Annotated in this window: 45 protein-coding genes (1 of these 45 running past the window's edge); 24 read left to right on the forward strand and 21 right to left on the reverse strand. The window is 34.9% G+C overall.

Features of this window, described 5'->3' with window-relative positions; translation table 11 throughout:
- Window positions 1–328 (forward strand): integrase core domain-containing protein (locus T367_RS22625; RefSeq protein ID WP_157454261.1); only part of this gene is annotated, 328 nt, incomplete at its 5' end.
- 38 nt (window positions 329–366) lie between these two features.
- Here T367_RS22625 and T367_RS0114990 read toward each other — a convergent pair.
- Both T367_RS0114990 and rlmN read right to left on the reverse strand, forming a co-directional pair.
- Window positions 367–1,902: a hypothetical protein gene (locus T367_RS0114990; protein ID WP_027420580.1), complete on the reverse strand. Its 1,536-nt coding sequence runs from the start codon at window positions 1,900–1,902 to the stop codon at window positions 367–369.
- Entirely contained in the window at window positions 1,899–2,972 is a 1,074-nt protein-coding gene (rlmN, locus tag T367_RS0114995) for a 23S rRNA (adenine(2503)-C(2))-methyltransferase RlmN (protein ID WP_027420581.1), read from the reverse strand. Before rlmN ends, T367_RS0114990 begins: the two co-directional genes overlap by 4 nt.
- Window positions 2,973–3,053: 81 nt before the next feature.
- Between rlmN and T367_RS0115000 the strand changes: the two genes are divergently transcribed.
- The 5 genes from T367_RS0115000 (at window position 3,054) to T367_RS0115025 (ending at window position 11,681) form a co-directional block, all read left to right on the forward strand.
- Window positions 3,054–3,731: a TIGR02117 family protein gene (locus T367_RS0115000; RefSeq protein WP_027420582.1), complete on the forward strand. Its 678-nt coding sequence runs from the start codon at window positions 3,054–3,056 to the stop codon at window positions 3,729–3,731.
- Window positions 3,732–3,801: 70 nt separating this feature from the next.
- Window positions 3,802–4,515 carry a carboxypeptidase-like regulatory domain-containing protein gene (locus tag T367_RS0115005; RefSeq protein WP_027420583.1) on the forward strand — a complete coding sequence of 238 codons (714 nt, stop codon included), beginning with the start codon at window positions 3,802–3,804 and terminating at the stop codon, window positions 4,513–4,515.
- Between the two features lie 186 nt (window positions 4,516–4,701).
- Window positions 4,702–5,892, forward strand: coding sequence for an HU domain-containing protein (locus T367_RS0115010; protein ID WP_027420584.1), 1,191 nt, complete (start codon window positions 4,702–4,704; stop codon window positions 5,890–5,892).
- Between the two features lie 119 nt (window positions 5,893–6,011).
- A complete protein-coding gene (locus T367_RS0115015) occupies window positions 6,012–7,232 on the forward strand; it encodes a C1 family peptidase (RefSeq protein WP_027420585.1) in 1,221 nt (406 codons plus the stop codon).
- A 1,509-nt stretch (window positions 7,233–8,741) separates the two neighbouring features.
- The gene (locus tag T367_RS0115025) at window positions 8,742–11,681 is read left to right on the forward strand and encodes a zinc-dependent metalloprotease (RefSeq protein WP_027420587.1); all 2,940 of its coding nucleotides are present in this window, start codon (window positions 8,742–8,744) and stop codon (window positions 11,679–11,681) included.
- Between the two features lie 69 nt (window positions 11,682–11,750).
- Here T367_RS0115025 and recO read toward each other — a convergent pair whose 3' ends face one another.
- From recO to radA, 3 genes are all read right to left on the reverse strand, one after another.
- Window positions 11,751–12,467 (reverse strand): DNA repair protein RecO, encoded by a 717-nt coding sequence (gene recO, locus T367_RS0115030; RefSeq protein WP_027420588.1) that lies wholly within the window; start codon window positions 12,465–12,467, stop codon window positions 11,751–11,753.
- Complete coding sequence (gene porZ, locus T367_RS0115035; RefSeq protein ID WP_027420589.1) at window positions 12,467–14,767, reverse strand: type IX secretion system anionic LPS delivery protein PorZ; 2,301 nt, start codon at window positions 14,765–14,767, stop codon at window positions 12,467–12,469. Before porZ ends, recO begins: the two co-directional genes overlap by 1 nt.
- Window positions 14,768–14,842: 75 nt before the next feature.
- The gene (gene radA / locus T367_RS0115040) at window positions 14,843–16,210 is read right to left on the reverse strand and encodes a DNA repair protein RadA (RefSeq protein WP_027420590.1); all 1,368 of its coding nucleotides are present in this window, start codon (window positions 16,208–16,210) and stop codon (window positions 14,843–14,845) included.
- A gap of 205 nt (window positions 16,211–16,415) precedes the next feature.
- Between radA and T367_RS0115050 the strand changes: the two genes are divergently transcribed.
- From T367_RS0115050 to T367_RS0115060, 3 genes are all read left to right on the forward strand, one after another.
- Window positions 16,416–17,192 carry an exodeoxyribonuclease III gene (locus tag T367_RS0115050; protein WP_027420591.1) on the forward strand — a complete coding sequence of 259 codons (777 nt, stop codon included), beginning with the start codon at window positions 16,416–16,418 and terminating at the stop codon, window positions 17,190–17,192.
- 78 nt (window positions 17,193–17,270) lie between these two features.
- On the forward strand, window positions 17,271–17,942 hold the full coding sequence (locus T367_RS0115055; RefSeq protein WP_027420592.1) for a LysE family translocator: 672 nt from the start codon (window positions 17,271–17,273) through the stop codon (window positions 17,940–17,942).
- A gap of 51 nt (window positions 17,943–17,993) precedes the next feature.
- Window positions 17,994–19,691: a toxin-antitoxin system YwqK family antitoxin gene (locus T367_RS0115060; protein ID WP_027420593.1), complete on the forward strand. Its 1,698-nt coding sequence runs from the start codon at window positions 17,994–17,996 to the stop codon at window positions 19,689–19,691.
- Here T367_RS0115060 and T367_RS0115065 read toward each other — a convergent pair whose 3' ends face one another.
- On the reverse strand, window positions 19,692–20,558 hold the full coding sequence (locus T367_RS0115065) for a bestrophin family protein (protein WP_027420594.1): 867 nt from the start codon (window positions 20,556–20,558) through the stop codon (window positions 19,692–19,694).
- Window positions 20,559–20,740: 182 nt separating this feature from the next.
- Between T367_RS0115065 and T367_RS0115070 the strand changes: the two genes are divergently transcribed.
- The 4 genes from T367_RS0115070 (at window position 20,741) to T367_RS0115085 (ending at window position 24,232) form a co-directional block, all read left to right on the forward strand.
- Window positions 20,741–21,733: a YihY/virulence factor BrkB family protein gene (locus tag T367_RS0115070; RefSeq protein ID WP_027420595.1), complete on the forward strand. Its 993-nt coding sequence runs from the start codon at window positions 20,741–20,743 to the stop codon at window positions 21,731–21,733.
- Window positions 21,734–21,807: 74 nt separating this feature from the next.
- Window positions 21,808–22,443, forward strand: coding sequence for a YceI family protein (locus T367_RS0115075; protein ID WP_027420596.1), 636 nt, complete (start codon window positions 21,808–21,810; stop codon window positions 22,441–22,443).
- A 30-nt stretch (window positions 22,444–22,473) separates the two neighbouring features.
- Entirely contained in the window at window positions 22,474–23,490 is a 1,017-nt protein-coding gene (gene galE, locus T367_RS0115080) for a UDP-glucose 4-epimerase GalE (protein WP_027420597.1), read from the forward strand.
- A 1-nt stretch (window position 23,491) separates the two neighbouring features.
- Window positions 23,492–24,232, forward strand: coding sequence for a porin family protein (locus T367_RS0115085; protein WP_027420598.1), 741 nt, complete (start codon window positions 23,492–23,494; stop codon window positions 24,230–24,232).
- A gap of 17 nt (window positions 24,233–24,249) precedes the next feature.
- Here T367_RS0115085 and T367_RS25515 read toward each other — a convergent pair whose 3' ends face one another.
- Both T367_RS25515 and T367_RS25185 read right to left on the reverse strand, forming a co-directional pair.
- Window positions 24,250–24,378 carry a hypothetical protein gene (locus T367_RS25515; protein WP_262485462.1) on the reverse strand — a complete coding sequence of 43 codons (129 nt, stop codon included), beginning with the start codon at window positions 24,376–24,378 and terminating at the stop codon, window positions 24,250–24,252.
- 98 nt (window positions 24,379–24,476) lie between these two features.
- Complete coding sequence (locus tag T367_RS25185; protein ID WP_051568589.1) at window positions 24,477–25,289, reverse strand: DnaJ domain-containing protein; 813 nt, start codon at window positions 25,287–25,289, stop codon at window positions 24,477–24,479.
- Between the two features lie 106 nt (window positions 25,290–25,395).
- Between T367_RS25185 and T367_RS0115100 the strand changes: the two genes are divergently transcribed.
- Window positions 25,396–26,175: a PPK2 family polyphosphate kinase gene (locus tag T367_RS0115100; RefSeq protein WP_027420599.1), complete on the forward strand. Its 780-nt coding sequence runs from the start codon at window positions 25,396–25,398 to the stop codon at window positions 26,173–26,175.
- A gap of 71 nt (window positions 26,176–26,246) precedes the next feature.
- Here the strand turns inward: T367_RS0115100 and T367_RS0115105 are convergent, their stop codons facing one another.
- Genes T367_RS0115105 through T367_RS0115115 form a run of 3 tightly spaced genes read right to left on the reverse strand, consistent with a single transcriptional unit; the run spans window position 26,247 to window position 37,096 of the window.
- The gene (locus T367_RS0115105; protein WP_027420600.1) at window positions 26,247–28,526 is read right to left on the reverse strand and encodes an OmpA family protein; all 2,280 of its coding nucleotides are present in this window, start codon (window positions 28,524–28,526) and stop codon (window positions 26,247–26,249) included.
- A gap of 1 nt (window position 28,527) precedes the next feature.
- Window positions 28,528–29,439 carry a PorP/SprF family type IX secretion system membrane protein gene (locus T367_RS0115110; protein ID WP_072032213.1) on the reverse strand — a complete coding sequence of 304 codons (912 nt, stop codon included), beginning with the start codon at window positions 29,437–29,439 and terminating at the stop codon, window positions 28,528–28,530.
- Between the two features lie 4 nt (window positions 29,440–29,443).
- Window positions 29,444–37,096: a T9SS type B sorting domain-containing protein gene (locus T367_RS0115115; protein ID WP_027420602.1), complete on the reverse strand. Its 7,653-nt coding sequence runs from the start codon at window positions 37,094–37,096 to the stop codon at window positions 29,444–29,446.
- Window positions 37,097–37,353: 257 nt separating this feature from the next.
- Here T367_RS0115115 and T367_RS24125 point away from each other — a divergent pair, with 257 nt between their 5' ends.
- The 6 genes from T367_RS24125 (at window position 37,354) to T367_RS0115145 (ending at window position 45,215) form a co-directional block, all read left to right on the forward strand.
- Window positions 37,354–38,085 carry a head GIN domain-containing protein gene (locus T367_RS24125; RefSeq protein ID WP_051568590.1) on the forward strand — a complete coding sequence of 244 codons (732 nt, stop codon included), beginning with the start codon at window positions 37,354–37,356 and terminating at the stop codon, window positions 38,083–38,085.
- 74 nt (window positions 38,086–38,159) lie between these two features.
- Window positions 38,160–38,687, forward strand: a complete 528-nt coding sequence (locus tag T367_RS22640; RefSeq protein ID WP_035845115.1) for an RNA polymerase sigma-70 factor — start codon at window positions 38,160–38,162, stop codon at window positions 38,685–38,687.
- 11 nt (window positions 38,688–38,698) lie between these two features.
- A complete protein-coding gene (locus T367_RS24130; protein ID WP_051568591.1) occupies window positions 38,699–39,718 on the forward strand; it encodes a FecR family protein in 1,020 nt (339 codons plus the stop codon).
- Window positions 39,711–41,615: a peptidase associated/transthyretin-like domain-containing protein gene (locus T367_RS0115135; protein WP_027420603.1), complete on the forward strand. Its 1,905-nt coding sequence runs from the start codon at window positions 39,711–39,713 to the stop codon at window positions 41,613–41,615. The genes T367_RS24130 and T367_RS0115135 overlap by 8 nt, the downstream gene beginning before the upstream one ends.
- 101 nt (window positions 41,616–41,716) lie before the next feature.
- Window positions 41,717–44,056: a TonB-dependent receptor gene (locus T367_RS0115140; protein ID WP_027420604.1), complete on the forward strand. Its 2,340-nt coding sequence runs from the start codon at window positions 41,717–41,719 to the stop codon at window positions 44,054–44,056.
- A 4-nt stretch (window positions 44,057–44,060) separates the two neighbouring features.
- Window positions 44,061–45,215, forward strand: a complete 1,155-nt coding sequence (locus T367_RS0115145; RefSeq protein ID WP_157454262.1) for an LA_2272 family surface repeat-containing protein — start codon at window positions 44,061–44,063, stop codon at window positions 45,213–45,215.
- Here the strand turns inward: T367_RS0115145 and T367_RS22650 are convergent.
- The 10 genes from T367_RS22650 to T367_RS22665 all read right to left on the reverse strand — a co-directional run bounded on the left by T367_RS22650 (window position 45,212) and on the right by T367_RS22665 (window position 54,578).
- The gene (locus T367_RS22650) at window positions 45,212–45,751 is read right to left on the reverse strand and encodes a DUF4382 domain-containing protein (protein WP_051568592.1); all 540 of its coding nucleotides are present in this window, start codon (window positions 45,749–45,751) and stop codon (window positions 45,212–45,214) included. The genes T367_RS0115145 and T367_RS22650 overlap by 4 nt on opposite strands.
- Before the next feature lie 101 nt (window positions 45,752–45,852).
- Window positions 45,853–46,446 carry a DUF2911 domain-containing protein gene (locus T367_RS22655; RefSeq protein WP_051568593.1) on the reverse strand — a complete coding sequence of 198 codons (594 nt, stop codon included), beginning with the start codon at window positions 46,444–46,446 and terminating at the stop codon, window positions 45,853–45,855.
- 148 nt (window positions 46,447–46,594) lie between these two features.
- Window positions 46,595–47,497: a DUF6999 family protein gene (locus T367_RS0115160; protein ID WP_027420606.1), complete on the reverse strand. Its 903-nt coding sequence runs from the start codon at window positions 47,495–47,497 to the stop codon at window positions 46,595–46,597.
- Window position 47,498: 1 nt separating this feature from the next.
- On the reverse strand, window positions 47,499–48,269 hold the full coding sequence (locus tag T367_RS22660) for a fatty acid desaturase (protein WP_035845185.1): 771 nt from the start codon (window positions 48,267–48,269) through the stop codon (window positions 47,499–47,501).
- The gene (locus tag T367_RS0115170; RefSeq protein ID WP_027420607.1) at window positions 48,269–50,113 is read right to left on the reverse strand and encodes a StlD/DarB family beta-ketosynthase; all 1,845 of its coding nucleotides are present in this window, start codon (window positions 50,111–50,113) and stop codon (window positions 48,269–48,271) included. Before T367_RS0115170 ends, T367_RS22660 begins: the two co-directional genes overlap by 1 nt.
- Before the next feature lie 266 nt (window positions 50,114–50,379).
- Window positions 50,380–51,576 carry a glutamate-5-semialdehyde dehydrogenase gene (locus T367_RS0115175; protein WP_027420608.1) on the reverse strand — a complete coding sequence of 399 codons (1,197 nt, stop codon included), beginning with the start codon at window positions 51,574–51,576 and terminating at the stop codon, window positions 50,380–50,382.
- A gap of 15 nt (window positions 51,577–51,591) precedes the next feature.
- Window positions 51,592–52,362 carry a glutamate 5-kinase gene (gene proB, locus T367_RS0115180; protein ID WP_027420609.1) on the reverse strand — a complete coding sequence of 257 codons (771 nt, stop codon included), beginning with the start codon at window positions 52,360–52,362 and terminating at the stop codon, window positions 51,592–51,594.
- A gap of 7 nt (window positions 52,363–52,369) precedes the next feature.
- On the reverse strand, window positions 52,370–52,753 hold the full coding sequence (locus T367_RS0115185) for a pyrroline-5-carboxylate reductase dimerization domain-containing protein (protein ID WP_027420610.1): 384 nt from the start codon (window positions 52,751–52,753) through the stop codon (window positions 52,370–52,372).
- 64 nt (window positions 52,754–52,817) lie between these two features.
- Window positions 52,818–53,627 carry a pyrroline-5-carboxylate reductase gene (gene proC / locus T367_RS0115190; protein WP_027420611.1) on the reverse strand — a complete coding sequence of 270 codons (810 nt, stop codon included), beginning with the start codon at window positions 53,625–53,627 and terminating at the stop codon, window positions 52,818–52,820.
- A 243-nt stretch (window positions 53,628–53,870) separates the two neighbouring features.
- Window positions 53,871–54,578 carry a sterol desaturase family protein gene (locus T367_RS22665; protein ID WP_084274447.1) on the reverse strand — a complete coding sequence of 236 codons (708 nt, stop codon included), beginning with the start codon at window positions 54,576–54,578 and terminating at the stop codon, window positions 53,871–53,873.
- A 166-nt stretch (window positions 54,579–54,744) separates the two neighbouring features.
- Between T367_RS22665 and T367_RS0115200 the strand changes: the two genes are divergently transcribed.
- From T367_RS0115200 to T367_RS0115215, 4 genes are all read left to right on the forward strand, one after another.
- Window positions 54,745–55,116, forward strand: coding sequence for a hypothetical protein (locus T367_RS0115200; protein ID WP_027420612.1), 372 nt, complete (start codon window positions 54,745–54,747; stop codon window positions 55,114–55,116).
- A gap of 146 nt (window positions 55,117–55,262) precedes the next feature.
- Window positions 55,263–56,561 (forward strand): sodium:proton antiporter NhaD, encoded by a 1,299-nt coding sequence (gene nhaD / locus T367_RS0115205; protein ID WP_027420613.1) that lies wholly within the window; start codon window positions 55,263–55,265, stop codon window positions 56,559–56,561.
- A gap of 175 nt (window positions 56,562–56,736) precedes the next feature.
- Window positions 56,737–57,294, forward strand: coding sequence for a hypothetical protein (locus T367_RS0115210; protein WP_027420614.1), 558 nt, complete (start codon window positions 56,737–56,739; stop codon window positions 57,292–57,294).
- Window positions 57,295–57,353: 59 nt separating this feature from the next.
- Window positions 57,354–57,671: the 5' portion of a TonB-dependent receptor plug domain-containing protein gene (locus T367_RS0115215; RefSeq protein ID WP_027420615.1), read on the forward strand. The gene runs 2,088 nt beyond the window's last position; the window shows 318 of its 2,406 coding nt (coding positions 1–318); the start codon lies at window positions 57,354–57,356; the stop codon falls past the right edge of the window.

The following is a 57,671-nucleotide window of genomic DNA, read 5'->3' on the forward strand; positions in this document are numbered from 1 at the left end:
CCATAGGCTAACGAAACCTGCGTCCCCTCAGACGAATGGCATGGTAGAAAGAGTAAATAGAACCATTAAGTCTAATACAATTTTAAAACACTCTTATAATTCATACGACCAGATGCATAAAGATCTCTTTAATTTTATGTGTAACTACAATTTATACAGAAGACATGGCTCACTGAGAAAAGAACTTGATGTTAAAACACCAATTCAAGCAATTTATAAATGGTATCAATTAGAACCTGAAATATTTATTGTAGAACCAAAAAAGTTTGAAAATAAACTACTAAATTTACAAGACAAGATTAATCAACTTCCGTTAACAACCTTGTGAAACTTTACATATATTAACTAAATTCAGGGTTGTCAAATCTACTGAGGTGAAGCAATATTCACCTTGATTATTTTTCTGTTTCTTCCAGATTCACCCAATAAATAAATGGATTCTGAATTTATTTGGTTACTGCGTTTTGCACGCAACATAAAGTTATTGTTTCCCTGTAGAAGAAATTCATTCCGATCAACAACTTCATATCTGTTCAAATGAACCTGTGTAATTTGAAATTTGCGGTTGTTATAAATTCCGTTATAATTAAAATAATCATCTAATTCTAATTCGTTGTTTTTTTGCGAATCATTGAAAAAGATATAAATGTCATTTTTGTTATGCAAGTATGAGAATGATGAGAAATATCCAAAGTCGTTAATGGAATGTTGGAATTTAGGAATGCGATCACTCCAGATATGCTTTCCTGTTTTGTCAAAATAGGACACCATGATTGAATTGTAATTATAATGCTCTGTAGTAGTTGTTATATTTGTTCTAGGGTCATAATTACGTTCTGTATATTGATTGTAGTGTTCGCTGAGTAAAAAGTAAGAGCCGTCTGATAAAAGAACCAAATCACGTAAAATCATATCCTCTAATTCCTTTTGTCGATCAAGTTCTTTAGCGGTTAAGAATTTTGATAAAAAAGCTTTTGTAAATTTATAAGTATGATTTTGTTTAATTGTGAAATCCTTATTAATAATTAACGAAAACACACCGTTAACGGTCTTCTTCCGTGTCTCATTTGTAAAACCTGAAATCAATAATTCTCCCTTGCCATCATAATGCATTTTAACACCATTTATCCAACGGTTATTCAAACGCAATTCGAACTCTTTAAGGAATTTGTTTTCTGGTTTATAAGCCCATAAAGCATAGGTATTATTTACCAATTCGTTATCGATAGATTTGTTATCTAAATTCAATCCGTAATTACATAAAAGATAAACGGGCGACTCACTCGAGTAATAAATTTCTTCAATCGTTAAGCTTTGCAAAGCATAAGGAGATTTTAAAGTATTCTTCCATTTCGTTTTTCCTGAATTGTCTAATGCTAAAAGATAAATTTCTTGTTCTGCTAAGTTGCGGAATTTGTTATGTCGAGCAATTAAGAAACCTTTTTTGTCTTCAGCTTCTTTGATATGATAATGCTCGTCAAATCGAACGGAATCAACAATCGAATATTGCAATCTCTCACCGTATTGGTTGAATAATTCAAGGCTTATTAATGGTGTTAAATCCTTATCTCCTGTTAATATCGAAAATAAAAAGATAGTGTCATTGGAATAAAAGACTTCTTTCGGTTCGTTATAATATTCTTCTTCTAAAACTGAATAGATATTAACCTCGTCAACAAAAGCCATATTGCTTTGTGCAAAACGTCTTACATTTAATTCTTGCTTTTTACGATTGCTAAATGCATAATCTAAAGTGAATAAATGTTGATCGTTCTCGCCAATGAAGCCGTTGAAGTTTTCTTTTTTAGTTATTTCATAAACTGGTCCACTTATGGGCGTGTTTAATTGCCCAAATACAAATTGGTAACCGAAAAATAATATGACAATTAAACTAAGTTTCATTTTAATACCCGTTCTTTTAACGCTATAGATCCGTTTTTATTGGCTAGTTGTCCGCAAGCCGCATCAATATCTTTGCCTCTGCTGCGTCGAACATTAACCACTAAATTTAGTGATTCTAAAAATTCCGCAAATGCATCCACTTTGTTTTTGTCAGCTTGTTGAAATTCTCCCTGATCAATCGGGTTATATTCAATGATATTAATTTTTACGGGTACATTTTTACAGAAATCAGCCAATTCCCTTGCATCCGCTAAGGTATCGTTGAAGTCTTTAAATATGATATATTCAAATGTGATACGAGATCCTGTTTTTTGATGGAAATATATGAGCGATTCAGCTAAAGCATCTAAATTGTTCGAATCATTAATCTCCATGATCTCACTACGTTTTTTGTCGTTCGCAGCATGTAATGATAAGGCTAAATTGAATTTAACTTCATCATCCCCCATTTTTTTAATCATTTTAGCAATTCCCGCAGTCGAAACAGTGATTCGTTTAGGAGAAATTCCCAACCCTTCTTCGCTAGTTATTTTTTCAATACCAGCCAACATGTTCTTATAGTTCAATAATGGTTCACCCATTCCCATAAAAACAATATTGCTTAAAGCTTGATCGTAGTGCTCATGTGACAGTCTTGTCAATAGTAATACTTGATCGTAAATTTCTCCTGCAGTTAAATTCCGCATTAGTTTTAAACGACCGGTTGCACAGAATTTACAAGCTAAACTACAACCTACTTGTGACGAGATACAAGCTGTTATTCTAGAGGTTGTAGGAATCAATACACCTTCAGTAATATGATTGTCAAAACTTGTGAAAGCACATTTTATAGTCTCATCATTACTTTTTTGTTGATCGGATATTTTAATATTGTCAATAAAAAATTCAGTATCTAATAAGTCAATAACTTTTTTAGATATGTTTTTCATGTCATCAAAAGAATGGGCACCCTTCTTCCATATCCACTCATACACCTGCTTGGCTCTGAATTTCTTTTCTCCCGCCGCTTCCATTATTGCAATTATTTGCTCCAATGTCAATTCCCTAATATTCTTTTTTGTACTCGCCATATAACTTTTCCTGTTACAAAGGTAATGAAAGTGAACTTAAGTCTTGCAAATTCAATGTTAAATGGATATTTTCATACACTTATGAAAACTGTTGTTAATCGAACGGGGAAGGTGTTTTATTATTTCATTGAACTCGTTTTCGCATTTGTCGCTTTTTACTTTATTGTCTTTTTTGGCGGTGGTTTATTCGGTTTTGGTGAGCTGCAGGAAGATGGGGTGAAGATTTATGTGAAATCGAATGGGGTACATACAGATATCTGTTTGCCTGTTAAAACTCCTTTTTATGATTGGACAGCTTTGATTCCATCAGAAGATTTTGGCAATGTTAAACAGTTGAAATATGTTTCTATTGGATGGGGAGATAAAGGTTTCTTTCTAGATACGCCCGAATGGAGTGATTTAACTTTTTCTACTGCTGTAAATGCAGCTTTTTTGAATAGTGGTACTGCCATGCATGTCGCTTATTTTTCAAATGATTTATTGCATTCTGAATCTTGTAAAACATTATTCATTAGTGAAGAACAATATTCAAAACTGATTAAATACATCGAGGGAAGTTTTACGCTGAAAGATAATAAAGCGGTTTTAATTCCAGGCAGAGGTTATTGGTCGAATGATAATTTTTATGAAGCCAATGGTAATTATCATTTATTTGAGACGTGCAATCGCTGGACCAATAAAGCGCTTAAACTTGTTAATGTAAAAACAGGGTTATTTGCTTTGTCTGCTGATGGGATCATGATGCACCTATCCAAATAATTTTTTTCAACTTTTTTTATGGAATGTTAATGATGCCTGCATCTTAATAGAGAACATAAAAAATAGGATTATGAAAAAGAGCATTTTAATTATAGCAGTTTTATTGTTTACAGCGATAAGCAGTTCTGCGCAGGTAGGTTTAGGAACAATTAAAGGAACAGTTTATGAAGCAGAGAATCCAACGATAGTAATTCCTTATACAAAGGTTTGGGTTGAGACGGAGTCGGGTACAAGAAGGGTTAAAGCTGATATAAATGGAAAGTATTCTATTGAAGCTTTGCGACCGGGTACATATAATGTAATCTCTAAAGGATATGGTTTTGATACGATGCAAATTGCTTCAGTTAAGGTATCAGCTGATGGATTTACAACGGTAAATATAATGTCTACCAATCATAACGTTATGACTACCGTTACTGTTGTTTATAATTCGGTGAAAATTGAACATGATATAGTAAAGATCAAATTTTTAACAGAGGATATCGAAAATTCAGTTTTCTTAAGAAGCCCGGTTGATTTATTGGTGGGTTCATCTTCGGATATTACAATGATTGAAGGTACAAATGATATTATTATTAGAGGTTCACGACCTGGTGATGCAATTTATTATATCGATGGTGTTAAGATGGATGATATGGGCTCTATTCCAGGAATTGCAATTAGTGGTCTTGAAGCATATACTGGTGGTATTCCGGCCAAATATGGCGATACAACAGGTGGTGTAATTTCTCTTGAAACAAAAGGTTATTTTGATTTGTATTATGCGTGGAAAGCACGCCAATAAATTCTAAAAAACTGATTATTAATCTGTCCAGTTAAAATAAATTAATTGGACAGATTTTTTTATATTTTACTGTAACAATTCGCATTTACTACCGTATGAATTCGTCTGTTTTGAGCTTATTGAAAGATTAATTTGTTTTAGTCCAATCGGTAATCAAATAACAATCCTTATCTTTGAGAGTATATTATGGAATTATCTGCATTTATAACCGCTTTACTGAAACAACACAATTGTGTTATTGTTCCTAATTTTGGGGGATTTATAGCCAATTATAAATCTGCGGTTATTGATGAAGTCAGACAGCAAATTCATCCGCCTTCTAAAAGCATCTTATTCAATGCAAAGTTGACCAATAACGATGGTTTATTGGCAAATTATGTTGCCAAGCAAAATACATCGACTTATGACGGAGCATTGTCTTATATTCGAGAGAATGTAGTGAGTTGGCAAGAGCAACTTAATTTGGGTGAACGCATTGAGATCGGAGATATGGGTTTTCTATATCTTGAAGAGCAAAACTTAGTTTTTGAGCAAAGCAGAGATGCAAATTTATTGTTGAATGCTTACGGTTTAACAAGTGTGAATTTCGTTCCATATGTTGCTCAACAGGCCGAAAAGAAACCTGTAATTGTTGCAGAGAAAATAGAAGAGAAGGAAGCGGTTGTGATTCCGTTAAAAGTCGAAACGCCGCAATTTGAGCAGACAGCAAATAGTACTGTTGAACCTGAAGTTCTAATTCATGAGTCTGTTGAAGAAGAAGTTGAAGTTATTGCGATTGATTCGAAAAGAAAATGGCGACCAAAATTCAAGTATATCGCTGCTGCTGTTGCATTACCATTCTTGTTTTATTCGTATTGGATACCAATGCAAACTGATTTTTTAAATACTGGAAATATTCAAGTAGCTGATTTTAATCCTTTGCACAAAAACGATCAGCGGACGTACAATTCAAGATTAAATATTGATGAGTTGGTTGTTTCAACTGTTGAAAATAAATCTTGGAATGAATTGACTACAGGTCTAAATGAATCTGTTGAAATTTATAATTTCCAATTTGATGATCAAATTTTCATTCCTGTTCGTTTAGATAAAAATGAAATTGAAAAGGTTGTTGAAATTGCTGCTGAATCTGTGGTTCCAGCAACAAAAACAATCGAATATCCATACCATGTAATTCGTGGTTGTTTTTCTGTTGAAGAGAATGCTGAAAATTTAGCAGCTCAATTAAAATTAGAAGGAGAGAATGCTTTTATAGTTGATAAAAACAAAGGACTTTATCGCGTAAGTGGAGGTGGTTTTGATAATGCTGAAACTGCAGCAACAAAACTTGAAGCATTAAAAGCTAAAGGCATTTCTGGTTGGATTCTTAGAAAATAACTGCCGTCTATCAATTCTTTTCTTCTTTTATCCTTTTAATCCACATCTTAGCATTAAACCATTTTGTAGCTTCAAATTAGATTTGTAAATTTACCCGCTTACGCATTAAGTTAAAATTTATGAAAAAAATAGCGGGATTTCTTATTTTTACAATGGCATTTGGTTGTGTCTTTGCACAAGAAAAATTAACGAATCAAGAAGATAGTAAATATGAATTTAAAAAAATAGCACATTTAGATGCAACACCAGTTCAGTCGCAAGGTCGAACAGGAACTTGTTGGAGTTTTTCAGCACTTTCATTTTTTGAGTCTGAAGTAACTAGAATGGGTAAGCCAGAAACGACATTGTCTGAAATGTATATCGTTTACAATACTTATTTAGGTAAAGCAGATAAATTTATTCGAACTGACGGGCATACCAATTTTTCAGAAGGTGGTGCATTTCACGATATTCCTTGGGTGATTAAAAGAAAAGGAATTGTTCCAGCATCTGTCTATTCAGGTTTAAATTACGGAACAGAAACACATACGCATGCTGAATTATACGAAGTGTTAAATGGAGCGACAGAAGGTGTTTTAAAATCAACTAAAAATTTACGTGGTAGTGCTGCACTTTCATCTTCATGGCAAAATGCTTTACGTGGAATTTTAAATGCTTATTTAGGACCAATTCCTGAAAAAGTTGAGGAATTTGAGTTTACTGCTGATGGAGCAAAATATAATCCAATCACTTACCGTGATCATTTAGGTTTAAATATGGATGACTATGTTTCTATTACATCATTTAGCAATCACCCTTATAACGAAAAATGTTTTTTAGCAATTGCTGACAACTGGGCATGGGGAGAAAGTTATAATGTAACATTAGAAGATTTATGGGCAGTCGCTGAAAATTCACTAAAAACGGGTTATACTTTTGCATGGGCATCAGATGTATCAGAAGATTATTTTGATTTTAGATCTGGTTTAGCTGTCGTTCCTGAAGACAAATCAACAATTCAAGTTCGTGGTCAAAACAATAAAAATTTCTCTGATGCAGGAGCAGAAAAAATAGCATCTTGTTTTATGGAGCCAGTGAAAGAACAAGTAATTACGCAAGAAATTCGTCAAGCTGGTTATGATAATAAACAAACAACTGATGATCACGGCATGCATGCAGTTGGTCTTTATCAAGATCAAAATAAAACAGATTATTTATTAATTAAAAACTCATGGGGAACAGGTAACCATTGTGATGGTTATTTATATGTTTCTAAAGCGTTTTTTGATTATAAAACAATCAATATTTATGTGCATAAAGATGCTTTACCAAAAGAATTAAGAAAGAAGTTAGGATTGTAAAAAATCCCTATTGATTTTATAAAACAGCCAGCAATTTTTTTTGTTGGCTGTTTTTGGTTAAACCCGTCCTGTTCATTACGCTAAGGTTGTTGTAAAAGGATTCGAGGAGATATGGTTGGCGTGACTTTCTGATCTGACTATCTATTTTTAATGGTTTGAATTTCGGGTTATATGTGGCCCCTACACTTCGTCTGGCGCTCAGTGCGGGGTAGGGTTAAGAAATACGAATTTCTAAATTCTAAATTTATATCACTTAGCTATCAAAACGGATTTAGAGGTGGAAACCTATACGTACTAAACGCGAATGTAACTCAATTCATGGCAGACCCTAAAGGGGTCACATGTTCTACTTATGTTTTTATGCTAAAAGAAATGTCTCAACAAGAAATTGACCTGCTTGCATGCACAAAATTTTATATCACCCCTGCGGGGTTTTAAACTTTCTTATGGCAAACTAATTATCGAAGGAATTCTTCCTCCGCTATTTTATGTCGTCCCTTCGGGACTTGGTTTTTCTTATCACTATACAACTCTGCGTCGTTTTTTAGGAACTATTTGAAAGGAACAAGTCCCAAATTAAAGAAGAATACAGAAATAAACGCTTTGTGAACTTCGTGCCTTTTTTAACCATTGTAGCTTCTGCGAAGTTGGTCTCCGAGAGCTTTGCGGTTAACTTCGTCAAATCGCTATTCGTTTTTTACTGGGACATCAAATGTCTTAACCACAAAGGCCGCTAAGCAGAGTCAAAAGACACAAAGAAAAAGGAAGACAATTTTTAAATGTACATTCCTGAATAGAGTTGACCGTTTTCATGAACGTACAGAAAGACAAAAGACTTTTTGGATGGTTACCTGTGACTTCGTACTGATAGCTACCCCCAACCGGTTATGTTTTGATTATACATGATCCCATTCTCGTCCCTTTCAAATAAATTATGTCACCCCTGCGGGGTTTTAAACTTTCTTATGGCAACCTAATTATCGAAGGAATTCTTCCTCCGCTATTTTATGTCGTCCCTTCAGGACTTAGCTTTGCTTTATCGTTTAATCAGGAATTATTATTGGCTTCCCCATCAAATCGGAAGATATGCAGGAAACTTTTGAAAGAAACAAGTCCAAAATTAATAAGCATTATAGAATTATTCGCTTTGTGAACTTTGTGCCTATTTAACCAACGTAGCCTTGGCGAAGTTGGACTCCGTGTGCTTTGCGGTTAACTTCGTCAAATCGCTATTCGTTTTTTACTGGGACATTAAATGTCTTAACCACAAAGGCCGCTAAGCAAACCCATAGGACGCATATAAAAATAAAGACAATTTTTAAACTCTAAAGACTAGCGACTCAAGACTAGTGACTATTTAACTATTTAAACTGTTCCATTTATCCTGCATAGCGAAAAACACGAAATTTATGCTTAGGACTCAGGTCAACTTAAATGTACCATTATAACCTTTCCTCAACCATTACGTATAGTTTACCGTTAGTTTAGTTACTAACCAAAACTAATTTTATGAAAAAACTGTACGTATGTCTAACGTTACTTGCCGGACTATTGCCTATTGGCAATACAATTAATGCGCAAGTGGCAGTTAGTAGCCCAATGGTATCAACGACAATTAGCAATCCATCAGTATTAACTTATGATGCGCGGGTGTCTCCTGATTTATCACATATCCATGATCCAGAACAATGTTTAACGGATCATATTACAAAAGATTGGATTACGCAAGCTGGAATTGCCGATGCATATGCGGAATCGATTACGCGTCAAAACAATTTAGTTCGTCGTGGCGGCGGTGGTGGCGATAGGTCTTCATATACCGTTCCTGTTATTTTTCACGTGATTTATAATACGGACGAAGAGAATGTGTCTGCTATTGATATTGAAGCATTATTGGATGCGGTAAATGAAGATTTTGCTGCTGATAATGCTGATATAGATGATGCAAGAGATGGATTCGGATTTGTTGGGGCAAATGCTGATATTGAATTCTGTTTAGCAACTACTGATGAAGATGGTGAAGCACTTTTAGAGCCAGGAATTCATCGTGTAGAAACGGAAGAAGTTTGGTATGAATACGGTGATGAAACCAATAAAATGAAAAGTTCTATTGATGGAGGTAGTGGTACTGAACCATGGGATAGAGATCAATATTTAAATGTATGGATTTGTGATATTACAAACGGTGCCTTGGCAGGTGTTGCTGGATATGCTTATCTTCCAACAGTCGAATTCTTACCGCCGTCAAATATAGATGGGATTGTAATTGATTATAATTTAGGTCTTGAGCCTTCTAATCGTGTTTTAACACATGAGATTGGGCATTTTTTAGGTTTACCACATACATGGGGTAATGATGGCGGTTGTGATGATGATGATGGTTTAGATGATACACCAAGTACTGCTGGTCCATCTTTTGATTATGCTGGAACTTGTTCTGGTTCTCAAACTACTTGCCCTGGCATTCAAACACAATATGAAAACTATATGGATTATTCGAACTGTACAGTAATGTTCAGTGACGATCAAGTTGATTTAATGCATTTAGTTCTTGAAGATTCTCGATTAGAATTAACTGAATCAACAAAATGTGTTCCGCTTGTAGAAACGGCACCTGTTGCAGATTTTGAAGGTGATCCAACGATTATCGGAACAGGTGGGGCAGTAGGCTTTGACGATTTAAGTGATAATTTCCCAACAACTTGGACTTGGACTGTTGCACCGATGACTGGTGTCAGTTATATATTAGGAACTGATGCTGCAAGTGAAGACCCAATTATTCAATTTGACGAAGAAGGATTTTATACTATAACATTGAATGTCTCTAATGGAGCTGGATCTGATTCAGAATCTAAAGTTGATTATATTCAGGTTATAGAAGGTGGCGGAGATGTGAGCTGTGATACTTTGAGAAATTATACGGATGAAGAATTGGCTGGGTCAGTATATTATGGCGTAACAGGAGAAGCTGGTTATTATCCTGCACAATTTACGCTAGACGAAGGAGGGTTCAGAGCGGAGTTTATAGCAGAAGGTTATACTTCGTTAGCACCAATTCAAATAGCAGGAATTAATATTCCAATTATTCAGGTTGATGATATTCTTGGAGCAAGTGTGATTACTTTCCATGTTTGGGATGATGCTGGTGGAGAACCAGGAACAATATTGGGTTCAACTGAGGTGCCTTTAGCCGATTTAAATGCAGGTTTTTATAATAATATTGAATTTACGCCGGCAATTTCTGTAGTAGGTGATTTTTGGGTTGGGTTTGAATTTGATTATTCTGCTGGATTTGATACCATCATATTTACTACAACGGCTTTCGATGATCGGCCAAGTGGGGAGAGTTCAACTATTTTAAAATTCGATCCTGAAACGGATTGGTTAAGAACTTCTGAAATATTCGGATCTGCACCTGATTGTTCGTTAATTATGGATGTGCTTGTTGGCGGTGATGGTGGTCCTCCAATTTCATTGGTTAATATTCCAGTTGGAATTGCTTGTGAAGGAGTAGATGTTGAGTTGGATGGTTCAACTTCAATTAATGCAACTGATTATTTGTGGGAAATTACAGATGGTGACGATACTTATTTCTTTGCTGGAGATATTATCAATGAAGCTTTTGATGTTGGAACATGGGATGTTTCTTTAACTGTAGAAGGTGCCTGTATCAGTGATGTTTCAGCTGGTCATTCATTTACAATCAATGATGAGTTAGATTTAGAGGTTGTGGTGAGTAATGAGAATTGTATTAATGAAGATGGACGTATTACCTTTATCGCTTCTGGTGGTGATGGTGGTCCTTACAATTATTCAATTGATGATGGATTGTTCTTTGTAGCAACAAATGTTTTTGAAGATTTAGCTTCTGGAACTTATAATTATGTTGTAACGGACGATAATTTATGTGAGATAAGTGGGGTTGCTACAATAGGTGTTGATAGTGATTTTACACCAGGTATTTCTGACGATGTAACTATTGACCTTGGCATGTCAACTGAATTGACTGTAGCTGGTGGTATTTCTTGGAGTTGGTATGAAGATGGTGACTTAATTGGTAGTGATGCGTCTATTACAGTCTCTCCTGTTGTGACTACGACTTATACTTGTATCGTTACGAATGATGATGGATGTGTAGCAGAAGTGGATGTTGTTGTAACTGTAGACAATGGTGCTGGTATCAATGATTTTGAATTAACGAACTTTGTTCAGATTTATCCAAATCCGACGAATGGTGAATTGAACTTAAGTTTTGATTTGTCTGAAAAGGAAGATCTAAATATAACGTTCGTCAATGTTATCGGAGAAAATGTAATAGCTGTTCAATTATCACAGGTTCAACAAGATATTATACACATAGACTTAAGTAAATTGTCTAATGGCATTTATTTCGTGAATATTAAAGCGAAGAATGGTGTTTCAAGTCAGAAAATTATTCTGAATAGATAGACCGGATAAATAGGATATTAAAAAGGGGAACAATTAATTTTGTTTCCCTTTTTTTATTTTCATTAAAGATTAATCTTCCATCAAGGTTTCAAGGACAGGCAAACTTTTCAATGCCTTAAAATCATCCAAAACAATATGTAGATAATTGACCAAAGCTAATAGGATAGATTTACGAATTTCTCTGTTGATTGCTGGATCATTTTTACCGTCAAAATCTGCATTTACAATTGATAAGAGTGTTGATGTTAAAGGGGCAGATAAATAATTAGGATGCTGTGGTTGAGTTGAAGTGAATGAACAATTTTTCATGTCAAAATACCGCGGATTTTCGACCATATTAGGGAAGAAACCTATAAGCTTTGTATAGTGAAATAAGAATTTAATAGGCAAGTTAGCATAAGTTTCAGTCAAGTCGAGTACTTGTAGTATTTGGCTTATAAAATCGTATAGTTCTTCGTTTTTGTCATGCGATTTTAATGTGTTTAATAAGATTTCGTTGATGAAAAATACAATGCTCGATTTAAAAGGATCAAAAGGAATTGACTTGTAAATAATGGCCGCTTCAATGCCTGAAACCTTCGCCAATTCACTGTCGTTTCTTTGGTAAAATTCAATAGATAATTGATTTAACGGTTGAATTAAGTTGCCTTTTTTATTCTTGCGTTTGGCGCCTTGAAAAATAAAACTTTTTACACCCTCTTCTTTCGTTAAAACTTTAAGAATAATACTCGTTTCTGAATAGTCAGTTTTACTTAAAACTATTCCATCAAGGGTGAATTTTGCCATTAATTAATAAACAGAATTTTTGCGACATTCTTTCCTTTACCAGTAACCGATCCCGTCCACACTAAATAAACACCAGATTGGGCTCTATCTCCATATAAAGTTTTACCATTCCAAATTACAGTTCCACCATTGGACACCGTTTGATATAAAACATTACCAGAAATATCAGTGATTTTAACATCCGATTCATATCCTAAACCTTGAATAGTAATAGGTCCTGAAAATTCTGGCCTCACTGGATTTGGGAATACCGTTACTTCACTAAATTCCGGATCTGCTAAAGTAGCATCTGAACGGAATGATACGAGTCCATTGGTTGTCGCAAAATAAACCTCACCAGATAATTGATCGACCTGAATATCTGAGATGCTATTACTGATAAGCGGACTATTTTCTGCGGTGAAGTTATAAATCTCTTCTTTGCCGTCTTCACTAATACAGAAAACACCTGCAGAAGCGGTGCCAATCCATTTTCTATTTCCTCCATCAATGGCAATTGCTGTGATAGATGAGGTTCCGAATAATCTTTCGTTTTCAGAATCAACGCGAATTAAAATTGGGTTGGCATCCACAGCGCCATATTCATTACTAAATAAATTAGCTGTTGAATATAATATAACAAGCCCCTCTGCAGTACCAATCCATATTTCACCGTCAGCATCCGCTGCAACGCTTAAAATATTAGCGTTGGGCAAATTGCCGAAGCCTTCAGCAGTTGTTAGTGTATGAATTTGGTCGTCAGACTGGTCGGCTAAAGTTCCTCCGTCATCAAAGGCTATTAATCCACCACCTGCAAAGCCAGCCCATTTAACATTGTTTTGATCAATTATTAATCTAATTGGAGGTCTATTTCTTGCGCTAGCACCTAAACTAAATGAATAATTATTGCCGTCTGGTGTAAATACTTTCAATGGTTCTATTCCTGCATTGAGGATCCATAAATTACCATCTTGATCATATTTCATATCACCTATTGATATTTGACCACCGTTAATTTCAATATTCGAGTTTTCCGGATCATAAGCTTCGACTATATCTTTACCATCTTTAACTATTTTCAATCCTCCTAATGAAAAGCTTCCGAAAGCAAACTCGTTCGTGTTATTAGGATTAACAGCAACAGAAATAAAATCCCAATCAACGTCAAAATCCATTTCTTCTTGGTTGCGAAAATTGAGATTTGTCCAATTTTCATCTTCAAAAACATAAATACCACTTCTGTCAAATATATTTGCTCTATTAGGTGTCAATCCTCCACCTGCAATAACAGCTTTTCCGTATTGTATATCTAATTTAAATGCTGCGTCAGTTGCTGGTCCATTCGAATAAATTGTCTGAGCCGACCACGAATTTAAAGCTTTTACTAAACCAGACTCTGAGTCAGCAATCCAGAATTGGCCATCTCTCAAAACGCTTCCAACAGGTGCTACAGATTTAAATGGGTATTGAAAAATTAGCTCTAAATACGTTCCTTCTATATTTAAACTTTGCACGGAAGCATATTTGTTGACGAGCATAACATTGTCGTCTTTGTCAACATAAAAATCCTTAACATCAATATCATATTCAAAGTAATTAGTAATATTATCTTTAATGTAAATGATGGTGTCTAAATTGAATGTGTCTGAGTCTAATAGGAAATATAATCGATCACCAAAAGATTCAATTATAGGTATTTTTTTATCGACCATTGATTCTGGTAAATTGGTTTTTTTACGCCAATTGTTAAAATCATTTAAATAAGGCTGATCTTTGTGTGCGCAATAAATGCCATTTGGTGTGCCTACAAAAATCGTGTCTTGATGAATTGTAGCATCATATATTAAGGGATTATTGTAAGGGTAATAAGTATCCTTTATTTCATTTTTTTCGATGTCATATACGATCAACCCTAATCCTGTTGATACATAAGCCAAGTTTCCGTCAAAACAGAAATTGAAAATCGTTTTGTCCCCACCAACATCGGCAGCTTTTATCCAGGGAATATTCGTAACGGTATTGTTCTTCAAAACATCTAAATTACCATTGGCATATCCTATAAAAACAATGTTATTATGACTTGCGATTTTTGAAATACTCAATTCTGAAAGGCCATTGATGGGAGTGATATCTTGTAATGAATTGTCCTCAGTATCGTACTTAATTATTCCATTTGCACATGCCATGTAAACTGCATCAGACGTTTCGCAAATTCCCTTCGCTGTGAAAGCTGAGAAGTGGACGCGCCATTGATTCATTCCTATTTGGGCAAAACTGTATGCGTTAGACAATAAAAGTGCAAAAAACAAAAATTTTCTCATCGTATTCAAAGTTACATACAAATAACCGTTTTCTAATAAAAATATTGTTTTGAGAATACAATTTAAATGCGGAAATTAACCGAATATAATTCGAATGGCATCTTCAATTTTTCCAACTTGATGCACTTTTATATTATAGTTATCCTGTTTTACGCCTTTGTTATATTTGGAAATAATGATACTTTCAAAACCCATTTTTTCTGCTTCAGAAATCCGTTGATCGATTCTACTCACCGGTCGAATTTCACCGGAAAGACTCAATTCTGCCGAAAAAGCAATGCCATTTGTAATGGGAATATTGGCGTTTGAGGACATGATTGCACAAACAACCGCCAAATCTAAAGCAGGATCATTGACTTTAATTCCACCGGCAATATTTAGAAAGACATCTTTGGCGCCTAAATTAAATCCGCAACGTTTTTCCAAAACAGCAAGTAGCATATTTAATCGTCTTAAATCAAAACCAGTTGTTGAGCGCTGAGGTGTTCCGTATGCAGCCGTACTGACCAAAGCTTGCACTTCAATCAACATTGGTCGAACGCCTTCAATTGTCGATGCGATGGAGATTCCACTTAATTGCTCGTCATTATTCGTGATTAAAATTTCTGAAGGATTATCAACTTGTCGCAAGCCTGCACTCACCATTTCATATATGCCTAATTCGTTGGTTGAACCGAATCTGTTTTTAACCGATCTAACCAAACGATAAACGTGATTGCGGTCCCCTTCGAAGACCAAAACGGCGTCAACCATGTGTTCTAAAACTTTCGGTCCTGCTAATGATCCTTCTTTTGTGATATGTCCAATTAAGAATACCGGTGTGCCCGATTCTTTGGCGTATTTCAAAAACTCTGCCGTACAAGCTTTTACTTGTGATACACTTCCTGGTGAAGAATCAATCATAGAGGTATGGACGGTTTGTATGGAGTCGATTACCAATAAATCAGGTTTAACAGCTTCTAATTGAATGAAAATATTTTCTATTGAAGTCTCCGTTAAAACGTAACAGTTTTCATTTTTAGAACCAATTCTATCAGCTCTCATACTCACCTGTTGCTCACTCTCTTCTCCTGATATATAAAGGATGGTTTTGTCGACCTCACTCACACTCAATTGTAATAATAAAGTTGATTTTCCAATGCCTGGTTCCCCACCAAATAAGATTAAAGAGCCCGGAACAATTCCTCCGCCTAAAACACGGTTCATTTCCTCATCTTTTAACATGATTCGACGCTCTTCTAACCTTTCAATGTCGTTTAATTTATGCGGTTTAGCAGCACGTTGACTTGATGATGATGAAAATGGGGTTGCACTTTTAGGTGCTTTCTGAATTATTTCTTCGATATAAGTATTCCATTCGTTACACGAACTGCATTTACCTACCCATTTTGGCGATTCTGTTCCACAATTTTGACAGAAAAAAGAAGTTTTAGTTTTAGACATGGTTTTAACTTTGCACAAAGGTGTCAATTATCATCGTAAATTTTTTACGTTTAAATTTAAATATCATTTTAAGGCTGTACTTATTTCCAATTTAGGCATTTTAAAACGAATTTTTGCCGGATGGAATTACAAGATGCCATATCGTTCTAATAAAATTGTGCCTATTCATTTATAAAGTATTAATTTTAGTTTTTTAATTAGAACAATGGCCAAATTTATATCGTATAATGTTAACGGAATTCGTGCAGCTTTGAAAAAAGATTGGATGGATTGGTTAAAAAGTGAGAATCCGGATGTCGTATGTCTTCAAGAGACAAAGGCACATAAGGATCAATTAGACCTTGAAATTTTTACAGAGGCGGGATATCATACTTATTGGTATTCAGCTGAAAAAAAAGGATATAGTGGTGTTGCAATTTTTTCTAAAAAAGAACCAGATCATATTGAATATGGTTGTGGTATTGAAAAATATGATGCTGAAGGTCGAATTATAAGAGCGGATTTTGGTGATTTTTCTGTGTTGAGTTGTTATTTTCCGAGTGGAAGTAGTGGGGATGCGCGGCAAGATTTTAAAATGGAGTATTTAAGAGATTTTCGTGTTTATATAGACGAGCTTAAAAAAACAAGACCCAATTTATTGATATCTGGTGATGTAAATATTTGTCATGAAGCGATAGATATTCATAATCCTGTTTCGAATAAAAAATCTTCTGGATTTTTACCTGAAGAAAGAGAATGGGTGACTGAATTTTTAAAATCAGGGTTTATAGATAGTTTCCGAACGTTGAATAAGGAACCTGATAATTATACATGGTGGACTTATAGATTTGGAGCAAGAGGTAAAAATTTAGGATGGCGAATTGATTATCATTTTATAAGTGAGTCTTTAGGTGATAAATTACAGAAGGCTGCAATTTTATCAGAGGCAGTGCATTCAGACCATTGTCCAATTGTGATAGAAATGAATGACGTTCTGAATTAAAAGAAAGTAGATTAGGACGAATTAATTGATTCGGTTATATTTAATATTTTGAAAGTTTCAGATTCTAATTAGTAATTTGTGGTAGAAATAATAATTGGCGGTATTGGATATGGTTTACTATTGAGTCTAATGGTGGGGCCAGCTTTTTTTATGCTGATAGAAACAAGTATTGTTAAGGGCGTTAAATCTGCTTTATACATGGATTTAGGGGTGCTATTAAGTGACCTGATATATGTTACTGTTGCATTCTTGTTTTTTCAAGAGGTACAAGCTTTAATGGAGAGTGATCATCGTTATGCAATGCGTATAATAGGAGGTGTGTTTTTTATACTTTTTGGTTTGTCAAACATTCTTGGTAAAAAGATACCTGTCAAAAAGCAAGCAGATAGTCCAGGTGTTATGGATGCGGCCGATCTAAAGGCTAATAATTATTTTATGATAGCAGCCAAAGGTTTTATGATTAATGCGATTAATCCTGGGGTCTTATTTTATTGGTTAACATTGTTATCGATAATACCTGATTCGCCTGATAGCCTTGATATTAACAAGTTCTACACTCAGTTAATTTACATTTCAATCATTTTAATCACATTTTTTGGAATTGATATCTTAAAAATACTCGGTGCTAAAAAATTAAAAGACTTTTTAACCCCAGCTTGGATTCGTATAGTGAATCGTGTACTTGGTTTTATCTTAGTAACATTTGGTACGCTATTTTTAATTCAAGGAATCATAGCGCTGCTAAAATAAACCGTAACATATTACCCATTTTTACTTATTAAAGAAACGACTTAACATAAAATGAAATTCCTTCTATTTATTACTTTTATTTTTGCCTCATTTACACTGTCTTATAGTCAAACAAAACCAAAAATGGTCAAAAATTTTTGGGACTTTAATAATTCAGTTCTACAAAGCCAAGGTTATTATTATGCCGATGAATTTACTGGTGCTACAACAGATGAGCATGGTTTATGGCGTTATTATGACGAACAAGGCAGGCTAGAGGAGGAACGCAATTATTTTAAAGGACAATTACATGGAAAAGTAGTTACCTTTTATCCGAATGGAAAAGCAAAAGAACAAGGTTTTTTCAAAATGGGGCATCAAGATAGTACAGTTGCAAAATGGTATCCTTCAGGTAAACTAATGGAGACCGGTACTTATAAAATGGATCAACCCATTGGAGAATGGAAACATTATTATTCTAACGGGTTTTTAATGATGGAAGAAGAGATTATCGATACCATTACTTATGTCAAAAATTTCTGGAAACAAGACAGTACACAGACCTTAAAAGATGGTGATGGAAAAACATTTCTTTATTATGCAAGTACAGGATATTTGGACGAATATTATACGTATAAAGATGGTTTAAAAAATGGTCCTTTTGAGGAGTTTACTGTTGCAGGAAATATCTTTGTTAAGGGTAACTATGTTAATAATAAAAAAGAAGGAACGTGGAAATACTTTTATTACACTGGGACTTTAGATCGAATCGTAAATTATTCAGGGAATAAATTGACGGGACCTTATTCGAAATATTATGACAACCAAAAATTGAACGTCACTGGGGATTTTAACAATGGTCAAAAAAATGGGCATTGGACTTGGTATACGACAGTTGGAACTGTTGATATGGAAGGTGATTTTAAGGACGATTTACAAGAAGGATTGTGGACCTATTGGTTTCCTGGTGATTCTATTCACGTAGAAAGTGAAGGCACATTTAAAGCTGGAAAAAGAGATGGGAACTGGAAATTTTATTATAAAAACGGACAAGATTGGAAAACGGGGAATTATTTAAATGATTTAGAAGAGGGAACATGGAAAACTTGGTTTGAAAACGGGCAATTATTGAAAGAAGGAAATTTCGTTCAAGGCAAAGAGAATGGTCATTGGATTCAGTATTTTGACAATGGAGATGTGAAGAATGAGGCCCATTTTAATATGGGCAAATTAAACGGAGAGTGGTTGTCTTATTACAAAAAGAATGTGCTGCATGTAAAAGGTGTTTACGAAGAAGATTTAAAAACGGGAGAATGGCAACGGTATACTGAGAAAGGGAAATTACAGGAAATTGGATCGTATAAAATTATAAGTTATAAGAAACACGTCAAATACGGGCCGTTTTCTAAGCGTTCAATGAAGGAAAGTGTGAAGGATGGTCATTGGATATGGTTTTCGGATAAGGATGGAAAAATGACGCACGAAGGAGATTATAAGAATGGAAAGGAAGAGGGTGCTTGGATCTATTATTATCCTGGTGGTGCTAAGGCCAATCGCGTAATTCATTATAAAGATGGAAGATTAGATGGCAAGATGCTAATCTATCAATGGAGACCACATCGTGTCACACAAGAAATATCTTATAAAGACGGCTTAAAACATGGTGATATGTTTATTTTCGATAAACGAGGAAAACCTGTTGTAAAGAAAACTTTTGAAGAGGGTAGTGAAGTTCGACCAGATGGAAAAGGAAAAACTTTTAAACCATAATTAACTCAGTATTTCTTTAACGTTTGCTGCTATTTTAAGCGTTAGATCATCAGTCGGTAAATCATTGTCATCTGTTCCGAATGGATCCTCAATTTCTTCTGCCAATATTTCTATACTGACTAGTACATAAAAGATAAATATACTTACTAGTACTGAGTAATATCCAAACGATCCCACAAAAGCCAAAGGGATTGTAATCACATATATAAAGATGAATTTTTTGAGAAAATTACTATAAGAATAGGGAATTGGTGTGTTTTTAATTCGTTCGCAAACCCCTAAAACATCAATGAAACTATTCAAGTTTGTATCAAGAATCATATAGTCGATTTCACTTAAATTACCTCTTTTTTGAATGCTTTTTAGTTTTTGGTACATCAGGTTTGAGATGAAATTTGGTTCGTGATCAATGCTTTTAATTTTGTCCAACTCTTCTGGAGTAAGATCTAATAATTGAAAGGATTTATTATCTCTTAAATGTTCTTTTAAAGCAATAGCATAATTGGTAATCATTCGCTTGAAAAATGTTTTGTCTTCAGTTGAATCTATGGCAGCATTAATTTTTATTGCAAAACTTCTTGAATTGTTCAAAAGCTCTCCCCATTTTTTTCTGCCTTCCCACCATCTATCATAAGCTGTATTCGTTCTGAAAACTAATAGTAATGACAAAACAAATCCTATTAATGAGTAAACTGCAATCAGTTCACTCCATTTTTTCATGTTTTCAAAATAATTAATTTCAATATAACTTAACCCAAATACAAAAACGGTAAGCATTACCAATTCTTTCCAAAGAATGAAAAGTGTGTCACTTTTGCGAATTGTGATAATGTGTGAGAACCAAATTTTGGGATTGTATTTAATCATTTTTGAATTTTTTGGTAAAAGTAAGGATTTCTAATTATTCTAATTGTCAAATCCAGTCTGTAGATATACTATTGTGAAATACTACTAACCTCAGCTTGACTATTTTTTAGCCGAAGTCTCAACATTTTCTGGTCCGCTATGAAAATTTGTTGTAATCGAGCTGAGGTTACTATATTTGTTTTGTGAAATGGATAAAAGAAAAAATATTTTGGCTGATTCGTTGGTTCAAAGTAATCGTTGTAAGACGCATTATTCATTTTTCGCGGCGTATAATTTTACCGGGATTTGAAGGGGTTTCGCTTTGGGAAATTCTATTCTTTTTTGTTTGGTCAATTAGAAGAGGGTTATTGTCTACAAGAGCTTCATCCCTTGCCTTTCATTTCTTTTTAGCCATGATTCCTTTTGGATTGATTCTGGTCGTTTTAAGTGCTTATATTCCGTTTTTTGATCTAGAAAGGGATGTTGCGCCAGTTTTGGGGAGTTTTATTCCCGAATCATTGTTCAATAACTTTACTTCTAATTTGGACGAGTTTCATAATTCAACTGTGAATTCTTTAATTTCTTTTGGATTTATTCTAGCGCTATATTTCAGCTCGAATGGATTTACGGAACTCATTCAAGCCTTTAATAGTTCTAAAGCAAACTTTGACAAGAGGTCCTGGTTGTCTACAAAAATCACTTCTTTTTTATTCGTTGTTGGAATTATAATCGGAATTTTAGCTTTGTTTTTAGGCGTTTTAATTGTTCGAAAGATGCTGCATTTTGCAGGAGAGAACAGCGATTTTATAGCCAATAATGTGAGCTGGATATTTTCTACGATAACATTCGTTGTTGTTATTGCAACACTTTATTTCACGATAGCCTTTATATATTACTTCGGACCATCGAACAGAAAACAGTTTAAATTTTTCTCTGCAGGTGCAACTTTGGCTACTGTTTTGATTATTCTAAGTTCACAATTATACTCTTTTTATATTCAACAATTCGCTACTTATAATCAACTATACGGATCCTTAGGAACGATAATGATTTTGCTGTTGTGGATTTATTTGATTTCGTTTGTGCTATTACTTGGTTTTGAGTTGAATGCAAGTATTCATGGCGCAATGCAGAAGAAAAAATTAGATAATTTAGGTGAAATTAAAGAGCGATATAAGAAAGAACCAGTTATTTAAAATTTATTTTACGTAGATAACTTCCTTGTATCTCTTTATATATATTAATTTTATAGGTTCAAAAGAAAAATTTTATGAAAAAGAGTTATTTAGTATTCGGTTTTATTAGTGTTTTTTTAATTTCATGCGGTGGTACGGAAACTGTTGAAGAAACGGTAGTTGAAGAAGTTGCAGTAGAGGAAGTTTGTACTTATAACTACGATCCTGGCAATACAGTTTTAACTTGGACAGCATATAAGCATACAGCAAAAGCTGCGGTAAATGGAACTTTTGCTGAGATAAATGTTGAGGCGAATGCTGATGCTAGTGATATGTACGGTGTTTTAGAAGGAGCTAATTTTAGTATTCCAATTAATAGTTTGAATTCTCAAGATGAAATTAGAGATCCAAAAATTAAAGCGAGTTTCTTCGGTGAAATGGATTCTACTAATTTTATTACTGGAAAAATAAATTCAATTAATGCGAGTGGAGCAAATGTTGACATTACAATGAATAATGTGACAAAAGCTTATGATGGTGAAATCACAGTTGATGGTGAGTCAATCACGTTTGTAACGCAAATTGATATTTTAGATTTTGAAGCGCAAAATGCATTCGATGTTTTAGGTGAGGCTTGTGCTGAAAAACATACTGGAACAGATGGTGTAAAGAAATTCTGGACAGAAGTAAATATTGCAATTAAAACGCAATTAACTAAGACTTGTAAATAGATTGAAGCTTAATTTACCCTTGTTTTTGAAATGAATAAAAAAGTTATTGTTACGGGTGGAGCAGGATACATTGGTTCACATACTGTCATTGAATTAATTCATGCTGGTTTTGAGCCAATTATAATTGATGATTTTAGGAATTCTAAACCTTGGATCATTGATCGTATTCAAGAAGTTTCGGATGCCAAGGTACTTTTTTATGAAGTAGATTGTCAAGACAAAGATGCGGTGGAGACCGTTTTTAAAGCGCATCCTGATGCCGCTGGTGTAATTCATTTTGCTGCCTACAAAGCAGTCGGAGAATCGGTTGATAAGCCTATTGCGTATTATCAAAATAATGTAGGTTCTTTATGCGTTATTTTGGAATTGATGGAGACTTATAAAATTCAACATTTTGTATTCTCGTCGTCATGTACAGTTTATGGCGAACCAAAATCACCGATTGTTGATGAGTTAACGCCTATTCAAAAAGCGACTTCTCCATATGGTGATACTAAAATTACTTGTGAGAAAATAACAGAATTTGAACAAGCGTCTAAAGGAACACTAAAAGCCATTTTATTGCGTTATTTTAATCCAATAGGGGCGCATGAATCCGCAAAATTAGGTGAGTTGCCCCAAGGGATACCAAATAATTTGGTGCCTTATATTACTCAAACGGCAAAAGGTATTCGAAAGGAACTGACCGTTTTTGGTTCAGATTACAATACAATTGATGGCACAAATGTGCGTGATTATATTCATGTTGTTGATTTAGCAAAGGCGCATGTTGCGGCATTGAATTATGCAATTAATAAAAGTGGTTCGTTTTGCGAACCGTTCAATTTGGGTACTGGCAAAGGGACTTCCGTTTTAGAAATTATTCAAACGTTTGAAACGGTTAATAATTTAAAGCTGAATTATAAAATTGGACCGAGAAGAGCAGGCGATGTAGAACAAATCTATGCCAATGCGAATAAGGCGAATAAGGTTTTAAATTGGACTTGCCAATATGGAATAGCAGAAGCTTTAGAGCATGCTTGGAATTGGGAAAAAACTTTAAATTAACGTGAGATTTAGTTTAGCAATATTATTTTTATTCGTTGTTCAATTTTCATTTGGGCAAGATAGTGCTGGCGATCATCCTTACTTAGATCGCAAGCCTGGATTGTTCCGGTTATATTCGGGTTTAACGCCATACGATGAAAAGAAAGCAACTAAATTTGACAGATTCAATACTGACTTCTTTTATAATGATTGGCTAGGAGATCTAGGTCAGGTGTCCACCAAGTTCTATTCAATAGGGCATAATATCAACTTAATGTTTGATATTCCTTTCTCTAAAACGTCTAGAATGGGTATTGCTATAGGTCTAGGTTATGGACATTTTAGCGTTCGTCATAATGGCGAGCTTTCTTTTAAAAGTGAAGCGGGAATGGCAGCCTATTCAACTCATTTAAAACCCTATTTGGGGGCTGAAAGATGGATCAATAGAACTGTTTTTAACTTTGTTGAAGTGCCATTCGAATTGCGATTTCGTTCGTTAAAAGAAAGAGGTAAATGGAAGTTTTATCCAGGGTTTAAAGCTGGATTTATGGTAGAGAATTACTCTAAATGGCGAATTGGGAGCAATGAGTTTAAAAACTTTAATTTCCCAGATTTGAATCGCTTACATTATGGTCCAACTTTAAGAATCGGTCGTGATAATATTTTCCTTTTCGGTTATTACGATATGACAACGCTATTTACACACCCAAATAGTAGCCAATTGCAGTTAATAAGCTTGGGTGTGAGTATAGGTTGGTTTTAAGATCTATTTGTTGTAGTTTAAAGACTGAGAAGAATGGCTAAAATTATATAATTAAGGCCTAAGCCTAAAAAGATGATCCAAGCAATTTTTTCGGCTCTAACTAGTTTTGTAAGTTCACTTCTATTATTCGTTAAATCAGTTTTCATAATTGTTATTTTGAAACAAATTTAAGTCGAAAGTACGGGATGACTTTATTTATTAACGCTGGTACGAATGAGGGTTTGCGGAAATCGCAATTAAGAGATTAATTAAAACCTCTTGTTGTTTTGATTAAATCGTAAGCATCAGATATCTTTTGGAACTTAATTTTAGCGCTTTTTTGCATTTCAGGTCCTAAATGACTCACTTTATCAGGGTGGTGAACCATTGCCAACTTTCTATAAGCCTTTTTGATTTCTGCATCAGTCGTGTCTTTATTGACTTCTAATATTTTATAAGCTTTATCAATTGAGCTTGTATTGTACGAATTAGAGCCACCTGTTCTGCCGTTTCTGCTGTATTGTTGATCTGACTCTCGTCGGTACTCAAACATTGCTAAAATCGACTGAAAACTAGAAGCGGGAATAGAAATTGATTTTGCAATTCGAACCAACCAATTGTACTCATTTTCGGTGAGCATTTTATTGGATACAGCAACACCGGTTAAAAAGTGCATTAATTGAATCTTTGCCGCAAAATTGTAATTCTCATTAATCACTTCGAAAATAGCATCAACATTGATGTTTTTCTTCAATAATTGATTCAAGTTATTCATGTGTTGAATCACTTCTTGGGAAGAGAAATCACGAGAAAGTCTGTATCTAACTAGGTCTAATTCCTTTTGCTCAACACGACCATCCGCTTTAATGATAATTGAACTTAATGCCAATAAGAGCTCTATAAATTGATTTTGGTCACCAAGAATATTGGCATTTTTACCTTGGTCTTGATTGGCACGTGAAGACACTGAAACAATGTATGTCACTGCCGCCATTAATAAGCCGCCGAAGACGTTTTTAGACAAATAAGCACCTATGAAAAATGCAATAAATGGATAAAGAAAGTTAGGTGCGTTCATTTAATAAACTAGCTTAATTTAGGATGACAAATTTACAATTTATATTTGTTGAAACGTCTATTTTTAACAAAAAGCCGTATATTACTTAGGCTAAAAAGAAAAGAGTATGTTAGAAAAGTTGAATCCTAATGGTTTTACCAATTGGGAGAAGAAAAAAAATCAGAAAGAAAAAAGAAATATTCTTGCTGAAAATGAAAAACTAATAACAGAAATTGAAGGACTTCAAAAGAAGTTGTTTGCGAATAAAAAGCACAGTATTTTAGTCGTTTTACAAGGTATTGATGCATCAGGAAAAAATGGTGCTATGCGTTCAGTTTTTAGCAATATCAATCCTTTGGGATGCCGTGTTTACAGCTATGGTAAGCCTACTAAAGAGGAATATTCACATGACTTTTTGTGGCGTATCCATCAAAATACACCTGGGAAAGGTATGATTCATGTTTTTAACCGATCGCATTATGAAGATATTCTTGTACCAACCGTAGAAAATTTGTTTTCCAATGATATCATTAGTCGTCGTTATGATCATATCAACAATTTTGAAAGGATGTTGACGGATAGTGGTGTAATCATTTTAAAGTTTTATTTACACATTAGTAAGGAAGAACAATTAGAAAGATTGATAGAACGGGTTGAAAAGAAACGCAAACATTGGAAACATCAGGATGACGATTGGGAAACACGTAAAAAATGGGATAGATATATGGAGGTTTATGAACAAATCTTTTCCCGTTGTAATGAAGTGCCTTGGCATATCGTTCCGTCAAATAGAAATTGGATAAAAGTGAATACAATTGCTAAAGTTTTGCATAAAACCTTAAAAGATTTGAAATTAGATTGGCCTGCACTTGAAACAGAAAAGTTCAACAATAAGGTGAATTCTTAGTCTGCTAAAAGCAATAAATCTGTACGATTTGTTTCTGTAAGATGTGCTTTTTTTATAACACTTTTAGTCGTTTATTTAAATAACTTTAATTCAGCTCTTCTGTTCAAGGCATCGTTCGACTCATCAACTAAGAAAGCTTCACCGTAAGCATTAATTGCAAATCTCGATTTGTCAATTTCATATTTAGAAAGATACTCCGCAATCCATGTTGCTCTTTTTTCTGACAATATCATATTGTAATCACTCGAAGCAGTTGCATCAGCATAAGCAGAAATAGATAGTTTCAAAGTCGGATAATCTCGCATTAATTCCAATATCGTTCGCAACTTACCTAAATCATTTTTCATAACTTTAGTTTGATCCGAATCGAAATAAACGGTAATGATTTCATATCGATTACTCATATCAAGGTTGAATTCCTCTTCATTATTTAATAAAGAAACTGTATTTTCTGACTTGTCACCTTCAGGTTTAAAGACAAAGAATTTATCCTCTGTTGATTGAATTTTGGCGATCACCATACCATATCTATTGACGATATATAGTTCTAAAACGTCATCACTCTCTGCTAAGAACATGTATGCTTCGTCTTCAGGTAATCCGGTAAATGAGAATCGACCTTCTTCATCAGATAATTCCATCCCAATCTCCTTACCAGCACTTGTATAAGCTCTAACTTCAAGTTCTCCGGTCTTTTTATTTGAGTCCTTCACTTTAAATTGACCAGAAATATTGATGTTATCAATTTCAAAAATGTCACTTCTTTCTTGAATGAAACTTAAGTTGTTTTCCGTATTTGCTTTAATCAATCGGTAGACGAATTTGGCATTATTGTTAAACTTCAACTCTGTAAATATTTTTTCGCGAGAATCATATATATAGAATAGGAAGTCGTTTGTTTTATTTGGAATGTGAACGAAATACTTTTGTTTCATATCCAGATCGATAAAGTTAAAGTTACCGAATTGATCTGTTTTAGATGTTCCGACCACTTTGCCACTCGAATCGAGCAATTGGATTGGGTAATTACTCAACGGACGTTCATTTTCTTCGTCGTAAAATAACTGGCCAAAAAGTTTCGCACGATTTAACGTGAAATCTTTCATATCTTCAGGAATGAAGCTGATGATTCCACTGTTTTCGTAAAATAGTTTTTTGTATTTAAAAGCACCTTTTTCATCTAGAAGTAGGTTGGCAATTGTATTTCCTTCGTCATCAAAAAGTTCTAGAATTAATTCTTCTGATAAATCTCCACCTAGAATGATTGCTAAGTTATTTGGATTTTTGATGTCGTCAAAAGAAAATTCTCCATCACTGTTTGTCTCTCCCTGATAAACAAAGTCACCTTGTTCGTCCACTAATTTTACAGCAAGATTTTCAGCTCTTGCATTCAGTTTCCTAAATGTAAATGAACCAGATATTTTGTTTTTCACAGTAACTTTTCTCTCTAATGTAAAATAGAATATGTCATCATTTCCATTCTTATTAGATGTATAGTAACCCGCTTTCATGTCGGGTGTGATACAAATACCAAAATCTTCAAATTCAGTATTTAATCCGTTCAACTTGATCGGGAAAGATTCCTGATCGAGTGAGTCAAGTATGGCAACGTAAATGTCTAATTTGCCCTTTCCTTTTTCTTTGTCACTTGAGTAGAAAAGGTTGTCATTTATGTAATACGGGAACTTTTCATTGCTTGCAGTGTTGATACTCGTAACATTAACAGCTGGTTGCCATACTCCATTCACCAAGTCTGAATAATAGATGTCATTCTCTCCCTTGCCTCCAACTATGTCAGAAACAAAGTATAGACGTTTTCTTTTAGAATCGTAAGCAGGATGGGCGAATGTATTGGTTGGGGAACTGAAAGGTAATTTTCTTATTTGTGTCCAATTATTATTCTTCTTGACAGCCATAAATAATTGTGGCAAATATTTTTTCTCTCCTGAAAGAGTTTTTCCAAGTTCGACTTGCGTAAAGAATAAAGTATCACCTGTTACTGAGAAGCTAATTGGTCCAGTATGCGTTTTAGATTTAATTTTATTTGACATCAAAACAATTCGATTGACGTTGACAGAATAATCGTCATAAATTTTAATGTCACCTTGGAAAACGTTTAAATAACCATTTTTTTCCCAGTTATTTTCCCCTTCGTTATTCTTATTGTATTCTCTTGAGGAGGTAAAATATAAAGTACCATCATGAATAATCGGACTAAAGTCATCTGACGGTAAATTCAGTCCTTTAATTGGTTGGACGTTTGCAACCAGTTCAATTTTTTCAATCTCATATGTTTGGGCATATGAATTGAAAAGGGCTAATATGAAAGTAAAAAGTAAAGCTAATCTCATTTTATAAATATCTAGGTGAAGTAACGACACCTTTTTTTAAGTTAAAATCAAACCCTATTAAAATCTCGTGCGAACCGTATGAGTAACTACTCAATTTGGTAAGCGATAAATCGTACGAATATCCAATTCTTAAATAATCTGTAATGTTAATATCCGTCAATAGAATTATACTATTGAAATTTCTTAATCCAATACCGAGCCAAAAACGTTTATAAAACATTGCTTGTAGATTAAAATCTATACTTAACGGAGCTTGTTCCGTGTACTTCATTAGTATTGAGGGTTTTAGAATCGTGTTGTAATTTACATCAAAAACATATCCTGAAGTAAAATAATAGTGTCTTCTTAAATAATAACTGTCATGATTGGTTAACCCATTCAATTTGTATTGGTGTTTTGTAATGTGAGTTGACGAAATACCTGCGTAGAATTTTGGTGTATAATAATAAAGGCCAAAATCAAAAGTAGGTGCAATAGCGCTTGTTTTCAATTTTGTATCCACTGCGTCATTTTCTTCTCTAAACTGTAATTCGTTAAAATTTAGTTGGGTGTTTAAAATTCCTCCCCTTAGACCAAATGATAGAATACCATCTTCTAAAACTAAATGGTATGCTGCTGTTGCTTGAGCAGTTATATTTCTAGTGGGTCCAAATTTGTCATGTGAAAAATTGGCGCCCCATGCTAATTTGTTTTTATTTGTCGGTACATGGATTGACAATGATTGTGTATTGGGTGCTCCTTCAAGTCCTACCCATTGATTTCTATTGATCAAAACCGCTGAAACCGCGTCTCTTGATCCCGCATATGCAGGATTAACGATGTATGGATTAAATAAATATTGGCTATATATCGATTCTTGTTGCCCGAATGCGGACAATTGAACTAATAATAATATGATGACACAATATCTCATTGATTTAATATACTATTTGAACCCAACCGGCTTCACTTAATTCATTATTTACTTCAACTACATAGTAATACGTGTTAGGTGGTAATAATGTTCCTTTTTTATCTGTACCGTCCCAAATTGTATTGATATTATCGTAATTGTCGAATTCTAATATTTTATCTCCCCAACGATTAAAGATCATCACAGTATTGGGTAAGTAGTTGATAAGATTTTCGATGTACCATGTGTCATTTGTCCCATCTCCATTCGGTGAAAATGCGTTGACAACATAAATAGTACATTCGTTTTGCGGACTAAAACCTAAGTGCAGTGTATCGTATACAACACAATTATCTTCATTGGTAATTTCAACCATATAATCATGTTCTTGTAAAGTAAAAACTGAAGGCCTATCGCTTACAATATTGTAAATTCCTCCACTGTTTTCCCATGAATAACTAACACCACCATAGGCAGCCAATTCTGCTGACTTGCCTAGGCAAACTTGAATATCGTCACCTGCACGCATACCTGCTGTATCAGATAATAATATGGTTATATCACTAAATGTACTTTGACAACCGTTGATGTCTTTAACTTGAATAAAGTAATTGTTTTCACCAACGTCTAGGAGTGTCGGAATGTAAAAGATACCTGAATCAAGAATAGGGTCGAGTTCACTGTATTTTCTCCAGTATACTGTTGCATCATCGGCGGTAATATCCGCTTCCATTGTCAAAAGTTCATCTTGAGGACAATATAAATATTGCGTTGATTTAACTTCGTTAATAATTGGAAGTGCAAACGCTGTAACAATTTTACTGATGGTGTCTTTACACGTCAATTCTGTTCCAGGGGTAATGTATCTTACTGTATAAGCGTTCCCGTTTGTATTGGTAATCGTTCCTGTTAATTCATCAATAATTGCATCGTCTAAAGGGGTAGGGTTGAATTCAAATATTCCTCCAGCTGTTCCTGTTACTTCAGCATTGTTTTCATCACCAGCGCAGAAGTTGTCAAAATCAAAATCGGCGATTTCTGAAATCATTGCAAGGGTATTCATCGTATCTCTTTCTGAACAAATACCAACAGTATACTCTATTGTGTAAGATGTTCCCGGAACTGCATCAGAAATATAGCCAGTGATTGGATCAATTAATGCACCGTCCATTAAGTCCGGAGCAAAACTAAAGCTACCGCCTTCAGTTCCAATATCAGTTGGTATGCCAATAAATTCTGCACAAAAATTTTCAAAGTTAAATGACTCATCTGTACTGATTACTGAAACCAAAATCGTGTCTTGTTCGGCACAAACACCAACCGTATATTCGATAGGATAAATCGTACCCTCCTTACCGTCAAATATTTGTCCAGTTAATGCATCAATACTTGCTCCGTCTAATAAGTCTGGTGCAAAAGCAAATGTTCCACCCGGACTTGCAGTCACAGCTATTTCACTATCTGTATTCGGACAAAACTCGGGAATGCTAAAGCTTTCGTCTGTTTCAATGATATGGACAAGAACTGTGTCCTCTTCTAAACATGCACCAACCATATAAGCAATTGCATAAGTTGTTCCTTCTACAGTGTTTGACAATTCCCCTGTTTCGTCGTCTATTGAGGCTCCATCAAGAAGATCCGGTGCTAAATAAAATAGGCCATCTGGAGTCATAACATCAAAGGGAGCTCCAACTGTATTTGGACAAAAGTCTTCAAAAGTAAATGATTCGTCTGTTGGAATTACTATTGCAGTCATGGTATCTCTGTCGTCACAAACACCTACGTGGTATATTATAGAATATGACGTGCCTTCTACACCGTCACTCACAACACCTGATATAGGGTCAATACTTGCACCGTCACCTGGTAAAGGGGGTAAAAAACTAAAATCTCCGCCTAAATCACCTGTTAAGACAGGAACACCATCTGTTCCAGGGCAAAAATCGTCAAAAATAAAGCTTTCGTCAGTCTCAATCACATTAACCAATACAGTATCAACTTCGTTACATATTCCTACTTCATATTCTACTGCGTATGCTGTTCCTTCAATACCATTTGTAATAAGACCACTAGTTGGATCGATTAAAGCGCCATCTAATAGGTCTGGAGCGAAAGTAAATGTACCTCCAGGAGAAGCTGCTGTAGCAGGAAGACTAGTACTTGCGCAGAAATCATCTAAGCTAAAACTTTCGTCAATCGTTATAACAAATACATCTTGTGTACTCGACTCCGAACATAGACCTACTACGTATTCAATATTGTAAGTACTTCCTTCAACAGTATTGGTTAGTTCACCTGTTAATAAATCTATTTCAACGCCATCTAAAGGATCTGGAGATAAGTAGAATGCCCCGCCAGGCGTTACAATGTCGGAAGGAGTGCCGATAGTTCCGGGACAGATATCCTCAAAATTAAATGATTCGTCAATATTGATTACCAGTGCAGAATTGGTGTCTGCATCTCCACAAACGCCAACGGTATAGATTATTGTATATGTCGTACTTTCAACACCATCACTTACGATTCCAGTTGTTGGGTCAATTGATGCACCATCTATTGGAGCTGGAAGTAGGAATGAGAAAACTCCTCCTTCATCTCCCGTTATAACAGGGATTCCGTCAGTTCCTGGGCAAAAATCATCAAATTCAAAAGACTCATCCGTTTCAATAACATTTACAAAAACGGTATCAACCTCTCCACATGAACCAACGGCATATTCTACTTGATAAGCAGCGCCTTCAATTGCATTCGTAATAACACCTGTACTTGGATCGATTAAAGAGCCATCAAATAAATCAGGGGCAAAACGATAAGTTCCACCTGGTGTATTCGGTACGGCAGCATCACTTGTTTCTGCACAAAAATCAGCTAAACTAAAAGCTTCATCGGTTGCTTCAACTGTTATAGAGACACTATCTATTTCGTAACAAGCTCCAACTAAATATTGTATGGTATAAGTTGATCCTTCAACACCTTCGGTAAATTCACCAGTAATTGGATCTAACAATGCACCATCACCTAAATCTGGCGCCAGTGAAAAGATTCCACCTGGTGAAGCAATATCATAAGGTAGACCTGTATCACCTGGACAAAGATCATCAAACGAAAAGGATTCGTCAGTTGGCAATACATGAACTTCAACCGTGTCCTTATCATTACAAGCACCAACAGTATAAATAATGGTGTAAGTTTCACCTTCTATTGCATCAGAAAGCAAACCTGTTGTTGGATTTAGAGTAGCACCATCTAGTGGATCAGGAGGTAAAAAACTAAATGTTCCACCTGCATCACCTTCAATAACCGCAATCCCATTTGTGCCTGGGCAAAAATCACTCATGCTAAAGCTTTCGTCTGTTTCAATAATAGATACAGTAACAGAGTCTCTTTCGCTACACACGCCAACTGTATATTCAATTGTATAACTAGATCCTTCAGTTGTTCCGCTTAATTCACCCGTAGCCATGTCTAATATTGCACCATCAACTGGATCAGGAGCGAAGTTAAATACGCCACCAGGTGTTGCTATTACTGTAGGGAAACCAGAATCAGCCTCACAAAAATCGTCAAATGTAAAAGATTCGTCGGTTGGTATAACTTGAACAGCAACGGTGTCTTTATCGTCACAGGTACCAACAGTATAGATTACGTTGTAAATAGTACCTTCAACACCATCGCTTATTGTCCCTGTTGCGTCATCAATACTTGCACCGTCTAATGGAACTGGACTTTGAAAGCTGAATACACCACCTGCTTCACCGATTATCGTTGGCGTTCCATCAGTCTCAGGACAGAAATCAGCAAATGAGAAACGTTCATCCGTTTCAATAATACTAAATGTAACCGTGTCTTTATCGTCACATACACCTACAGTATAAATAATTGTATAATCTGTTCCTTCAATTGCACCAGTAAGTTCTCCTGAATCTGGAACGAGTACTTCACCATCAGCAGGAGCGGGAGGTAAGAACGAGAAAATTCCGCCAGCATCACCAATTATAACAGGTGTTCCGGTTGTGCCTTCACAAAAATCTGCGTATGAAAAGCGTTCGTCTGCTTCAATTGCAAAAGCGGTAACTGAATCTCTTTCGCTACATGTACCAACTGTATATTGGATCGTATATGAAGTTCCTTCAACGGCATTTGTCAATTCTCCTGAACTAATATCAATACTTGCACCGTCACCTATATCAGGAGCGAGTTCAAATTCTCCACCAGGAGTTGCAATAACTGAAGGATAACCATTTGTAGCGATACAAAAATCATCAAATTCAAAAGATTCATCAGTTGGGGTAATTGTTACAGTAACTGTATCTTTGTCGTCACAAACACCAACGGTATAAATTATATCATAAGAATTCCCTTCAACACCATCTGTTAATTCGCCTGTACTGGCATCAATAGCTGCACCATCTAAAGGATCCGTTTCAAAACTGAAAACACCTCCTGCCTCTCCAATTATAACAGGTGTGCCTGATAGACCAGGGCAGATATCATCAAAAGAGAATCGTTCGTCTGTGAAAATTGTTGCTACTTCAACAGTATCAACTTCAGCACAAACACCAACTTCATATTCAATATAGTATGTATTGCCTTCAACAGCGTTCGTAATTTGCCCGGTTGCGGCATCAATTGAAGCGCCATCCGCTGGGTCAGGTGCAAATTGAAAACTACCACCAAGTGTTTCTGTGACTGGCACTTCGCTGTCTGGAATACAGAAGTCGCTAACTGTAAAACGTTCATCAGTTGGGATTACTGTAACTGCAACCGTATCACGGAAAGCACACTGAAGTAAATCGTAAATTACATAATATGTGGTTCCTTCAACACCATCTGTAATTGCACCAGTACTTGCATTCAACGTTGCTCCATCAGCAGGGTCATCCCTAAAAGTGAATGTTCCGCCAGGTTCAGTAATACTTGAAGGTAAACCGATTGTTCCAGGACAGAAATCAGGATAAACAAAACTTGGATCTAAATCAATAACTGTGACAATTAATGTGTCATTATTATTACACTCATTAACATTTCTAAATATCTCATATGAGTTTCCTTGAACACCTCCGGTTAAAACACCAGTTAAACTATCTAATGTTGCACCATCAGCAGGGAAAGGACTTGTAAAACTGAAATATCCATCGTCACCAAGAATTACTGCACGTCCTAAAGAATCAGGGCAAAAATCGTCCATACTAAACGAAGGGTCACCACTTCCTTCAACCAATAAATTATTTCCGAATTCGGATGTATTACCAGAATTAATACGGGTCACTGTCGCGGTGATGCTTGTACTGACAGGAATGACTTCACCATGATCAAATTCGAATTGTTCGGGTGTTGAAACAAGTGTAACATTTTGAAAGCCGATAAAAGTTTTTCCTTCTCCGTTTGTTGCATCTGGAGAATCAATTGTGAAGAATTCGACCCGACAATCAGAACCAACAGGAAGGTTTAATTGATATCCTGTTTTTGTGTCTTCAGCGTCACATGATACTGAATAGATAAGTTGAGGAAAGTCAATTTCATGATTTTGCCCAGTAATATTTAAACTAGAATCGTTTGGTAATACAAGTCCATCTCCTTTAAGATCTATTCCTTGCGCATTATTATTGTAAATTGAATTGCGATAAAATGAATTGTATTGAGACAGTCCTCCTTCTGCACCGACATTTATTCCGCTTCCATTATTGGCTATATGATTACCATATCCATTTTCAATATTTCCTATTATATTTCGATTGGCATCTTCTAAAAGAATACCTGCATTGGTATTGTCAATTTCTCCGATAAGATCAAGTGCGACACCAATACAATTATTGTAAATTTTTGATGAATCTGAATCTTGTAAATAAATACCGTAGTCATTTTTACCAATAATATTTCCGCCATTGGTTAAATGAGATCCAATACTATTGGCATCAGACTTTACCAAAAGTCCATAAGGGGTTAAACTACCCCCAGAAATCTCATTGATACCGTCATTCGCAACCCCAATAATATTACCGTAAACCTCTATGGCGCGACCAGATTTTAAGAAAATATTAGACTTATCGCGTAGGTCGTCTGATCCATTTCCTGAAATTACATTTCTTTGGTAATGTTCCATTCCTCCTATTATAACACCGTCGGCATTTTGCGAAGTTATACCAGAAGAAGCGTTTCCATTTGCTACATTTAAGCTGGAGATACCAATTTCATTTCCAAATATTTTTGTGTTATTACCGTCATTATAAATGGCAGAATTATCAAATTTCATAATTCTGAATCCTTGAATAATTGATCCTTCTGAGTCCGCTGTAATTTCGAAACAATTTGTAACGCCACTGCCGTTTTCTAAATTTATTGCAATAATAGCTGGCGTTAACTCAAAATCGCCTGGAAGTGGAGGTCCTGGGATACTACTAGAATATTGACTATATCCATCAATAATATATCCGTCCGAATCTAAAATTGCAGTTTCTGACAAATCTATATCGCTAATTAAGTCAGGTAAATCAAATTCAATATAATGCATTTCATCCTTTCGCTCAGCATCGGATAATGCCCATAATAATGAATTTGCCGTGGCTTCATCACCACCATCGTTTGTTACACGCAAGTGAGTATATTCGACAGCGCCAGCATCAGGATAAACTAAGAATGCACTAGGACCTTTTAAAGCACGCGGTGCACGTCTACAGTCGAAATCAGGCGTACGAACATTTGGAGCCTTTGTATTGATTAATGCTGAAGCTGGGTCAATTATCGGCCAATATTTTAATCCAAATCCATCTTCTAAGATTTGATCTCTAAAACCTAAATTAAGACCGAGACTGAAGTTGTCTCCTGCTAAAATTGGAAAAGTTAAGAACTCTAGTGCATAGTTGGCTCTAAATCGATTGCCTCCATATGAAATTGTTGTACCTGAAAATGACACTTGGTTGTTTGTACCGTTATCGCCAAACGCGTTGTTTTCAAAATAAACAGCAGTTCCACCACTTGAACCCATTACTTCAGGGAAATTATTGGCATTGTTTTGAAAAAAGGTATTGTTATAAAAACGGACTGAAGCATTTCCTTGTAGTTGAACAGCAGCCGAATAATCTGAGGCATAGTTGTTAGAGAAAGTACAGTTAATTACTTCTGAACTCCTAGAGCCAGTGAAGTATATTCCTCCAGCTATTAATGCTCTGTTGTTTATAAATGAGCAGCTATAAAAATAACAATTCGAACTTTGGACTAGGGCTGCCGCACCCGTTTTTGAGGTACTCGTTAAATCATTGTCTTCGAATAAGCAATGCTCTATTACAATATTTGTAGGGCAATTTACAAGAGATAACAATCTTGTGGCACCATCAGCACCAACGAAACCAACACCTGATAATTTTAAATTGGTACAGTTTTGTATTCGTAATAAATCACCATCATAAGATGAGTTAGGTGCAATTGTTAAATGTTTTGGATAAGGACCAATAATGGTTACATTGTCTAAGTTGTCAATGTTAATAGTACTTGTCAGTCGAATTGTTCCTTTGACGTTAAAAATTATCGAATCGTTATCGGCTAACATGCTAACGGCTTCACGTAAAGTATTTGGTCCAGTATCAGCAACACTGGTAATCACAAACGTTCTTCCAAACAACGACCATGAACTACTAATGATCAATAAAAAACTAAATAATATTTGTTTTGTTCTGTGCATTAATTTGCTCCACTAACTTTATTTATCAATTTTTCTTAAAACGACTTTCTATTACAAAAATACAATTCATTTCAAACGCCTTTAAAAATGGGCGTTTTAAGCGATGAATTGTCTTTTTTTACAGACGATTTACACCTAGTCATGCAATTTCTATACGCTTTAATTGTTAAAAGGTTATCATAAATAAAAAAAGTGATTTTAGCATAGGGGTAAACAGATTTTAAGTTGTCTTACTTATGAAAACAAAAAAATAAGATATGAAAAATTTAAAGTTTAGCGGTTTAATTGTGCTAATAGCATTAGCTGCTGGAAGTTGTAAAAAAGGTGGTTTAGTTTGTTATAAAGGGAACGATACGATAGTCAAAGAAACAAGAAGTGTTAAAGATTTCAATTGCATTAATTTGTCGAGTAATGCAGATATTTATATCACCCAAGCAGAAACTTTTTCGGTTGAAGTAGAGGCTAGTGAAAATCTTTTAGAAATTATAGAAACCGAAGTAAAAAATGAATGTTTAAAAATAGATACGAAAAGAAATAAGTGTATTAAGGGTAAAAACACGCCAGTTGTTTATATTTCCCTTCCTGATTTAACAGGTGTAACTATTTCAGGTAGCGGAAATATATATATTAATGAAACGCTAACTGCAGGAAGAATGGATTTTAAAATAAGCGGTAGCGGTGATGTGTATGCAAAAGATCTGGTATTGGACAATCTAACATTAAAAGTGTCAGGTTCGGGAACATTTGATCTTTCAAGTACTAAAATAGCAAACGATTTAAATATTGAGGTTAGTGGTAGTGGTGATTTTAATGGGTTGGACTTTCCTACAGTGAATGCAGATATTAAAGTTTCTGGTTCGGGTGACTGTAAAGTAAATGTTTCTGAATATTTAAAAGTAGTAATTTCTGGAAGTGGATCTGTTGAATATAAAGGCAATCCAAGTATTGATCAGAAAGTAACAGGTTCAGGTTCAATTCGACAATATTAATCGCCTTTTAGCTAAGGCTTATTCAAAATTTAGATAATATTGTATAAAATCAATAGTTTATCGATTTATAAAGCATGTTAAATTTAGTCGAATTCGAGTCACTTTTCAAGTTGCATTATGCAGAGCTTGTTCGCTTTGGGCAAAAGTATTTAGCGGATTATGACGCCGCCGAAGAAATTGTGCAGAACCTCTTTGTTAAGTTTTGGGAGAATAGAGGTACTCTGAAAATTGAACAATCGCATAGGGCTTATCTATTCTCCGCAACTAGAAACGCATGTTTGAATGAAATTAAACATCAAAAAGTCAAAAAGGAATATGCTGACACTGTAACTTATGCTGATGGGCAACATGATGATGTTGTAACCACAGTTGAGGTAGATGAATTAGATTCTAAAATTAAAAATGCAATTAATCAATTGCCTGAAGGTCGAAAAAAAATATTTTTAATGAGTCGATTTGAAGGATTGAAATATAAAGAAATAGCAACAGAATTAGAGTTGAGTATTAAAACTGTCGAAAATCAAATGGGAAGTGCAATAAAATATCTTCGGAGTGAATTGAAAGACTATGTGTTTTTTGCGATTTTCTTTTTTATAATTTAATACGCTAGAGGATGATAGAAAATGAAAATATAGAGATGAATGAAGAGGTGTTATTAAGCTATTATTTAGGTGAGCTGAAAACAGAAGAACGCCAGCGAACGAAGGAATGGATAAATGAATCTGCAGAAAATAAAGCGCAATATGAATCTATTGTTAAGACGTGGAGCGTATTGGATGTTTCTGGTCGTGAAACGGGAGAAGCAATTGACACGGATGCCGCTTGGAAAAAGGTTTTCGATAAGATTGATACAGAACCTAAAGTATTACCTTTAAATCCTTCCAAAAGTAAACGCAACATTTGGCTTTCGATAGCGGCAGTAGCTGTTTTATTAATCGGTGTGATTGGGGTTTTGAATTTCGAAAAAACATCACCAAATGAAATTTATGTAAATGCAGAGAATGCAGGTTTAGAAAATAAATTAGCAGATAATTCAACTGTGATTCTAAATGCAGATTCTAAAATTAATTATGCGAATGATTATAATGAAAAAGATAGAAAGGTAACTTTAAAAGGTGAGGCATTTTTCAAAGTTGAGAAGAATAAAGAAAAACCATTTATTGTAAGTTTAGATAATGCATTGCAGGTTAAAGTTCTTGGCACATCATTCAATATTAAGTCGAATGAAAGTGATTCAATAATTGATGTTTTTGTTGCGACAGGAAAAGTCGAGTTTGGTTCTGCATCTTCAAATTTAATTCTGTTGCCAGGTGAAAAAGGAAGGTATAATAAACATTCAAAAAGTTTACGAAAAGTGACGGTAAATTCAACCGTTGGTATTGAGACTTTTTGGATGGAAAATGAAATGCGTTTTGAGCATTTTGAATTGTATCAGGTTGTAGATATTTTGAATGAACTTTATCCAGAAACGGTTCGATTAAATTGCGAAGCCAAAAAGGATAAGCTAGTTGTTAGTACCTTGAAAAAGAACGAGCTTTCTTCTTTTTTGGAAGTGATTGCAAGTATTCATGATCTCGATTTAGAGATTCAAAAGAATAAAGGAAAAACAGTTTATATACTAAAATGTGAATAATAAATTAGTTTTATTTTTAATTGGGATTTCCCTCAATCTTATTGCCTATTCAGCTGAAAATTTGTTGGATAGGCAAATTTCTATTCATGCCGAACAGGTTTCTGTCAAATCAATTTTACGGATAATAGAACAAAAAGGGGATGTTCGTTTCTCTTATAATCCGTTGTTGATAGATGAAGATCGTGTGATTAATTTGACGCTCGATAATCAACCGATTAAAATGGGGTTAAAACGTATTTTCTCTCAAGATATTCGATTTAAAGAGGTTGGCGGGCATATTGTTTTGTTGGCGAATGAAGATTCGAAAGCCTTAAAACAAAGAAAAAGAGAGGATGAAATTGTGGTTTTTAAAGGGCGAATTACAGATAAGCGTACCGGTCTTCCTGTTGGTAGTGTAAGTATCTATGATATCGACGCGAGAAATGCAACATTGTCGAACCAAAACGGGTATTATTCGCTTGAAATTAATAAATTGGAGTTGATTAGAAGTCTTTATATTCGTAAAGAAGGTTACGAAGTTGAGGTTATCGTTGTGAGCACAGGAACCCAAAATGTCTCACATAACAATGTCGAATTAAACCCAATCTTAAAACCAGTAGTTAAGATATCACCTCAAGAAATATCAAAATTAAAATCACCTCTTGAAGAGCGAGCGTTGTCTGGTCGAATGATCTCTGAGGAAGCTTATTTGCATGGAATTAATTTGGGAGAAATAGAAGAAACACGAATTGCGCAAGTTTCGCTTGTTCCATCTTTAGGAATAGGATCGAATTTGTCTACCAATAGCTTATTTGTTAATAATTTTTCTTTAAATATTCTTTCCGGATTTTCGAATGGGGTTTATGGCGCTGAGGTTGGAGGCTTATTAAATTTAGTAAGGAATGATGTCTATGGATTTCAGGTTGCAGGTTTGTCAAATATTGTTGGAAGAAATGTTGAAGGTGCTCAATTTGCAGGTGTCTATAATTTAGTTTTAAGGAATGTAAAAGGGGCTCAGGTCTCAGGTGTATATTCTCATATCAGGAAGAATTTAACTGGGGTTCAAATTTCAGGCGTTTTTGGAGTAGTGGATGGTAGTTTTTGGGGTGCGCAAATATCGGGAATTAGTAATTTAACAAAGGATGGATTTGAGGGGGCTCAGATTGCAGGAATAAATAATATGTGCATCGGAAATTCAGAAGGGATACAATTGGCTGGAATTGCAAATTCGTCCTTCGATACACTTATTGGTGCTCAATTATCGGGTATTATTAATTTTTCTTATTGCGGACCGAATGACTTGCAGATAAGCGGAATTGGCAATATCGCAGACGACAATAAAAAATTACAGTTGACAGGAATCTATAATTTTGCTCGAATTAATAATGGAGTACAAATAGGTTTAATTAATCAAAGTTATTCAGGAGATGGTGCTGCTATTGGACTGTTCAATTATGTTAAGGATGGTTATCACAAAACTGAATTATTAACAAACGATGCCACTCAGGCTAAGTTGAAATTCAAAACAGGAACGCAACGCTTGTACAATGTCTATAGTTTCGGTGTGCGTTTTGCCACACAACCAATTTATGCAGTAGGATTTGGTTTTGGAACTTATTTCGAATTGTCAGATCGGTTTACGGTCTCTTGTGATTTAACAAGTGAGCTTGTATTTAAGGAGAATTTAAATACGTTAGAGGTCGGTCAATTGGCTAGTTTATCTCCAACATTAGATTTTAGAATTGCGAATTGGGTCACCATTTTTGCTGGACCAACTTTTAATTTTATGTATTCTAATTTTACCGATGAGGCTGGAAATTATAATGCGAAAATAACCAATAACACACTGCTTTCTGAACAAGACGCGAATGGCGAATTCTTGGTGTGGATTGGTGGTCAAGTTGGCTTTAGATTCTAAAATCTGCGGAGAATAAAAATTCCAAAAAATTAAAATATTGAAATCTTAATAGGGGTAAAATTTCATTCAGTTGTCTTAAAGATATAACTGAAACTACTGAAATGAAAAACTATAAGATTTTAACTTTATTTTTGTTTATAAGTCCTTTACTTTGGGGACAGACACTTACGCAAAATGTCCGGGGAACTTTAGTCGACGCTGATACTAAAATGCCAATTATTGGGGCGCGTATCATCTTGATGGATACGGATCCTTTAGTCGGGACAAAGTCTGATTTTAATGGAGATTTTCTCATTGAATCTATTCCTGTAGGCAGGGTTCATATCAAAATTACAAGTATTGGATACCGCGAGTTGGATTTGGCAAATTTGCTAATAGAGTCGGGTAAGGAGAAGATGCTTAATATGGAGATGGTGCCTGATGTTGAATTACTAAAAGGGGTAGAAGTTAGCGCTACACGAGATAAGTCTGAATCTATCAATAAAATGGCGACTGTAAGTACTAAAACCTTTACTGTAGAAGAGACCAATCGATACGCTGGTACGTTTAATGATCCTGCACGAATGGCATCCTCATTCGCAGGTGTTGTTGGTAATGCTGAGGGTGATAATGATATTGTTGTTCGAGGAAATTCACCGCGCGGAATTTTGTGGAGATTAGAAGGGATTGACATTCCAAATCCCAATCACTTTGCGGGAGAAGGAACAACGGGTGGACCAATTAGTGCTTTAAATGGTGCAATGTTGGCTAATTCTGATTTCTTTTCAGCAGCTTTTCCTGCAGATTACGGGAATGCATTATCTGGTGTTTTTGACGTGAATTATCGGCAAGGTAATGCCAATAAAAGGGAGTACTCATTTTCGTTAGGCGCTTTAGGTATTGATGGTACACTTGAAGGGCCTTTTAAAAAAGGTTACCGCGGTTCGTATTTAATCAATTACCGCTATTCTACCATTGCCTTAATTGATAAGCTTGAATTTGTGGATTTTGGTGGAATTCCTATTTATCAAGATGCATCATTTAAATTTTATTTGCCTACTGAAAAATTCGGTACCTTCTCCGTAATAGGATTGTTAGGTAAAAGTAATATCCTTCAAAAAGACATCGATGAAGTAACAGAGAAGGTATATGGGGAATATGATTTTAGAGCGAGTATTGGAGTAGTAGGTTTAAAGAATACTTATATAATTAATCCAAAATTATATGTTAAGTCATACGTAGCCGCAACATCTAGCTATAGTGGTGTTGAAGTATACGAATTAAACAAAGACAGTGCATTATATCATATAGCATCAGATGGTTTTCGAAATAATACACTAAAAGGGCAAACGGTATTAAATTATAAAGCAAATCAAAAGAATTTATTCCAATTGGGTGGTACTTATACCTTTTTGGATTATGATTTTGCTTTTGATTTGGATGAAGAAAATACAGGTGTTTTGGAAAACCTTTTAAAAGCGAATGGGAATTCAGGTATGTATCAAGCATTTGCGAATTGGAAATATAGAATCAGTAACGATTTTACCTTGGTTTCTGGTGTTCATTATACACAATTAGCGCTGAACAATAACTTTACAGTTGAACCGCGTGTTGGTTTGAATTGGAAATTCCGTCCACGTCATGATTTGAGTGCAGGCTTTGGTTTGCATAGTCGATTAGAGAGTCTTTCAACCTATATGTACAATGAATTGCAAGAAGATGGGTCGTATTATACACCGAATAAGAACCTTGATTTTTCTAAAAGTAGCCACTTTGTGGTTGGGTACGGATTTCAACTAACTGAACATTTAAGAATAAAGGTTGAAGGGTATTATCAATACTTGTACAATATTCCTGTTGTAAATGATTCGTCAAGCCAATTGTCATTAATTAATAGCAATGGAGGAATACCAAGTATTGCTTTAGTCAACGAAGGTAAAGGAAGGAATTATGGATTTGAATTGACCTTAGAAAGATACTTCAATAATAATTTTTATTACCTGGTGACAGGTTCCATTTATAAAGCAGAATATGCTGCTTTGGATGGCGTTTATCACGACTCAAGATATGATGCGAATTTTGCGGGGAATCTTGTTGTCGGAAAAGAATTTATTATCGGCGCTAAGAAAAATCAAACGATTGGTCTGAATACAAAAGTTAGTTTATTGGGAGGGAATAGATATATTCCTATTGATTTGGCAGCTTCGATTGATGCAGGTTATGAGATTGAACAAGAAAATCAACGCTACAGTGCTAAGGGTGAAAATGTATTCATTATGAATCTTGGTTTGACTTACCGAATTGATAAAAAACGTGCGAGCCATTCCTTTAAAATCGATATCCAAAATGTAACCAATCATCAGGCTGTTACATCACAGTTTTACAATGAACGAACACAAAAATTAGACAATTATTATCAATTGTCGCTCTTACCAAATGTTATTTACACAATCAAATTTTAAATTAATGAAAAAGCTATTTTTAAGTCTTATAATCATCCTTTTTGCGAACAGTAATTTTGCACAAGATTCGAGTAAGGTTAGTCCCGTACAATTTACTTTTTTCTATCCACTCGCGAGCAATGGAATTCATTCTCCAAAAATTGCGAATAACTTTTCATTCAATTGTATTTACGGTATAAATGGAGGTGTGCAAGGATTCGAATTGGGCAGTATTGCTAATATAAATACAGGTGATGTTTTAGCAGTTCAAATTGCTGGAATAGCCAATGTGAATAAGAAAAAAACGGACGGAATTATAATCGGTGGAATAGCCAATGTAATGCAGGATAGCATGCAGGGAATTGCAGTTGCTGGAATCTCAAATATTAATGGGGCGTCGGTTTTAGGGTTAAGTGTTGCCGGGATCAATAATACCGTTAATGGAAGCCTATTAGGTGCTCAATTTGCGGGCATTGCAAATACTGCGAATGGAGATGTTGTTGGCGCTCAGGTCGCTGGAATTTCGAATACAAATAATGGATCCTTATTGGGATTGCAATTAAGCGGTGTCTCTAATGTAACAATTGGTGATTTAACAGGAGCACAAATAGGTTTGGTGAATCGTGCGGCGAATGTTAAAGGTTTTCAATTGGGATTAATCAATATTTCAGATTCGTTCGAGCAAGGCGTCCCATTTGGATTGTTCTCTTATGTGAAGGATGGATATCATGCCATTGAGGTTGCAGGTGGAGAAATGATTCAAGCTAATTTGAGTTTTAAACTAGGTGTTGAAAAATTGTATTCAATTTATAAAGTAGGGTATAGCCGTGTGGGGAATCAGGATTATTTCTCTTATGGTCATGGTTTTGGTTCTATTTTACCGATTACCGAAAAAGTAAGTGTCTCAATTGATTTATCGGCGAATCATATCGTGAAGCCAAATGATATTCCTCGATTGAATATACTTGGGAAGGGAGATTTCTCAATCCGTTATCAGATCAATGATTTATTGGATGTATTTATCGGTCCTTCATTGAATGTATTTGTGTCTGAATTTTTAAATGATGGACAGAGTAATATCGAACCTCCATATACTTTTTACGAAGAGAATTGGTGGAATAATGATGGCAAGACAGCGTTATGGGTAGGTGGTAATGTTGGTCTAAATATTCACTTTTAGAATCGAACCAATTCGTCAAGTTGCACAACAGGCTTTAATTGGTATTCGCCAGATCCTTTTAGGATGATTGATTTTTCTACATCAAAATCAAGTAGAATTTCAATTGAATCTGCAGGATTTATGGTTGTATTGATATTAATTTTTAGACCTGTTTTGTCTTGGCTTGACAAATCTAAAACTGAAAGCTCACCATCTACTACAACGTAATTGACATCGCCTAACAATAATCTCATTTGGCTTATTTTACCAACAGGAATAATTCCGCCAGAAGTAATTGCTGCAGTTACCCCATTTTGCAAATCCAATAGATTATACATGCCAACATTTGTTTCTAAATCCATCCACCCACTTTCAACTTCATCACTTTCACTATAATGAACAGAAACTTGAAGTAGTTCAACATTAACAGAGTCAAAATCGATTGGTTGATCGCGCATATTTACCTTTAAATAGGCAGTTTTACTTTCTTTCTTACAGCTATAAAATATTGTAGCTGTACCTGCTGCGAAAATCAATAGGAATAGTATACGTTGCATAATGAATTTGTTTTAAAAAAGAATAGCCTGATCTTCTTTCAAAGATAGGCTATTCTTAATGCTTGACCAATGAATTGGTCTAATTTTATCGATTGTATATACTATAATGCTGTAACTGGGATGTTTACTTTTGCTTTTTCCCAAACAAGTGTAAATCCATTTTCATTTACTGAATAATCTAATGACTCAACTACATCATTTGTCCATTCTGGCGTAACTTCAGATCTTGTAACGTCTTTATCTTCTTTGTAGTTGTAAGTGCCCCAAATACCATGTGTCTTTTTATTCCACTCTTCGTTTAGTACTATTGTCCAAGGTTTATCTTCTTCTGGAATCATGAAGAAACCATATGTTCCTGGTTGAATTGTATCACCATTTATTAATGCTGTTTTATCAATTGTGATAGCAGTTGTTTCATTTGCTCCAGCTCTCCAAATTTTATTGAAAGGTACTAAGTCACCCCAAATTGTTCTGCTTTTTACATATGGCGAACAATAATCAATCGTAATATTTACGCCATCAATAGTTCCTGTAGCTTGTTGGTTAGGTGATTTACGAGGAGCCTCTTCTTTGGTTTTCGTAGTTTCAGTTGCAGTTTCTTCAGTAGCATCTGTAGTGACTTCTTCAGTCTTTTCTGGTGCATTGCATGCTACTAAAAATAGAGATGCTGCAAATACAGTAAATAAATGTTTCATAATTTTGAGAATTTTCTTTCCCAAAGATAATATTTTTTAAACTTTTACACAATCAAAAATAGCATTGTATTGAAAGGTTTACAAATGATACAGTGATTTATAGATAGACATCTGTTTACCTAATTTTTTAAGGAAGATTTTAACCTGTTTACTTCGTGACGATTACCCCGTCTTTACCGCCTTTTTGTTTGATCTGAACCAATATTTCGTGTAAATTTTCACTGGCCAAACCATGTAGTACTAATCTGTATGACGCGCCATAAGTAGAACTAGGAACCAAAGGGTGCTTATTGTTTAACAAACCTAAATGAGCTGGACTGCCTAAAATTTTAGCCGAATAAATGCCAATTGTTTCGTCTAATTGCAATGAATTACTTGCGCGATAAAAATCGTTTTTTGTTAAGAATAATTGATAAAATGGCGTAAAAACTTCAATTGCAGACCGTAAATCGAGGATATTTGTCCATTTTCGAGGAAAATCAATCATATTGAATTTGTCTTCCGTAATCATACTCAAATCCAATTCGTCTTTCTCTAAAATTTGAATGTTTTTCTCAGTCATTTCTCTATTCAAATTGATAATGAAATTGTATAAATTCAAATCATGATTGAGGAAAAGATCATCTTTAACGTCTTCAAAATCGTATGGTTTTAAAGGTGTTGGTCTTGTTTCAATGCCATCAATATTTTTAGAAATGAACTCCACAATCTCACTGCCACAATGAAAATGACGGAAGATTAATAAATTCGCTTCAGGACTTACCCATCTTCTCAATCCCCAAGACAACATGCGGTGCAGAATTTTAGATGAGTTGACCAGGTTGGGTAAAAAGTATTTGAAAATATGAAAAAAGAACATGGTAATCTTAGACCATACCAATATCATGGGCATTAAATATTTTCGCGAACGCGAATCATTGTCCAATACCAATGCCTTTTTGGATCCTGCATTCATTGGAATACTGGAATCAAGATACATTGCTAACCATGGGTTTGGATCTCTCAAGTCGTGATTTACCGGATCAAATACATCATTTCTATTATGCTTCATCTTAATATATTTTTTTAACGATTCCCAATCCTTTTAAGATTCTTAAAAATTGATAGGTAAGGTCGAATTGTTTTGCTTGTCCATGCTTTGCTTTTTTTGGATTCAAATGATGGTTCGCATGCCAACCATCCCCAAATGATAAAAGTCCTAAAATACGGTTATTCCTTGCACCCGATTTTCCTTTTTTTTCACCGAATAAATGTCCAAACGAATCAACGCTATCGCCTAAATTATAAATAATCACCAAACATATCCATAAAGCAATCAGTCCTGGAATCTGAAACCAATAGTAGGTTATAAAAAGGAGGGAACCTAAATAGATTAAAAGTAAAGAGGTATAGATTATCGGTCGACTGATAGCATGAAGAAAAGGATCTGCATCAATGTCTTTCGCTAAATGTACATACTGCTGATTGGTTCGCGGTCGCCAAAAAGAATCGAAAAACATACGAAAAGGTCCGCCTAAAGCATATAATAGACAAATAAATGGATTGGTTTGACCAATGTACCAACCACAATGTGCATACCAGAATCCACTAATAATTGGGGAGTGCGGATCGTCAATTGTATCCGCAGCATTGTGATGAGCACGATGATTGCCGACCCATTGAACAGGTGTGCCAAGCGGCAGACCAATCAGGGTTAAAAGGTATAAAAACCATTTCGGAACTTGGGCTGATTGATGGCACAATAAACGATGATAGCCCATAGAAGCACCCATTCCACCTAGAATGTAGAGCAGGAAACAAAATATGGCCAATTTAAACTCCATTAATAATCTCCCAGTGATAATAATTGCATCGCATATAAACGAGCCGTTACTTTGGCGGTTTTAACAATTCGTTTAGCAATTTCCATATTCATTTCAGGATGATTTAATGCATCTTCTAATCCTTTAAAATGATCGACATCGGCAACCCCATGATATAAGAAAAAATCCACTTGATTATTGTCTAGTTTTAATTGTTTTTGAATCAATTCTCCCCAATAACCAGCCATTCTATTGCCTAGACCTTCTATGATAAACATGGCGCCTAATAAATCTACAGGATTTGGTTTGCTTGCTTGATTAAACATCCATGCAGACAAAGCTTCTGATCCTATATTTTTAGTTCCAGAACGTAACTTTTCAAGGTCACCTCCCATATTGGCATAATTCTTCTCTAAAATCTGATAATCCTTATGTTCTGTTCCGGCATGTTTCAGGAATGCCGAACGCAATTCAAAAATTTCTATTGCAATATTCGATCCTGCTCGAGCAATCCACTGCGAACCATCAATCACTTGCTGACGAAGGTCTTCGAGCAGTAGCAAATAATCTGCCTTGGTTAAATCACCGTCATAAATTTTACGGACAATTGGCACTTGGTTCAATTGATTTTCGAAATCTATCCAAACTCTTGTCAATTGTCGAACTAAGAATTCTGAATAATCTGTTTTATCAATATTAATTTCAGGTGATGCAGGTTCGCGGATTTCAAATTTCTCTTTTATACCTTCATTTTCACCAACGACTGTTAATGACATAAATGAGGTTGAAAATCGACCGCTTTCAGGAACCATACAAAGTATTTGGTCACCCGCTTTCAATTTGCCGCTGTACAAAATCTCTTGCAGCATAATGTAAATTGATGCCGCACCAGTATTTCCTTTTGTGGTTAAATTGGAGAACCATTTTTCTTCCTCAATTTCCAATCCACCTTTGGTTAATAATTCCTTGATTTGCCCTTTAAAGAATTCGGACGAATAATGACAAACGAGCCAATCTATATTTTTAGGATTAATCTTTCCTTGATCTATTAATTCAAAGAATCGATCTACGCCCAATTTGACCATTTCATCCAATAATCTAACATCTTGTTTTAAATTGATTGCGCCTTCGGCCGCGGCCGTTTCAAAATCAGGATAATCCAACCACGAACGTTCGTCGTCGGGATTCTTGCCAGCATACATACAAAGTTCATGATTACCACTGTACGAATTCACCGAAATCCATTCAATTTTTAGCGAGAGTCCTTTCAAATTTGGCGCATCAGAAATCGTCATGGCACCAGCGCCATCTGATAACATAAAACGCAAGAATTCGGTATCAAAACTTAATTGTTCTTGGTTTTGCTTTTCGAATCGTGAAGCTTTAAATAATCTTGAAGGGAATTCACTTGCGCAAGAAATAGCGAGATTTTTCTCCCCACTTTTTACTTGTAAATAAGCACCTTTTAAGGCTTGCATTCCACTTATACAAACACCATTATAACTCGCCACTTCAATAGGTTGACATTTTAATTCGGCATGCACCATATTCGCGAATCCTGGAACGGGTAGATCGCCTTGCGTTGATGCCGCTGAAAGAAAATCAATATCACTTGTTGTTTTACCTATTTTAGCTAAGCTGTCTGCAATAGCACTGCTTGCCATCGCTGCATTGGAAAGTAATGAATTTTGGTTTTTATCAATCGCATAATACCTCGATTGAATGCCGTTATTTTTAAGGATTCGATTTTTAAGTCTTGAATCCTTGCCATGAATTCGACCTAAATAATCTTCAATTTCATGATTAGAAATAGGATTTCCAGGTAGAAAAGCGCCAATTGAGTTAATGTATATATCTTTTTTCATCATTTTTCTATCGTTGAGCTATTTATTCCGTTAGAATAAATCTGCGAAAATGGAGGATCGTAAATATATCGTAATAAATAAAAATACCAACCTATTTAGTGACTCCCAAAAGGAAGCGGCTAAGTAGATTGGTATAAATATAAAGTCTCCTGCATTCAAGTTGTTTCACTCAAAGATAAGGAGATAATCTAGTTTTAATTTACTGTATAACGCATGGTTTGATTTTCATTTGCGAATTCAGCAATTATGAAGCGTGAATTTATGGTTTAGCGAATCTGTCCATTGCCAAAAACATAATATTTATTGGTGACCAATTGTTTTAATCCTAATGGTCCACGATGGTGTAATTTATCAGTGCTAATTGCAAGTTCTGCGCCAACTCCCATTTGTCCGCCATCTGTAAAACGGGTTGATGCATTTTGATAAACTGCTGCACTGTCTACTTGCTCCATGAATTCCATGGCTGTTTCCGCGTTTTCAGTCATAATGCAGGCAGAGTGTCCGCCAGAATATTGGTTGATTTTTTCGATGGCTGTCTCTTTGTTCGGAACAGATCCAATGACCACTTTAAGGGCGAGGAATTCTTTATGCCAAATAGACTCATCTTTTATTTGCTCAGTTTCTAGAAGGGAAGCAATTTTTTGATCACCAAGAATTTGAACCTCTGCTTTTGTAAGGATATTTTTCAATTCAACAACCTTCTTGTCAAAATCAGCTAGTTTTTCGTCAATTAAAACTTTGTCAAGTGCATTACAAGCGGATATTTTTTGCGTTTTAGCATTCAAAATTACCTTTTTGGTTTTTTCCCAATCGGCCTCATCATTTACGTAAACAAAGTTATTCCCTCGTCCGCTAATTAAAACAGCGCATTTTGCATGTTCTTTAACAAACGCGATTAATTTTTCGCCACCTCTTGGCACAATCAAGTCGAGTTGCTGGGTGGGATTCTTCAGAAAAGCTTGCGTCTCTTCTCTGTTTAATTCTAACATTTCAATCCAATCTGTCGGTTCGAGTTGATTCGATTTTAAGGCTTCGTGCCAACAAGAAACTAATTTTTTATTGCTAAAAACAGCTTCCTTTCCACCTTTAAGAAGAATTTTATTGTTGGCTTTAAAGGCTAACATTGCGGCTTCAATCGTCACATCTGGACGCGATTCGTAAATGATCATAATCGTTCCAAATGGTGCTGTTTTATTGATGATTTTTAATCCGTTTTCTAAGTTCTCAGTGGAGATCACTTGGCTTACTGGATCAGGTTGACCTAATACTTCTCTAATCGATTGAATCATGCTGTCAACTTTAGCATCATCAACAATCAGTCGATCGTACATCGCTCGATCTGTTGGATCGAAATTATTTAAGTCTTTTTTGTTCTCTTTTATAATTGAATTTCGCTCTCTGTCTATGATTTGCATCATACTTTCAAGCACTTTGTTTTTTATATCTTTTGTCAATAATTTCATAATTCTTTTTAGTTTTTATCCTACAATTTTAGTCCCTATCTCTTTCCCTGCTACAATGTCGAGGATCACATTTGGCCTTTTACCATTGGCGATAAATGTTTCTATATTCATGGCTGCTGCTCCTTTTGCAATTTTTAATTTAGAGCCCATTCCTCCTCTTCCGGATGTTTCACCTTTATCCTTTTCTTCAATGTATTTTTCAACATTTTCATTGACTGATATTTCTGGAATTAATTCAGAGTCCTCGCTGTCAGGATGGCCAGTATAAAAGCCGTCAATATCCGTTAATATAATCAGCATATCAGCATCAATTAATTCAGCAATTAAACTAGCTAACTCGTCATTGTCAGAAAACATTGATCGGGTCACTGAAACAGCATCATCTTCATTGGCAATTGGAATGACACCTTCACTTAAAAGTCCCTCGTAGCAATTAATCATATTCTCTCTGTGCTCACCAGGATTAAAGTCTCTTTTTGTTGCCAAAACTTGGGCGCAACGCATACCATAATCGTGGAATAAGCTGTAATAATAGCGCATCATACGTGGTTGCCCGATACTCGAATAGACTTGTCTTCGAATAGACTTGTCTTTGATTTTACTTTTGCCTAAAATTTCTTTTCCTGCATTTGCAGAACCGGATGAAACAAGTACAGCAATTATATCCTGTTCGTACAGCGCTGCAATCTGATCGACAAGGTTTTTTAATATGGGTTGAACAATTCTTTTGTCTTTATTTATCATTACGTTCGTTCCAACTTTAATGACGACTCTTTTTTTGTGCATATTTGGTTTATTTGGCTTGTTTTTTTGCATAATCAACAGTCCTATTGAATGCTTTAAATGCAGCCACTTTTATTAGTTTTTCAATATTTTTCTCGTCCATCGAATCAATTGTATTCATTGTGGTTGATTCTTTTGATGGTAACTTCTTTAACCCTATTTTAGGTGTTAATTTGGACTGGCTAAATAACTCGACTGCATGCGCATAAGTTTTGTTCGCTAGTAATTTTGATTCATTCGTTGAGAATCCCATTTCTTTTCCTGTTTGCATCATCGACTGCATGAAATAAAACACATAGGCCGGGGTACTTCTATCAATAAGCTTTGCGATAATATCTTGATCGTACATTGATGTAACCTGATGAACAATTTTATCTATGTTTTGATTCGTCATATTGATGCTTTTTAAGATGAATTGATGGGAATGAATGCGTTTAAACGTTTCCTTCTCGCAATTGTCAGGCGTGCTCTTTCCCCAATTCAACTGCACGATCAAAAGCTGCAAAAGCTGCCTGTTTTATTAAATCTTCGACATTGTTTTTATCCATCGAATCAAGCGCTGCTCTGGTGGTACCTCCTTTTGAAGCGACTTTGTCCATCCAAGTTGACGGTGTTAAATCTGATTGATTAAACAACTCAATCGCTCCTTCGAATGTGGTGCTGACCAATAATTTTCCATCATTTGTTGAAAAGCCCATCTTCTTCGCCGCTTCCATCATTGATTGCATAAAGTAAAACACATAAGCTGGTCCACTTCCCGAAATACCAGTCGACTTATCAATGAAGCTTTCATCTATCACATGAATTGAAACTCCTGTTGTGTCAAGTAAATTTCGAACCATCAACATCTCTACCCGTGATACCGCTTTTGATTCGGTAAAAGATGTTACCCCTTTGCCTACTTTCGCTGGTAGATTTGGCATCGTTCGTATGATTTTATGAATGCCAAGCAATTCTTGCATATACGGAATTGTCACTCCCGCCATCAACGAAACAATCAGTTGGTCTTGGTTGACTTGTGGTTTCATTTCTTTCATTAATTCCTCACAGTGATATGGTTTTACCGCAAGAAAAATGATGTCGGCAGTTGGTAAACAATCTGCTAAATTCTCATAGACATCGAATAATGGGTTTTCTTTTAAACTGAGAATTGTTGCTTCACTTTTGTCATGAATCATTAATTTTTTTTTGTTCAATAATGGAGATTGCGACATTCCTTCTGAATAGGTTAATCCCATATTACCTCCACCAATTACTAATACCTTCATAGTTCTTCTTATTTGAACTTGTATCCTGCAAACAATGTGCATTTATTCACATTTGAAATATGATTTTAACAAAAGCTAAGCGCGTAAAGCTCTAATAAACTGTTATCTAGGAGTTAGGGATGGATTGATGATGGTATAAGAAATTTATATCTAATATCTAACTTATAGATGTTAGATGGAATGAGTCAAAGTTGGGTAAAAGCGCAACAATTGTGTATATAATTTACACACTTGTTCTTCGCGTTATTTAGGATTGCGTTTAAAAATTTTTTCAAGTTGGTGACTTATAAAACCAAAGTTGAAATTGAATTTCGTATGATGTGTATTGTGTTGCGTGCTAATGAGATTTTTTTGATTGATAAAGGCGATATTGGAATGACCAAGTGTATTAAAGAATAAGGAATAAATAGGCAATAAAATCAAGGCATAAATCTCGAAGGGGAAAAATAACATCGGAATGATCATAACAGAACCCATTAAAAATGATTCGACCGGATGAAAACTAAAAGTTGAAAAAGGGGTGACAACAACAGATTTATGGTGAATTCGGTGAAAAGGCAACAATAATTTTGTGTGCATAAGGCGATGGACTGCAAAAAAATGAACCTCATTCCAAATCGCAAAAATGAATAAGTCGACTAGAATTAACCAATTATTATCGAATGAAATTTCTAGTAGATTTTGGCGGTAAAGCCAAATTGTAAGAACGCCGTAGCATGCAAAAATTACAATCGATACAAAACTGTAAGTGATTTCCGTTCTAATTTGATGTTTGAATAGGGGAAGGGTACTCACTGGTTTTGTCCATCCTTTTTGATGTCCTAATTTTCCAAAAAAATAGAAGCTTGATGCCATTGATAAATACAATAAGCTAAATGCAAGTATCAACTTAACCAATACAAGGCTAAACGGATCTGAATAGAGTATATTGGTATATAAATCGATCAGCATTAAAATCTTTTTAATCAAATATACATTCTTTCTTCTTGTATTGTTTATTCATTTTAAGAACGCGGTTGATGAATCTGCGAATTACACAAAAAATAAAAGTTAATGAAAAGTTAAATACTATTGAGCTATTCAACTATATTTAAATTTGTAAAATTGAATTGATATTATGATCACTGATTATAAATTGAACTTAATAAAACTGCCATTAACAATTCTTGTAATGGTTGTGTTATTATTGGGTACAACTGTCAATCAGGCGTATGGTCTTGTTGATAATACCAATCATTCTTCTCAAAAAACTGAGCTTAAAACCCCTTCTCACGCTAATCAAGGTCCGTTTTTACAAGTGGAATTGTTAGAAATTGAAGAAAAAGACGATTCAGAAGTTACATCGATTGATTTTGGATTAGGATTCATATCTTTTCAATTCAATCACACATCTGTAGAGTACATTGCTTCTATACTATCGAATCAAACTGGTAGATCAGCGAAAGTGCCGACTTATTTGAAACTCTGTTCGCTCAGAATCCATCTATAAACTATTTGTTATTTCACTATTCGTTAGTGAAAATTATTGATCGGTTTAGTTCCGATCAGCCAGAAAGATTTTCTTAAAAACAAATAGAGCTTCACCAAATAAAGGAGTGAAGCAGGTTAATTCAACCAAAATTTAAAAGTTCAATTATGTATATATTAATGACGTTGGCATTTATAGCGGGGTATGCTGCAATTGCTTTAGAGCATCCATTAAAAATTGATAAAGCGGCTTCAGCTTTACTAACTGCTGTTGTTGTCTGGGTGTTATTGGTCGTAGGGCAAGATGCTTTATTGGGTAATATTGAAAATAGTGCGCATTATATTGATGAGAGTTTAATGCATCATTTAGGTGAAATTGCAGGTATTTTATTCTTTTTAATGGGTGCGATGACTATTGTCGAAATCATCGATACACATGGTGGCTTTACACTGATAACGAATAAGATTACAACCTTAAATAAAGGGCGTTTATTGATCATTTTATCCTTAATTACATTTGTGATGAGTGCCGCTTTAGACAACTTAACTACATCCATAATAATGGCTACCTTATTGCGAAAATTAATCAGTGATAAAAAAGAATTGTGGTTATTTGCAGGTATGGCAATTATTGCTGCCAATGCTGGTGGTGCATGGTCGCCAATTGGTGATGTAACAACGATTATGTTGTGGATTGGAGGACAAGTAACTGCTGCAAATATTGTTGTTGAAATTATTCTTCCAAGTTTAGTTTGTTTGCTCGTACCTTTGTTATTTGTTGCTTCTCGATTAAAAGGGAATTTACAACCTGTTCAGGTCAATTCATCAAATAATAAATTTGAGATTCCATTGAGAGAAAGTAAAATTGCTTTATATGTTGGTGTGGCCGCATTAATGTTTGTTCCTGTTTTTAAAACGCTTACTCATTTGCCACCATTTATGGGTGTATTATTGGGTTTAAGTGTTTTGTGGATTGTAACTGAGATAATGCACAAAAGAAAAGAGTCAGAAACGAAAAAAGCCTTTTCAATTGTAAAGATTTTACAGAAATTAGATACAGCTAGTATTTTATTCTTCCTAGGAATTTTATTGGCGGTTGCAGCATTACAAACTGCTGGTCATATGACAGATTTAGCGACCTTGTTGGAAGATAAAATTGGCAATATTTGGATCATTAACTTAATGATAGGGTTGCTTTCTGCAATTGTAGATAATGTTCCACTTGTAGCAGGAGCTATTGGTATGTACGATTTAAGTGTTTACCCAACCGATCATATTTTCTGGGAGTTATTGGCGTATTGTGCGGGAACAGGAGGATCAGTCTTGATTATTGGTTCGGCTGCAGGTGTTGCAATAATGGGTATCTTAAAAATTGATTTTGTCTGGTATCTTAAAAACATTTCACTCTTAGCATTGATTGGATACCTATCTGGAGCATTGACTTTTTGGTTACTGAATATGTTGTAATTGATAGTTGTTTTTAATGCGTGTGTTATGGTTTTTGTGATTTGGATATTCGAATTTATGATTTGGGTTTTTAGACAAGTATAATTTCACTTTAATTGATGTATTGGAATTTATCTGAATCCTCCTGTTTATATAATAAAATGCGTACTTTTGGTAGAGAAAAAAATCTATTTGTTTGAAGAAAATACGGGCATATCAGCAAGAGGCCGTCACCATATTTTTGGGTGTCTTCTTATTATTATGCATTGGTATAGGATTGTTTTATCAGTTTGAAAAACAGTTGATTCAACAAGAAGTGGTTAAAAATATAGAAACGGGTTTTGTTCCTGATGATTTATTGACCTTTCACGTTTCAAAAGCAGAAATTGATACAAAATTTAGATGGATCCATTCTCGAGAATTCGAATATAACGATGCTATGTACGATATTGTCGAACGACATGAGACGGCAGATTCGGTTGAATTAATTTGCTTTTTGGATGATAAAGAGACCAAGTTATTGCGTCGAATGGAAAAGATGAAACGCTATGTTTTGGGTTTAGATACAGATGATGAAGGTCCTGAGAATAGGCCAAGACTCAATGTTAAATTACCTTTCTTATTCCTTAATCAATTAGACGAGTTGTCTTTTAATCTCAATGTTTTCCACGATCGATTGGAAGCATTCAAAAAAATATCGTTGTATCAATCAATTTATTTCCCTCCGCTATCGCCTCCTCCCAATAATAGTTAAACCAAATTTCACGCTAATAAAAGCGAAAATTAATTGAGTTTAATTATTAATCTTTATAAATGAAAAAAATTCTAAGTACAATGGTGCTTTGTTGTGCTGTGGCAATTGGTCATGCACAAGTCTTAAATATTGTTGACAGTGAATCTGGAGACAAATTGGACCAAGTATCATTAATGAATAAAACGCCAAATACCTTTGCTACAACGAATGCAAAAGGAATGGTGGATATTACTCCATTTAAAGGTGCCGAAAGAATTGAGGTGATTTATTTAGGGTATGAAAAACAAGTGTTTTCTTATCAAGAATTAATTGGTTTGAATGATACTTTAAAATTATTGCGTTTATCCTTCTCAACAGATGCAATTGTTGTTTCTTCA

The sequence above is a fragment of the Crocinitomix catalasitica ATCC 23190 genome (assembly GCF_000621625.1).
Lineage (GTDB): Bacteria > Bacteroidota > Bacteroidia > Flavobacteriales_D > Crocinitomicaceae > Crocinitomix > Crocinitomix catalasitica.

Bases quoted from the DNA above. Each gene is read 5' to 3' on its own strand.
- T367_RS0114990 (WP_027420580.1), bottom strand. From the start codon at position 1,902: ATGAAACTTAGTTTAATTGTCATATTATTTTTCGGTTACCAATTTGTA.
- rlmN (WP_027420581.1), bottom strand. From the start codon at position 2,972: ATGGCGAGTACAAAAAAGAATATTAGGGAATTGACATTGGAGCAAATA.
- T367_RS0115000 (WP_027420582.1), top strand. From the start codon at position 3,054: ATGAAAACTGTTGTTAATCGAACGGGGAAGGTGTTTTATTATTTCATT.
- T367_RS0115005 (WP_027420583.1), top strand. From the start codon at position 3,802: ATGAAAAAGAGCATTTTAATTATAGCAGTTTTATTGTTTACAGCGATA.
- T367_RS0115010 (WP_027420584.1), top strand. From the start codon at position 4,702: ATGGAATTATCTGCATTTATAACCGCTTTACTGAAACAACACAATTGT.
- T367_RS0115015 (WP_027420585.1), top strand. From the start codon at position 6,012: ATGAAAAAAATAGCGGGATTTCTTATTTTTACAATGGCATTTGGTTGT.
- T367_RS0115025 (WP_027420587.1), top strand. From the start codon at position 8,742: ATGAAAAAACTGTACGTATGTCTAACGTTACTTGCCGGACTATTGCCT.
- recO (WP_027420588.1), bottom strand. From the start codon at position 12,467: ATGGCAAAATTCACCCTTGATGGAATAGTTTTAAGTAAAACTGACTAT.
- porZ (WP_027420589.1), bottom strand. From the start codon at position 14,767: ATGAGAAAATTTTTGTTTTTTGCACTTTTATTGTCTAACGCATACAGT.
- radA (WP_027420590.1), bottom strand. From the start codon at position 16,210: ATGTCTAAAACTAAAACTTCTTTTTTCTGTCAAAATTGTGGAACAGAA.
- T367_RS0115050 (WP_027420591.1), top strand. From the start codon at position 16,416: ATGGCCAAATTTATATCGTATAATGTTAACGGAATTCGTGCAGCTTTG.
- T367_RS0115060 (WP_027420593.1), top strand. From the start codon at position 17,994: ATGAAATTCCTTCTATTTATTACTTTTATTTTTGCCTCATTTACACTG.
- T367_RS0115065 (WP_027420594.1), bottom strand. From the start codon at position 20,558: ATGATTAAATACAATCCCAAAATTTGGTTCTCACACATTATCACAATT.
- T367_RS0115075 (WP_027420596.1), top strand. From the start codon at position 21,808: ATGAAAAAGAGTTATTTAGTATTCGGTTTTATTAGTGTTTTTTTAATT.
- galE (WP_027420597.1), top strand. From the start codon at position 22,474: ATGAATAAAAAAGTTATTGTTACGGGTGGAGCAGGATACATTGGTTCA.
- T367_RS25515 (WP_262485462.1), bottom strand. From the start codon at position 24,378: ATGAAAACTGATTTAACGAATAATAGAAGTGAACTTACAAAACTAGTT.
- T367_RS25185 (WP_051568589.1), bottom strand. From the start codon at position 25,289: ATGAACGCACCTAACTTTCTTTATCCATTTATTGCATTTTTCATAGGT.
- T367_RS0115100 (WP_027420599.1), top strand. From the start codon at position 25,396: ATGTTAGAAAAGTTGAATCCTAATGGTTTTACCAATTGGGAGAAGAAA.
- T367_RS0115105 (WP_027420600.1), bottom strand. From the start codon at position 28,526: ATGAGATTAGCTTTACTTTTTACTTTCATATTAGCCCTTTTCAATTCA.
- T367_RS0115110 (WP_072032213.1), bottom strand. From the start codon at position 29,439: ATGAGATATTGTGTCATCATATTATTATTAGTTCAATTGTCCGCATTC.
- T367_RS0115115 (WP_027420602.1), bottom strand. From the start codon at position 37,096: ATGCACAGAACAAAACAAATATTATTTAGTTTTTTATTGATCATTAGT.
- T367_RS24125 (WP_051568590.1), top strand. From the start codon at position 37,354: ATGAAAAATTTAAAGTTTAGCGGTTTAATTGTGCTAATAGCATTAGCT.
- T367_RS22640 (WP_035845115.1), top strand. From the start codon at position 38,160: ATGTTAAATTTAGTCGAATTCGAGTCACTTTTCAAGTTGCATTATGCA.
- T367_RS24130 (WP_051568591.1), top strand. From the start codon at position 38,699: ATGATAGAAAATGAAAATATAGAGATGAATGAAGAGGTGTTATTAAGC.
- T367_RS0115140 (WP_027420604.1), top strand. From the start codon at position 41,717: ATGAAAAACTATAAGATTTTAACTTTATTTTTGTTTATAAGTCCTTTA.
- T367_RS0115145 (WP_157454262.1), top strand. From the start codon at position 44,061: ATGAAAAAGCTATTTTTAAGTCTTATAATCATCCTTTTTGCGAACAGT.
- T367_RS22650 (WP_051568592.1), bottom strand. From the start codon at position 45,751: ATGCAACGTATACTATTCCTATTGATTTTCGCAGCAGGTACAGCTACA.
- T367_RS22655 (WP_051568593.1), bottom strand. From the start codon at position 46,446: ATGAAACATTTATTTACTGTATTTGCAGCATCTCTATTTTTAGTAGCA.
- T367_RS0115160 (WP_027420606.1), bottom strand. From the start codon at position 47,497: ATGAAGCATAATAGAAATGATGTATTTGATCCGGTAAATCACGACTTG.
- T367_RS22660 (WP_035845185.1), bottom strand. From the start codon at position 48,269: ATGGAGTTTAAATTGGCCATATTTTGTTTCCTGCTCTACATTCTAGGT.
- T367_RS0115170 (WP_027420607.1), bottom strand. From the start codon at position 50,113: ATGAAAAAAGATATATACATTAACTCAATTGGCGCTTTTCTACCTGGA.
- T367_RS0115175 (WP_027420608.1), bottom strand. From the start codon at position 51,576: ATGAAATTATTGACAAAAGATATAAAAAACAAAGTGCTTGAAAGTATG.
- proB (WP_027420609.1), bottom strand. From the start codon at position 52,362: ATGCACAAAAAAAGAGTCGTCATTAAAGTTGGAACGAACGTAATGATA.
- T367_RS0115185 (WP_027420610.1), bottom strand. From the start codon at position 52,753: ATGACGAATCAAAACATAGATAAAATTGTTCATCAGGTTACATCAATG.
- proC (WP_027420611.1), bottom strand. From the start codon at position 53,627: ATGAAGGTATTAGTAATTGGTGGAGGTAATATGGGATTAACCTATTCA.
- T367_RS22665 (WP_084274447.1), bottom strand. From the start codon at position 54,578: ATGCTGATCGATTTATATACCAATATACTCTATTCAGATCCGTTTAGC.
- T367_RS0115200 (WP_027420612.1), top strand. From the start codon at position 54,745: ATGATCACTGATTATAAATTGAACTTAATAAAACTGCCATTAACAATT.
- nhaD (WP_027420613.1), top strand. From the start codon at position 55,263: ATGTATATATTAATGACGTTGGCATTTATAGCGGGGTATGCTGCAATT.